At 45.1% G+C, this 57,671-nt stretch carries 55 protein-coding genes, 1 other RNA gene and 1 pseudogene (1 of these 57 running past the window's edge); 31 read left to right on the top strand and 26 right to left on the bottom strand.

Annotated features, from left to right (window positions below):
* On the top strand, window positions 1-260 hold the final stretch of the coding sequence (locus IT291_07470; protein ID MCC6221061.1) for an O-antigen ligase family protein. Its footprint begins 1,237 nt before the window's first position; the window shows 260 of its 1,497 coding nt (coding positions 1,238-1,497); its start codon lies beyond the left edge, outside the window; the stop codon is at window positions 258-260.
* A gap of 25 nt (window positions 261-285) precedes the next feature.
* On the opposite strand, the gene IT291_07465 is transcribed toward IT291_07470, so the two are convergent.
* The 4 genes from IT291_07465 to IT291_07450 all read right to left on the bottom strand — a co-directional run bounded on the left by IT291_07465 (window position 286) and on the right by IT291_07450 (window position 4,246).
* A complete protein-coding gene (locus IT291_07465) occupies window positions 286-1,104 on the bottom strand; it encodes a hypothetical protein (GenBank protein ID MCC6221060.1) in 819 nt (272 codons plus the stop codon).
* A gap of 259 nt (window positions 1,105-1,363) precedes the next feature.
* Window positions 1,364-2,194 carry a response regulator gene (locus IT291_07460; protein MCC6221059.1) on the bottom strand — a complete coding sequence of 277 codons (831 nt, stop codon included), beginning with the start codon at window positions 2,192-2,194 and terminating at the stop codon, window positions 1,364-1,366.
* A gap of 87 nt (window positions 2,195-2,281) precedes the next feature.
* On the bottom strand, window positions 2,282-3,295 hold the full coding sequence (locus IT291_07455; GenBank protein MCC6221058.1) for an RDD family protein: 1,014 nt from the start codon (window positions 3,293-3,295) through the stop codon (window positions 2,282-2,284).
* Between the two features lie 294 nt (window positions 3,296-3,589).
* The gene (locus IT291_07450) at window positions 3,590-4,246 is read right to left on the bottom strand and encodes a hypothetical protein (GenBank protein MCC6221057.1); all 657 of its coding nucleotides are present in this window, start codon (window positions 4,244-4,246) and stop codon (window positions 3,590-3,592) included.
* Between the two features lie 95 nt (window positions 4,247-4,341).
* Between IT291_07450 and IT291_07445 the strand changes: the two genes are divergently transcribed.
* From IT291_07445 to bshA, 9 genes are all read left to right on the top strand, one after another.
* Complete coding sequence (locus IT291_07445) at window positions 4,342-5,181, top strand: alpha/beta fold hydrolase (GenBank protein MCC6221056.1); 840 nt, start codon at window positions 4,342-4,344, stop codon at window positions 5,179-5,181.
* A 23-nt stretch (window positions 5,182-5,204) separates the two neighbouring features.
* Window positions 5,205-6,251, top strand: coding sequence for a zinc dependent phospholipase C family protein (locus tag IT291_07440; GenBank protein MCC6221055.1), 1,047 nt, complete (start codon window positions 5,205-5,207; stop codon window positions 6,249-6,251).
* A complete protein-coding gene (locus tag IT291_07435; protein ID MCC6221054.1) occupies window positions 6,244-6,783 on the top strand; it encodes a hypothetical protein in 540 nt (179 codons plus the stop codon). Before IT291_07440 ends, IT291_07435 begins: the two co-directional genes overlap by 8 nt.
* Complete coding sequence (locus tag IT291_07430; protein ID MCC6221053.1) at window positions 6,773-8,467, top strand: glycosyltransferase family 39 protein; 1,695 nt, start codon at window positions 6,773-6,775, stop codon at window positions 8,465-8,467. Before IT291_07435 ends, IT291_07430 begins: the two co-directional genes overlap by 11 nt.
* 5 nt (window positions 8,468-8,472) lie before the next feature.
* Window positions 8,473-9,459 carry a VanZ family protein gene (gene vanZ / locus IT291_07425; GenBank protein ID MCC6221052.1) on the top strand — a complete coding sequence of 329 codons (987 nt, stop codon included), beginning with the start codon at window positions 8,473-8,475 and terminating at the stop codon, window positions 9,457-9,459.
* Window positions 9,460-9,477: 18 nt separating this feature from the next.
* On the top strand, window positions 9,478-10,290 hold the full coding sequence (locus IT291_07420; GenBank protein MCC6221051.1) for a 3-deoxy-manno-octulosonate cytidylyltransferase: 813 nt from the start codon (window positions 9,478-9,480) through the stop codon (window positions 10,288-10,290).
* Window positions 10,290-10,928 (top strand): histidine phosphatase family protein, encoded by a 639-nt coding sequence (locus tag IT291_07415; protein ID MCC6221050.1) that lies wholly within the window; start codon window positions 10,290-10,292, stop codon window positions 10,926-10,928. The genes IT291_07420 and IT291_07415 overlap by 1 nt, the downstream gene beginning before the upstream one ends.
* 67 nt (window positions 10,929-10,995) lie before the next feature.
* The gene (gene bshB1 / locus IT291_07410; GenBank protein MCC6221049.1) at window positions 10,996-11,793 is read left to right on the top strand and encodes a bacillithiol biosynthesis deacetylase BshB1; all 798 of its coding nucleotides are present in this window, start codon (window positions 10,996-10,998) and stop codon (window positions 11,791-11,793) included.
* Complete coding sequence (bshA, locus tag IT291_07405; GenBank protein ID MCC6221048.1) at window positions 11,790-13,034, top strand: N-acetyl-alpha-D-glucosaminyl L-malate synthase BshA; 1,245 nt, start codon at window positions 11,790-11,792, stop codon at window positions 13,032-13,034. The genes bshB1 and bshA overlap by 4 nt, the downstream gene beginning before the upstream one ends.
* A 15-nt stretch (window positions 13,035-13,049) precedes the next feature.
* On the opposite strand, the gene IT291_07400 is transcribed toward bshA, so the two are convergent.
* The gene (locus IT291_07400) at window positions 13,050-15,098 is read right to left on the bottom strand and encodes a UvrD-helicase domain-containing protein (protein ID MCC6221047.1); all 2,049 of its coding nucleotides are present in this window, start codon (window positions 15,096-15,098) and stop codon (window positions 13,050-13,052) included.
* A 69-nt stretch (window positions 15,099-15,167) separates the two neighbouring features.
* Entirely contained in the window at window positions 15,168-15,479 is a 312-nt protein-coding gene (locus IT291_07395) for a hypothetical protein (GenBank protein MCC6221046.1), read from the bottom strand.
* Window positions 15,480-15,627: 148 nt separating this feature from the next.
* Between IT291_07395 and IT291_07390 the strand changes: the two genes are divergently transcribed.
* The 10 genes from IT291_07390 to IT291_07345 all read left to right on the top strand — a co-directional run bounded on the left by IT291_07390 (window position 15,628) and on the right by IT291_07345 (window position 23,414).
* Complete coding sequence (locus IT291_07390) at window positions 15,628-16,251, top strand: RlmE family RNA methyltransferase (protein MCC6221045.1); 624 nt, start codon at window positions 15,628-15,630, stop codon at window positions 16,249-16,251.
* Between the two features lie 85 nt (window positions 16,252-16,336).
* Window positions 16,337-17,128 carry an ABC transporter permease gene (locus IT291_07385; GenBank protein ID MCC6221044.1) on the top strand — a complete coding sequence of 264 codons (792 nt, stop codon included), beginning with the start codon at window positions 16,337-16,339 and terminating at the stop codon, window positions 17,126-17,128.
* A complete protein-coding gene (locus IT291_07380) occupies window positions 17,125-17,874 on the top strand; it encodes an ATP-binding cassette domain-containing protein (GenBank protein MCC6221043.1) in 750 nt (249 codons plus the stop codon). The genes IT291_07385 and IT291_07380 overlap by 4 nt, the downstream gene beginning before the upstream one ends.
* Window positions 17,875-17,933: 59 nt before the next feature.
* The gene (gene mlaD / locus IT291_07375; protein MCC6221042.1) at window positions 17,934-18,383 is read left to right on the top strand and encodes an outer membrane lipid asymmetry maintenance protein MlaD; all 450 of its coding nucleotides are present in this window, start codon (window positions 17,934-17,936) and stop codon (window positions 18,381-18,383) included.
* A gap of 2 nt (window positions 18,384-18,385) precedes the next feature.
* Window positions 18,386-18,979: an ABC transporter substrate-binding protein gene (locus IT291_07370; protein ID MCC6221041.1), complete on the top strand. Its 594-nt coding sequence runs from the start codon at window positions 18,386-18,388 to the stop codon at window positions 18,977-18,979.
* 64 nt (window positions 18,980-19,043) lie between these two features.
* On the top strand, window positions 19,044-20,279 hold the full coding sequence (locus IT291_07365) for a hypothetical protein (GenBank protein MCC6221040.1): 1,236 nt from the start codon (window positions 19,044-19,046) through the stop codon (window positions 20,277-20,279).
* Window positions 20,266-21,942, top strand: a complete 1,677-nt coding sequence (locus tag IT291_07360; protein MCC6221039.1) for an AAA family ATPase — start codon at window positions 20,266-20,268, stop codon at window positions 21,940-21,942. The genes IT291_07365 and IT291_07360 overlap by 14 nt, the downstream gene beginning before the upstream one ends.
* 12 nt (window positions 21,943-21,954) lie before the next feature.
* Window positions 21,955-22,596 (top strand): hypothetical protein, encoded by a 642-nt coding sequence (locus IT291_07355; GenBank protein ID MCC6221038.1) that lies wholly within the window; start codon window positions 21,955-21,957, stop codon window positions 22,594-22,596.
* Window positions 22,597-22,836: 240 nt separating this feature from the next.
* Window positions 22,837-23,130 (top strand): type II toxin-antitoxin system ParD family antitoxin, encoded by a 294-nt coding sequence (locus tag IT291_07350; GenBank protein ID MCC6221037.1) that lies wholly within the window; start codon window positions 22,837-22,839, stop codon window positions 23,128-23,130.
* On the top strand, window positions 23,127-23,414 hold the full coding sequence (locus tag IT291_07345) for a type II toxin-antitoxin system RelE/ParE family toxin (protein MCC6221036.1): 288 nt from the start codon (window positions 23,127-23,129) through the stop codon (window positions 23,412-23,414). The genes IT291_07350 and IT291_07345 overlap by 4 nt, the downstream gene beginning before the upstream one ends.
* A gap of 55 nt (window positions 23,415-23,469) precedes the next feature.
* Here the strand turns inward: IT291_07345 and IT291_07340 are convergent, their stop codons facing one another.
* Both IT291_07340 and IT291_07335 read right to left on the bottom strand, forming a co-directional pair.
* The gene (locus IT291_07340) at window positions 23,470-23,841 is read right to left on the bottom strand and encodes a response regulator (protein ID MCC6221035.1); all 372 of its coding nucleotides are present in this window, start codon (window positions 23,839-23,841) and stop codon (window positions 23,470-23,472) included.
* Window positions 23,841-25,403, bottom strand: coding sequence for a PAS domain-containing sensor histidine kinase (locus IT291_07335; GenBank protein MCC6221034.1), 1,563 nt, complete (start codon window positions 25,401-25,403; stop codon window positions 23,841-23,843). Before IT291_07335 ends, IT291_07340 begins: the two co-directional genes overlap by 1 nt.
* A 426-nt stretch (window positions 25,404-25,829) precedes the next feature.
* Between IT291_07335 and IT291_07330 the strand changes: the two genes are divergently transcribed.
* From IT291_07330 to IT291_07315, 4 genes and pseudogenes are all read left to right on the top strand, one after another.
* Window positions 25,830-28,115, top strand: coding sequence for a hypothetical protein (locus IT291_07330; GenBank protein MCC6221033.1), 2,286 nt, complete (start codon window positions 25,830-25,832; stop codon window positions 28,113-28,115).
* Between the two features lie 3 nt (window positions 28,116-28,118).
* Window positions 28,119-29,345, top strand: a pseudogene (locus tag IT291_07325) (glycosyltransferase).
* A 1,740-nt stretch (window positions 29,346-31,085) separates the two neighbouring features.
* Complete coding sequence (locus tag IT291_07320) at window positions 31,086-31,841, top strand: endonuclease/exonuclease/phosphatase family protein (protein MCC6221032.1); 756 nt, start codon at window positions 31,086-31,088, stop codon at window positions 31,839-31,841.
* A gap of 95 nt (window positions 31,842-31,936) precedes the next feature.
* Window positions 31,937-32,440: a DUF3617 family protein gene (locus IT291_07315; GenBank protein ID MCC6221031.1), complete on the top strand. Its 504-nt coding sequence runs from the start codon at window positions 31,937-31,939 to the stop codon at window positions 32,438-32,440.
* Window position 32,441: 1 nt separating this feature from the next.
* On the opposite strand, the gene IT291_07310 is transcribed toward IT291_07315, so the two are convergent.
* From IT291_07310 to IT291_07270, 9 genes are all read right to left on the bottom strand, one after another.
* Window positions 32,442-33,146 carry an ABC transporter ATP-binding protein gene (locus IT291_07310; GenBank protein ID MCC6221030.1) on the bottom strand — a complete coding sequence of 235 codons (705 nt, stop codon included), beginning with the start codon at window positions 33,144-33,146 and terminating at the stop codon, window positions 32,442-32,444.
* 4 nt (window positions 33,147-33,150) lie between these two features.
* On the bottom strand, window positions 33,151-33,909 hold the full coding sequence (locus IT291_07305; GenBank protein MCC6221029.1) for an ABC transporter ATP-binding protein: 759 nt from the start codon (window positions 33,907-33,909) through the stop codon (window positions 33,151-33,153).
* Window positions 33,910-33,916: 7 nt separating this feature from the next.
* A complete protein-coding gene (locus IT291_07300; protein MCC6221028.1) occupies window positions 33,917-34,897 on the bottom strand; it encodes a branched-chain amino acid ABC transporter permease in 981 nt (326 codons plus the stop codon).
* Window positions 34,894-35,781, bottom strand: coding sequence for a branched-chain amino acid ABC transporter permease (locus IT291_07295; protein ID MCC6221027.1), 888 nt, complete (start codon window positions 35,779-35,781; stop codon window positions 34,894-34,896). Before IT291_07295 ends, IT291_07300 begins: the two co-directional genes overlap by 4 nt.
* A 38-nt stretch (window positions 35,782-35,819) precedes the next feature.
* Window positions 35,820-36,932, bottom strand: a complete 1,113-nt coding sequence (locus IT291_07290; GenBank protein ID MCC6221026.1) for a branched-chain amino acid ABC transporter substrate-binding protein — start codon at window positions 36,930-36,932, stop codon at window positions 35,820-35,822.
* Window positions 36,933-37,075: 143 nt separating this feature from the next.
* Window positions 37,076-37,669 (bottom strand): SIS domain-containing protein, encoded by a 594-nt coding sequence (locus tag IT291_07285; GenBank protein ID MCC6221025.1) that lies wholly within the window; start codon window positions 37,667-37,669, stop codon window positions 37,076-37,078.
* Window positions 37,653-38,303 carry a DUF4124 domain-containing protein gene (locus IT291_07280; protein MCC6221024.1) on the bottom strand — a complete coding sequence of 217 codons (651 nt, stop codon included), beginning with the start codon at window positions 38,301-38,303 and terminating at the stop codon, window positions 37,653-37,655. The genes IT291_07285 and IT291_07280 overlap by 17 nt, the downstream gene beginning before the upstream one ends.
* A 58-nt stretch (window positions 38,304-38,361) precedes the next feature.
* On the bottom strand, window positions 38,362-39,783 hold the full coding sequence (locus tag IT291_07275; protein ID MCC6221023.1) for a sigma-54-dependent Fis family transcriptional regulator: 1,422 nt from the start codon (window positions 39,781-39,783) through the stop codon (window positions 38,362-38,364).
* On the bottom strand, window positions 39,783-40,556 hold the full coding sequence (locus IT291_07270) for a prepilin peptidase (GenBank protein MCC6221022.1): 774 nt from the start codon (window positions 40,554-40,556) through the stop codon (window positions 39,783-39,785). Before IT291_07270 ends, IT291_07275 begins: the two co-directional genes overlap by 1 nt.
* A gap of 120 nt (window positions 40,557-40,676) precedes the next feature.
* On the opposite strand from IT291_07270, the gene IT291_07265 reads away from it, so the two are divergent.
* Window positions 40,677-42,035 (top strand): glycosyltransferase, encoded by a 1,359-nt coding sequence (locus IT291_07265; protein MCC6221021.1) that lies wholly within the window; start codon window positions 40,677-40,679, stop codon window positions 42,033-42,035.
* 122 nt (window positions 42,036-42,157) lie between these two features.
* Entirely contained in the window at window positions 42,158-42,637 is a 480-nt protein-coding gene (locus IT291_07260) for a hypothetical protein (GenBank protein ID MCC6221020.1), read from the top strand.
* Here the strand turns inward: IT291_07260 and rsmG are convergent.
* Both rsmG and mnmG read right to left on the bottom strand, forming a co-directional pair.
* Window positions 42,615-43,355, bottom strand: a complete 741-nt coding sequence (gene rsmG, locus IT291_07255; protein ID MCC6221019.1) for a 16S rRNA (guanine(527)-N(7))-methyltransferase RsmG — start codon at window positions 43,353-43,355, stop codon at window positions 42,615-42,617. The two genes, IT291_07260 and rsmG, sit on opposite strands and share 23 nt — an antisense overlap.
* Before the next feature lie 6 nt (window positions 43,356-43,361).
* Complete coding sequence (mnmG, locus tag IT291_07250) at window positions 43,362-45,257, bottom strand: tRNA uridine-5-carboxymethylaminomethyl(34) synthesis enzyme MnmG (protein ID MCC6221018.1); 1,896 nt, start codon at window positions 45,255-45,257, stop codon at window positions 43,362-43,364.
* A 378-nt stretch (window positions 45,258-45,635) separates the two neighbouring features.
* Between mnmG and IT291_07245 the strand changes: the two genes are divergently transcribed.
* Genes IT291_07245 through IT291_07235 form a run of 3 tightly spaced genes read left to right on the top strand, consistent with a single transcriptional unit; the run spans window position 45,636 to window position 47,243 of the window.
* Window positions 45,636-46,478 carry a lytic transglycosylase domain-containing protein gene (locus IT291_07245; GenBank protein MCC6221017.1) on the top strand — a complete coding sequence of 281 codons (843 nt, stop codon included), beginning with the start codon at window positions 45,636-45,638 and terminating at the stop codon, window positions 46,476-46,478.
* A gap of 52 nt (window positions 46,479-46,530) precedes the next feature.
* On the top strand, window positions 46,531-46,926 hold the full coding sequence (locus tag IT291_07240; protein MCC6221016.1) for a hypothetical protein: 396 nt from the start codon (window positions 46,531-46,533) through the stop codon (window positions 46,924-46,926).
* The gene (locus IT291_07235) at window positions 46,923-47,243 is read left to right on the top strand and encodes a VOC family protein (GenBank protein ID MCC6221015.1); all 321 of its coding nucleotides are present in this window, start codon (window positions 46,923-46,925) and stop codon (window positions 47,241-47,243) included. Before IT291_07240 ends, IT291_07235 begins: the two co-directional genes overlap by 4 nt.
* 4 nt (window positions 47,244-47,247) lie before the next feature.
* Here IT291_07235 and recR read toward each other — a convergent pair whose 3' ends face one another.
* From recR to nadA, 6 genes are all read right to left on the bottom strand, one after another.
* Window positions 47,248-47,883 (bottom strand): recombination protein RecR, encoded by a 636-nt coding sequence (gene recR / locus IT291_07230; GenBank protein ID MCC6221014.1) that lies wholly within the window; start codon window positions 47,881-47,883, stop codon window positions 47,248-47,250.
* A 42-nt stretch (window positions 47,884-47,925) separates the two neighbouring features.
* On the bottom strand, window positions 47,926-48,249 hold the full coding sequence (locus IT291_07225) for a YbaB/EbfC family nucleoid-associated protein (protein MCC6221013.1): 324 nt from the start codon (window positions 48,247-48,249) through the stop codon (window positions 47,926-47,928).
* A 184-nt stretch (window positions 48,250-48,433) separates the two neighbouring features.
* Window positions 48,434-50,272 (bottom strand): DNA polymerase III subunit gamma/tau, encoded by a 1,839-nt coding sequence (gene dnaX / locus IT291_07220; protein MCC6221012.1) that lies wholly within the window; start codon window positions 50,270-50,272, stop codon window positions 48,434-48,436.
* Between the two features lie 92 nt (window positions 50,273-50,364).
* Window positions 50,365-50,460: signal recognition particle sRNA small type (ffs, locus tag IT291_07215), an RNA gene on the bottom strand.
* Between the two features lie 138 nt (window positions 50,461-50,598).
* Window positions 50,599-51,789 (bottom strand): cysteine desulfurase, encoded by a 1,191-nt coding sequence (locus IT291_07210; protein ID MCC6221011.1) that lies wholly within the window; start codon window positions 51,787-51,789, stop codon window positions 50,599-50,601.
* Window positions 51,790-51,803: 14 nt separating this feature from the next.
* A complete protein-coding gene (nadA, locus tag IT291_07205; protein ID MCC6221010.1) occupies window positions 51,804-52,736 on the bottom strand; it encodes a quinolinate synthase NadA in 933 nt (310 codons plus the stop codon).
* A 64-nt stretch (window positions 52,737-52,800) separates the two neighbouring features.
* Between nadA and IT291_07200 the strand changes: the two genes are divergently transcribed.
* On the top strand, window positions 52,801-55,164 hold the full coding sequence (locus IT291_07200; protein MCC6221009.1) for a hypothetical protein: 2,364 nt from the start codon (window positions 52,801-52,803) through the stop codon (window positions 55,162-55,164).
* Window positions 55,165-55,172: 8 nt separating this feature from the next.
* Window positions 55,173-56,870 carry a discoidin domain-containing protein gene (locus IT291_07195; protein MCC6221008.1) on the top strand — a complete coding sequence of 566 codons (1,698 nt, stop codon included), beginning with the start codon at window positions 55,173-55,175 and terminating at the stop codon, window positions 56,868-56,870.
* Between the two features lie 67 nt (window positions 56,871-56,937).
* On the opposite strand, the gene radC is transcribed toward IT291_07195, so the two are convergent.
* Window positions 56,938-57,597 carry a DNA repair protein RadC gene (radC, locus tag IT291_07190; GenBank protein MCC6221007.1) on the bottom strand — a complete coding sequence of 220 codons (660 nt, stop codon included), beginning with the start codon at window positions 57,595-57,597 and terminating at the stop codon, window positions 56,938-56,940.
* Window positions 57,598-57,671 lie beyond the last annotated feature (74 nt).

The following is a 57,671-nucleotide window of genomic DNA, read 5'->3' as shown; positions in this document are numbered from 1 at the left end:
TGGTATATATATGGTGGATGTTTGTGGCAATTAAAATGGGATTTGTTATCTGGCAAACAAACAAAGGTGCAGTGGATCTTAACGTGCGAGAAGGCGCGTTGCTGGGATTATTTTTGTCTTGCGGTCTTGTGGGTTGGCAAGTGGCAGGGCTTGCAGAATATAACTTTGGCGATGGAGAAGTCTGCATGATAGCTCTGTTTTTTATGGGATTGCTCTTAACGTTAGGGCAACTTTTACAGAAACCCGTGGGAGCCAGATGAGAATTGTTGTAGAGTAGTATCGCTGCTACTCGCCGTCCAACTCTGGATTGAGTATGTTTTCGCTTAACATTTCCACGCAATCGAGCTGTGGAAGTTGCTCTAGGAAGTTATTGTGCTCTTCGTCATCTGCAAAGAGATCGCCAGAAATATCGTTGTTTGGGGCTTCAGGCTGATTTTCATGAAACTGAGCCAGATCCTTTGCTTTTAGTTCAGTAGATTCTAGTTCCTCCAGTTCTTTTTCTGTTGCTAGTATAATATTCTCAATTTCGTCCAAGAAGAGCCGAACACATTTTTTTAACAACACAGGCATTCTTTTTAGATCGATTTCTTTATCTAAAAAAATTTTTTCGGGTTTCGCAGTATTGCCTGGGTTAACCTCTATGGTGGCCTTTGAATTTCTGTCGTAGGCGAGTACTTGAAAGAATGGATAATCGTCTTCTTGTAGCAAGGAATCATTCAGGCGAACAATGAGCCGGGGCCACCCTTGCCAGTCATCAAAATCCATAGAGAAATAAAAACGAGGCCCTAGATCTATTCGAGAAACCTTGACGAGGGATTTGCGTATATTCATCATTGTTTCTAGCATGAGCGCTTGTCTTTGTTTAGCAGCTATGCCAGCTAGATCGTTAGCTTGCTCGAGCTGCTTCTTTTTTCGCTGCATGCGCGTTTCAAAGGCACCAACCGTCGCGCTCAAATCGGTGTTTGGCAATATAGAGTTAGGATCTAATTCTCCGTGGTCGCTATGGCCAGGTTGGACGATACCGTTACTTTTTCGAGTCGCAGTCATCTGCTGCGGCTCTTTTGTCCTGCCTGCCTCAGTGGGGCGAAGTTTTAATAAGCCCATGATCCTTTTTATGCCACTGGTTAGTTATTGAAATATGCTATTATATCAATTAGTTACCGCTGCTTAACTCGCTATGTTTATTGCTCGACTCTTTTTATTGAGTTTTTATAACATATAATATTTCTATCGGTTAAAATGCCAACCCGCTTTATACTTGTATCTGTGACGATGCTTAATTAAGTGGAACATGTCTGGGCGACTTTTTTAGAAGGAGGCGCGGAGACAAAAAGCGCAATGATTGCAATGTGTTATGGACAACCTACAGAAGTCCCTTGCGATGAAGGGCTTCTTCTAGCATATGGGCTTCGTCTGGGCTGCACAGGCGTGGGCTTTGTCTATTGGTAAAAATTCGCTTTGCTTTTTCGAGCTCCTCTCGCATCGCTTTTTTCTTAAATGGCTTTACTAAGAAACCAGTAGCGCCGGCTTTTATGCAATTTATTAAATTCGCCGGAGTGCCGTAAGCTGTGAGGACTATAATCGGCAGATGGCGAAAGCGGTCATCTGAACGAACTGCTTTCATTAATTCAATCCCACTTATCCCCGGCATATTGATGTCCGTAATAATGCAATAATACGATCCCGGCGAGTTTTCGAGTACTCTTAAGGCATCTGTAGCTCCACTTACGCCAGTGAGGTGAGGAAAGCCCATACTTTCTATGTACGCTGAAATTATATCTCGAGGAGAATCAAGATCCTCCACTAGTAAAATGCCGAAGTCTCCCACTGTTGGCGTATGATTTGCTAATTCTCTAAGCGCCTGCTGGATCTCCGTAAAAGCTTCTTTCCCAGAAAATACCTTTACGCCAGCTAGCACAGCGTCCCACTTCTGTGGAATCTCCTCCGTTTGGCTAAAGATACAAGCTACCATGAGAGGATTAAACGCCCATCCAGCGGTAAATAGTTTTAATGACTCAGCTATATTTGCCGACGCGTAGTCAATAAGTGCGATATTAAAGGTCTCAGTGGATAGAGCCTCTAAAGCCTCATCAGCTGTAGAGGCGATTTGACAATTTATCCCTTCCTTGCGAGCCGTTTTTTCAAGCAATGCGCTGGCGACTTGGTTTGAGCTAAAAACTAAAGCAGATAACATAGGCCTATTTTACTACAAGACTATACCGTTTCCAAAAAGTAAGTTAAATATTTTACTTTTTGTAAATGGTATAAATGTTTGGGCAGGCTAATTAAAAGAGCTAGTGCTATATGTGTCCGTCGTTACTCTTACTTTTTCCTCGGATACTTCAGAGTTCGAGTTAAAGGTAGTTACGCTATAGTTAACAGCCTCAAAAGACTTAACATCTATAGCTTCTCGCTCTACTAAGAATTTAGTGGCTCTTACTAGTAGTTCTGAGGCGCTTTCGCTAGGTGAGCCAACGACAGAGTTTTGTGGCAATATTATAGCCGAAACGTGAAGGGTATTATTACCTGATGATAAGATGTTCATAGTCCGAATCGGAAAGTTGTTTTCAAATTCATATCTGCGGCTATAAAACGAGCGGAGATCGGCTGGCAAGATAGTTCCAGCAAGCCAAAGTAATATGGCGACGAAACAACCCCCGAGTATTGCCAATAGTCTATTGAGCGAAGTCTGTCGCAAACAGTCGTTATTTAAAAGCGATTTCGTAAATTCTCGGATATTTTCATCCGTCGTTTCGGATTTTGTTCTTAAAACCAAACTATCAACCAACTCGTCGTGAATTCCCTGATGAGTTTTGCTAAATAGCGCGCATGCAATATTGGAGAAGAGATACGACAACACCACTAATACGTGAAGCTCGAGTAATGCTGGAGGTGCAACTATCTCAAGTTTCCTAAACGCTATCGGCGGAACTTCTGCAACTAGTATTAATGCACCGTATGTCAAAAAAAATCTTATAAGGGCTTGTCCCGCGCTAAGGAAGATAGCTTCTCGAGAATCAGTATTCGCATTTACTACTCTAAGGCCAAAACACCTCTTGCCTAAAGTTTGGCCGCTTACCAATCTGGAATGTCCCAAGGTAAAATACAGGCCAGTAATGAGAAGTGTCAAAACAAAACCCCAGTCAAAAATATTGGCCACGCGGCTTATCAATGACAGAAATGCGCTTAATACCAAATAATCAACTATGGCAGCGAGAAGGCGGGGCGCAGCACCGGCCAATTCGATGGCAGGGTCCGAAGATTGTGAAACGGGTATGGAACTAGAGGATGGCATATTTGTGTTAAAATACTTTACTGTATCGCCTTAGTGACGCGTATTGTAATAACAAAAGTATGGATAAAGAGAAAGTGGGAGTCAAAAAAGTCGACCACGACAGATCATATATCGTTGTTGACTTTTTTTCATGGATTATGTGGTTTTTTGTGATTTGGCTCATATATACTTTTTCGTGCATGGGTTGGGAGTACTTGGGTCCTCGCTGGCAGAATGAGTATTTCCAGCGATTAAGCAAAATAGCAGAGACTCTAGAGGGTTATTGGAATAAGGCTCAAGAGGAATAAACATTTCTTAATCTGAGAGAAATTCCCTTACGTATTGGGATAATAATTCGGATACGTCGAGTAACTTGTATCCTAGTATGACAAACCCATCTCGGCCGCCTTGAATCCATATCAAGCACTGTAGGATCCATAGAATGTTGAATCCAAAGATAAAGAAGTATGAAAAAATTACTCCGCCGAATATGCGCTGTATGTCGCTTTGTCGCGGGCTTAGCGTGCGATAAGCAGAAACTATGTCGATAGCTACCGCTGCGCCAAGTAATGATGCAAACAAGGTATTAGCATAAGTGTCAAGAACAAGACCGGCAACTAGAGTAGGTAGGGAGAAAAACGGGAAAAAATAAGGGGCAAGTGAGATAAACGGACCGAAATGTTTCTTGTCCTTGTAGGTCTTATGCATCACATGGCCTCCTTGTTCGTGCACTTGAAGATCGGTTAGTATGTTTCCGCTAATAACTATCATCGCTGCGTGTTTGACTTCGTGTAAGAGTGTCCTAAGCCATTTCGAACTTTGACTAAGAAGAATTAAGCCAGCGAAAAACCCAAGGCAAAACAATGAGCCGTTTTTTTTGTCTATCCCGATATTTGATAGCATCGTATAAAGAGCTGATAATGAAAGGATGAGCAGAATAAAAATGCTAGGTATAGCTAAGAAAAAAGCCATACTGCCTATTTTTTTTGATAGGTCCACTTTAGGGAGCTTATATGAATCCGCGAAAGTTTTTCTGCGCTTAAATATGCCCATTTGGTCTACTATTCATGTTTGAACCAGTTCACTATGCTCCCTTGCCGAGTATCATCGATAGCTCGGAAGGTTTTTTGCTCCCTCAAAAACATGCCCAATTAACAAAAGGGGTGGTAATTCTTTTTCATGGCATTACCGCTACTCCTTCCGAAATGCGAGTTTTGGCTGAGTTCCTGCACGCTAGAAATTATAGCCTTATTGTTCCGCGCCTAAGTGGACACGGCAAGGATGTCTCTCAACTAAAACAAACGCATTACAGCCTTTGGCTCTCTGATGTAGAGAGAGCACTTCTCGAAGCTTATAAATTGTTAGAGACATCATCAAGCAAAAACCTTTATGTCATAGGTCTTTCTCTTGGGTCGCTTTTAGCACTTTATCTAGCTACTCATTTTTCTGTTCAGCAACTCAAGGGCGTATGTGCGATATCGACGCCTTATAAATTAGAATCTCCAGTAAAAGACTGCTTGCTTCATGCAGTGTCGTATATGCCGGATATGTTCTTGCAAGTTTTGGGAGTAATAAAAAAATCGAGACGTCCACAGAATTACCTGGCATATCATCATAACGCCTTCCCAGAACATTCTCTGACTGCGCTGGGATATTTGGGCAAGATTAGACGCATGGTGTCGAGCAAATTGGGGAGTTTGAGTTGTCCCATACTGTTATTGCAGGATCCCTTTGACCATCATCTGTCGTTGTTTTCGTCTCAAATTATCGCCCAAAGTGTCTCTAGTGAGGTGGCAAGAATTCATTTTTTCCCCCATGGTCAGCACGAGTTGCCGATTGGTCATAGCCATGCGGTTGCATTTGAGGTAATTTGTGAGTTTCTTGAAATTGCCTCTGGCAATCGGTAGTATTGTGAGATGGTGGAGAGAAAATGCCACGCGAAATCGTTCATTGGGATGTTCTTCATTCAGCTATGGCTCAGCTTGCTGGGCGCAACGCAGAGGTGGTTGATATTTGTCTGCATAAGTTTAACGCCGTTGCGCGTCTTGGAGCAGTTGTGCACGATGCTCCCTATTATGCGGATTGGGGGAAAGATCTGCACTTTACCGCTTATGCGGAATACTTGCATGGACTGCATTCAGAAGACACATTTTTGCCGCTAAAGAAACTTGCGATGAGCATTGTTGAGATGAAGGACGCCCGCCAGAGGTTTGTTTGTTGGGCGCTTCTTCTAGGGATGGTTAGTCATTATGTGGCCGATGTTAATTTCCATCCCGTTGTCTATTATTTTACGGGAAACTATAATGATGAGGATATAAAAAAGAGGGCGCGAGCGCAAACGCTGCATCGTTTGTTCGAAGTTTATATGGATGCTTGGTTTCGCCGAAGAGCTGGCGTAACAGGGGACTTGTTTGTAGGGAGTCTTATTAGACAAATTGGAGTTGATTTAGAACCCATTTGTGCATTGCTTGCAGAGATAAGTATAGAGGATTTAAGCGGCAACGACTTGAATCCCGATGAATACAAGACAAAGGCCAGCAGAGAGAGCGCGTGGCAGAAAAGTATTAAATGTTTAGCATTTTGCCAGCGTGCTTTTTATAATCATCCTTTGGGAGCACTTGTTAGATTGTTTAGTAGGCTGACGGGAAGAATAAAAGACGTCGATGTCTTATTCTCCTTTAATCGCCAATGTGATTTAAAGTTGTTTAGTTCGCCGATATCTTACAAGAATCCTGTTACTGGAATAGGGGATAGTGTTTCAGTAACGGAACTTAGAGATAAGTCTGCTGCGGAAACTGCTGAACTATTTATTAAGTTCGAACCTTTGCTAAGCCAAGCTGAAACAAGTGTGGATAAGGCATTAGGTGGAGTCGTCGGCAAGTCGCTTAACTATGGCAAGTCTGCTGTAAGTGGTGCGGATATGAAATATATGGCCGAGAAACTTGAGCCGTTTCTGGCAGGTGTTTTCGATGAGTAGGGGATTTATGAGGCGCATTCGCTTCCAATTTGTTTTATGCTTGGTTATGTCGATAGTTTTTGCCGCCTGCAAGCAGGAAGATTCTGTTTTTGAAGCAAGGCGCAAGTTAAGTGAGATAGGTTTGGAGTTTGTCGAGAGCGATTTTGTTACTCAAATTATTAAAGGGGATGAGTTAAGCGTTAATTTGTTTTTGACGGCAGGGATGAATCCTAATTTGGCGGTAGATATATCCAAACTATCAAAAAAATGGCAAGAAAGAATTTTTGAGAATTACGGTTTTCCCTATGAGGAGGAGGTAATTGATTTGCCAGTTCTTTCGATAGCGCGAGTTTGTGGGCATACAAGCATTGCGTCCATGTTAATAGGGGCGGGCGCACGCGAAGCGGAGGCGGATGAGGCTGATGAGTATTTCAGAGCTATTGCAAAAATGGCTTCTGGCCCCGATAGGCGTTTTAAGGAGCTATATAAGCTGCAATATCTTGCAAAAAAAAGACAGGAACTGGAAAAACTAAATTTGAGTAGTGAAGAATAAAAATATTAAAATTGCAATTGGCTCCTTTCTTGTTTTTCTTACGTTCATCATATTTTACTCGAGCACTTTGGATAGACGCCCTTTTTATACCAGGGGAGAGGGTAGAGAAGCGTTAGTTGTAAGTGCGATGCTTGAGCAGCGCAATTATGTGTTGCCATTGCGAAATGGCTTAGATATCCCGTCTAAACCCCCAATGTTTCACTGGATGGCCGTTCTCTCGTCTCGTATTCTGCAAGGCGGCACCCTAAATGAGTTCGCCATACGCTTTCCATCAGCATTGTGTGCGGCTGTAGGGTTAGGGTTGTTTTTTGGTTTTATATCTCGTGTTGACAATTTTAAGGCGGCGCTTTTGTCGTCGCTAATTCTCGCCACTTCCTTTGAGTGGAGCCGAAGTGCCAGTCATGCCAGGGTGGATATGTGCTTTGCTTTTTGGTTTTTGGCGGCGTCTATATCGCTGTTTGCAAATATAAAAAACTGGCAAAGAGGTGCGAAGCAATCGTTTTTTGCCGTGAGTGCGAGTATAATAACAATTGCCTTTGCAGTGCTATCTAAAGGCCCCGCAGGCCTAATATTGCCATGGACAGTGGCAGTATTGTATATGGCCGCTACTAATAAAAGGCCGATTGCCGATTTCTTTCGCCTTCGTTTCCTTTCTCAAGCAGCACTGATGATTGTGTCATCAACGCTGCTTGCGGGTGTGTGGTATTATTTAGCGTATTGCGAAGCTGGAATGGAGTTTATTAATCTTCAGCTCCTAAAAGAAAATGTAGCTAGAGTAGTTTCAGTTGAGGGGGCCGATAGAGGACATGAGAAGCCTTTTTATTTTAGCGGTATTTATTTTTTTATAAGTTTTTTCCCCTGGAGTGTCTTTTTCCCTCTCGTAGTATGCTGGTGTTGGAAAAATATTAGGAATTTGCGTGCTGTGTGTCCAGACGGAGTTTTGTACTCCTTGGTTATCGTTTTAGTTTTCTTGCTTGTAGTTACTCTTAGTATAAGCAAGCGAGAGGTTTATTTATTGCCGGCGTTCCCAGCAGCGGCGTATTTGTTAGCGCATGTTCTGCTTTCGGTGATGGGCGAGCAGGCGGATTATAAAATATCGCGTAGAATTGCTTCTACTCTGTTTTTTGTTTTGTTTGTTCTCCTGCTGGCAGTGGCTCCGTTATCTGTGTATCTTAATCTCCGTGCTGATATTAATGAAGATGTCCGAGAAGTCGTAGCGATGATTTTAGCTAAGCCTTTGTTAGCCGGTATATCGTCTATTGCAGCGGTGTCTTTTTTTTGTAGTGCGAGAACTTGTTGGAAGAGAAAATTAATTCAAAGTGCCTCGTATTTGGGGTTTGCAATGTTGGTCTTAATAACTGCGGTAAATGGCTACTTCTTTCCAGTCTTTTCCGAAGCTAGATCGCCAAAGGATTTCATGAGTAACGCTCGCCGATTTGTGCCAAAAGATGAAATTCTCTATAAATATGGCGCTGATTATTATTCAGCCATATATTACTATGGCAAAAGCGTGCCTGACATATCTCGCAGAGGTAGCACAGATCGAGTAACCTATCTCATAACAGCTGAGAATTATTTGGATAACCTTCGAGAGAAATATGCTGGCATTCGAGTGTTAGCGCGTAGCGATACTGCTGCTGCGGACGGTAGAGACAAGCTATTGTTAGTAGAGATTCCAGGATAGATTGAATGTGTGACGCCCCTGTGCAGATGAGTGGAATGGATCAAAGTTTAAATCGTAGGTCACTCGGAATGGGCGCAAGTATTCTCGCGTTTTTAGTAGTGTTTTTTCTTGCGTTTTATCCATTTAGCATTAGCTACAATGAGGTTTTTTGGAAGGAGTTGCTCGATGCTGGGCACTTATTGCTATTTGGCTTCGTAGCGTTGGTATTTTATAATATTTTTTTAGCCGTAGAGGGAATGGCTTCGCGGCGATATGTATCGGCGCTCGTTGTGAGTATGTTGTTGGCGCTTCTGGTAGAAGAGGTTCAACCATTCGTGGGTCGAACTGCTAGTTTGGAGGACTTCATAAACGGCGGTTTTGGGATCCTTATTGCGCTTAGTGGTTTATGGCTTTGGAATCAGCAAGATACGAGAACGCTAAAATTGTTTTATTTTCTCGTAAGTGTATTGATAGTCGTAAATGCACTTCGTCCAGCCTGGCATGAGTGGAAAGTGATTTCGTGGCGCGATGCGAATTTTCCAGTGTTGGCAGATTTTGAAGACGAAATTGAGCTCTCGCTGTGGAGAACTCAAGCCGGTGGAAAAGGCGAGCCAACGAGGATTTCCCTGACTAGAGATAATGCTACACATGCTAATCTTTCGTTAGCCGTGCATACTGGTGGCGGTTCTTGGGCTGGCATTGCGTATAGAGCTAGCAATTTAGATTGGCATCAATTTAGCAAGCTATCGCTGGATGTGAATAATCCAGCCGAGCCGTTTGTTCTTCATGTTAGGATTGATGACGATGGAGATGTAAGTAAGTACGGAATGAGATTTGAGAAGGCCTATCCGCTTTCGAGTGGGTTAAACAAGATTGAAATTGGGATGGATGAGATTGAGAACGGGCCGCGAAGGCGAAAGCTTAACACCAGAATGATAGATCGCTTGATATTATTTACTGGAAAAAATGAACCTAGGAGGAGTTTCTATATTGATAATCTCAGACTCAGTTAGGACGGGGTTAGAAGTTGTATGAAAATTGTAATTGGCATTCCAGCGCGCTATGGATCGACCCGTTTTGTTGGCAAACCGTTGGCAAAAATAGGCGGTCAGAGCATGATAGAGCGCGTTTTGTCAGTTGCAAGGAGAGTTGCTAGTGAAGTTAGAGATGTTGCTTATTTTGTAGCAACTGATGATAAGCGCATTGAAGAACATGTGAGGGGAATAGGAGCGCCTTGTTATATTACGCCGGAGAATTGCCGGAGTGGTTCGGATCGCGTTTTAGCTGCGGTCACTCAGTTAGATGAGAAGCCAGATTTCGTAATTAATCTGCAGGGGGATGCTCCATTTACTCCGCCAGAGGTGATTATTGCCTTAATAACAGCGTTTCGTGCAAACAGTAGTATAGATGTATTTACACCTGTTCATCAACTAACATGGGATGCCTTAGACCTTTTGAGAGAAGCTAAGAAGGTAACACCTTTTAGTGGCACTACCGTAATAGTTAGTAGCGACGATGCAGCAATTTGGTTTTCAAAAAATATTATTCCAGCGATTCGCAATGAAAGTCGTTTGCGCGAAGGCGGAAATGAGCTGTCGCCCGTGTATCAGCATTTGGGAGTGTATGGATTTCGCGTAGACTCTTTGGAGACGTTCTGCAATGCGCCACTGAGTCATTACGAGCTCTTGGAGGGGTTAGAGCAACTTAGAATATTAGAGGCGGGTATGCGAATTCAGGCAGTAAGGGTTAATCTCGCGGGCAGTGCATTTCAGTCTGGCATCGATACCCCAGAAGATTTAGAACGGGTGGAAAAGAGCTTGCGCGAGGGGGGGGAATCGTTTTAGTGACAACGCTTGCAATAGCACGTCATGGCAATACATTTAGACCAGGCGAAGTTCCTCGGCGCATAGGTGTAAGCACCGATTTGCCTTTGGTAGAAAAAGGTGTTGAGCAAGCACGAACTATCGGAACATATTTGAGAGAAAACGCTTTATTGCCGGATGTAGTTTACACTTCTCATTTAAAGCGCACAATTCAAACGGCTGAAATCGCCTTGGCCGAGGCAGAGTTGACAGCTCCCATAATCAGGCATGAAATGTTTAATGAAATTGATTATGGGCCGGATGAAAATAAAACAGAGGAAGAGCTAGTCGCTCGTATCGGTAAGAAGGCGATAATTGATTGGGATGAGCGGGCAATAGTGCCGCTGGGCTGGAAGGTCGATCCACAAAAGATAATTCATGACTGGGGTGACTTCGCTAGTCGAATTTTAAGAGACTACTCCAAGGGAAATGTCTTAGTCATAACGTCTAATGGGGTAGGGCGCTTTGCGCCTCATATTGCTGGGAATTTTACTGCTTTTGCGGCGAGAAACGCTATAAAACTAGCGACTGGTGCAATTGGAATACTCACTTACAGTTCTGTTAACGGTTGGGTGATTGACAAGTGGAATGAAAAACCTAAGGAACGTTTGCAACGGTGAATTATTGATTCACGGCAAGCCTTTGATTGTGCGATAGATATGCCAAAAAAATATGTAGGAGTGCCTTGTGATGCTTACATTGCCTGATTCGACGCTTGAGATGCTGGTCATTGCGCCACACCCAGATGATGCAGAGATATTTTGTGGTGGTCTCATATTGAAGATGACGAGTTGTGGCTATAGAGTTGGAATACTTGATTTAAGTCAGGCCGAGCTAAGTACCTTCGGAACAGTAGCGCAACGTCAGCAGGAGACGGCAAATGCAAGTAGTGTGCTCAATTTGTATTGGAGGTATAACCTAAGTTTGCCAAATTGTAGTTTTTATGAGTATTCCTGTTCTGAGCATAGCGGAACGGATCAAGGTTCGGCTGTTAGTTTGATGGTTGAGGTATTGCGCGCTACTCGACCTGAAGTTATTGTAACTCCATATCCGGTCGATAGGCATCCAGACCACGTTCAAGCAGGTCACATCACTAATCGAGCCTTGTTTATGGCAGGGCTCATTAAGTATCAGGCCGTGACACTTCCGCCATTTAGCCCAAAGCTAGTACTTCAGTACCAATTTCGCTCCGAGTTTGTTCCTTCCTTTGTGGTCGACATTTCAGACTTTATAGAGCAAAAATATGATGCTGTTAAGTGCTATGCCAGCCAAATATATCCCCAAGGTGGTGCAACTACGCTTTTATCGTCGCAAACTTCGCTTACTGCGTTTCGAGCACGAGACGCCCATTTAGGGGCTCTTATCGGTGTTGAATATGGAGAGGGATATCTGTCGAGAACTATGCTACGAATTGACGATATTATTGCGCATTCGCGTTCGAACTCCACTGACGTGGCGCTCTTCAATTGGGAGAGAAGGGTGTGAAGATAGCAATTCTTTGTCACTCTTCGCCTGGTGGCTCAGGAGTTCTTGCTACTGAACTTGCCTTCGGACTAAGTCAGCTAGGGCATGAAGTGCATATTATTGGAGATCGCAAGCCTTTTCGCATGGAGGAGGTGGACGAGAATGCTATATACTGCGATCTCGGTGAGGCGCCGCCCGAACAATCGTTTTGGGGACAATTGTTTGAAATCGTCCACAGTAGCTTTTCGAGGTTATTTGCTTCTTACTCACACGTAGATAGGAAGTTGCAACTCCATTTTCATGAGCTGTTGAGCTTCGATTATCCGCTCTTTGATAAATGTTCTTTTCCAACTCTTAGAGCGGCGAATACTCTAGCTAAGCTAATTGCTGAATATGGTATCGAATTGGTAAATGCTCATTATGTTATTCCACATGCGACATCTGCCCTTTTAGCGCGCGATAGCGGCATTAATTGTCGTGTTGTAACTACTTTGCATGGCACTGATATTACAAAGGTCGGTCCTGACGCTGCTTTTTTCTTTACAACAAAGCACGCAATTGAGGCTTCAGATGGAGTAACTGCTGTATGTCAATTTCTTGTTCGCGAGGCACAAAATAATTTTTCGATAACTAGGCCAATATCTGTAATACCAAACTGGGTTGATCCGACGCGTTTTGTGAGAATTGCAGATCCCGACGAACGACTGAAATATGCCCATCCCTATGAAACTATTTGCGTGCATGTTTCAAATTTTAGAGCTGTTAAGCGCTCGCCAGATGTGATCCGTGTATTCGCGAAGCTGCTCGAAAAAACTCAAGCGCGGTTAATATTAGTGGGGGAAGGTCCCGAAAAAGATGGTTGCTTAGAATTAGCTCACAACTTGGGAGTTTCGCCGTGGATTATAGATATTGAGCCAGTTGCAGCCGTAGAGCGCATATTGGGCATTGCCGATATGCTTTTTTTGCCGTCCGAGATGGAAGCGTTCCCTTTGGTCTTGTTAGAGGGAATGGCGTCCGGAGCTGTTTGTCTCGCAACAGAAGTCGGTGGAATACCTGAGCTGATTGTTGATGGGGAAAGTGGATTTCTGTTTCCTGTAGGCGCATGGGAGAAGATGGCAGAAAGGGCAGTAGAGCTATGCTGTGATGCGTCGCTGTCATCGACTATACGCGACAATGCTCGCAAGCTAGTCGAAACAAAATACTCCCCTCGCAATTTGATTCGAAGATATTTAGATGTGTATGAGGAGGTTTTTGCTAATTGAGCTAAGAAGTTTTCTTTAATAAATCGATCCCCTTACTACATCAGTTGGCAAATCTTCGACAAAGCGCGATACGTCAGTGTAGCCCCAGTTTCCGCGGCCAAAGGTTTGCCTAGATTTTGCGCGCGTCATGTAGAGCTGTTTGCGAGCGCGCGTCATTCCGACATAACATAGCCGCCGCTCTTCTTCTACCTCATGGTCGCTCGCTAAAGAGCGAATATGTGGCAGTAAACCCTCTTCCATGCCAAGCATAAACACAACGTCAAATTCAAGGCCCTTAGCCAGGTGCAATGTCATGAGCGAGACGTGTTCTTTGGGCTTTTCTTGGCCGCGGATTTGCTGTGCTTTGGTGTTTTCCTTGTCGAGATCAGAGGCGAGACTAGTTCTGTCGATAAAATGATTTAACCGCACATCGACGTTCTCCATTAACGCAGTTTTTACAAACTCAGCTCCTACGTTGCATAGCTCGGAGATATTTTCTAGGCGTGCTTCTGCCTCAGGAGTATCTTCGTTTTTTAAACTTTGAATGTAAGAAGTTTTTATGGCTATGTCGTGCAGGAACTTCGCCATGGCCTGTATTTTTGAATCGTGCGAGTGAGAGTTACTTGTCGTCGAGAGAATTTTGTCAGTGCGAATGCTATCCTCCTTTAATTCTGCTAAAAGTTCAAAAAAAGCACTGAACTTTATTCGGCTCGAATTGTTTAAAAATGGAGCCCCATCGGTTATTGCCTTTTCTAATGCATTATAGAGCGAAAGATTTAAATTATTGGCAAATAAAATTAGGGCGCTAACCGAAGTTGCGCCTAGTCCGCGCGTAGGAGTGTTTACTATTCGCAGAAAAGCCTCGTTGTCGTTTGGGTTAAGAGTGAGGCGAAAGTAAGCCATTATGTCTTTAATTTCCTTTCGGTCGTAAAACTTGTGGCCTCCATAAATTTCGTATGGGATATTGTTTGCTATGAGCATCTCTTCTACTGCGCGAGACTGAGCATTGGTTCTATAGAAAATGGCGATTTCTGAAATGGGCAAGCCCTGTCTGCGCAAAGTCAGGATTTCACGAGTTACAAAATTGGCTTCTTCGACCTCGTCGTATGAAGTGCTAAAGGAAACAGCTTTGCCAGCAGGGTTGGTGGTTCTCAGAGTTTTTTTTTGTCGAGTCCTGTTTCGCGCAATTACTGCGTTGGCAGCTTTTAGGATATTTTGCGTAGAGCGATAATTGTTTTCTAGTGTAACTACTTTGGCGTTAGGAAAATCTTTTCTAAAGTTTAAAATGTTTTCTATCGTGGCTCCGCGAAATGCGTAAATCGATTGATCGTCGTCGCCTACTACGCAGATATTTTGATGCTTTTCTGCGAGCATTCTTATTAGGAGGTATTGAACTTTATTTGTGTCTTGATACTCGTCTATCAGTATATGGCGAAATTTATTCTGATACTGCTGCAACAATGTCGGCTCTAACTTAAACAGCGTTACGACATTGCAGATTAAATCGCCAAAATCCATGGCATTAGCGCTAAGTAATTCCTTTTGATATTGCCGATATATAGTTGCGGTTAACTCCGCGATAGGCCTAGGCGTATACTTGTCTGAGATGAGATCGTCTGGAAACATGTATTGGTTTTTTGCTCTATCAATGCGGTGAGCTACCTGTCTCGGATCGACGATTTTTGGATCTATGTTTAACTTCTTATAGACGCGTTTTAAGAGTGAGAGTGCGTCGCTAGCATCGTAAATAGCAAAATTTGGCGTAAAGTCGAGCAACTCTGCGTGGGAACGCAGCAGTCTTGCACAACTAGAGTGAAAAGTTGAAACCCACAAATTATTGCCAGACGTGCTAAATAACGAGCAAACCCTGTGCTTCATCTCGTTAGCAGCCTTGTTGGTAAATGTTACGGCAAATATTTCACCTGGTGATACTCCATGCTCTATTACTAGATTGGCAATGCGTCTAGTCAGGACTCTAGTTTTGCCACTCCCAGCTCCCGCAAAGATTAGCAATGGGCCTTCTCCGTGGCTCACCGCTTCTAGTTGTTGAGGATTTAGATCCTGTAAGTGCTGTTTTTGCTCCATCGCGCCGCGCTAATTATGTTACACCTAGAGCTCACAGTCTTTTGGCCAGTAGCTCTTATGTCACTACTATTAGCTTGCTCGAGCGCGCAATGCAATTGTCCTGGCTGCTTGTTTTTTTAGAGATCTTTTAGGAAGAGAAATTAAGCTACCGACTTCAAACAGCACTGCTATTGGCTCATGGATTGATCTGTAGTGGTTAGTGGAAAATTCTAAAGAAGCTGTATGTCCATCTGTTTGTATATGGCTCGTTGCTGTCCTGCTAGCACGATTGCTTACATCCTTGCTAAAGGTTATCTTCCAAAGGTAGCAAAGCGAGAGAACTAGCATCAGCAACTCAAGCGTAATTATGGGGTCTCCTTGTACTGTTTGTAATAAGCTCATGTTTCCTCTATTTGTTTCCTCTGTTTATTGTTTACTATGTTTGCCTTTGTCGTTTGTCAGGGTTTTTTCGATAGACAAAAGCAGTGTTTCTATTGTTGTTGTATAGAAAAATTATAGAAACGCGTCAAGGAAATTATTTGGCAACAATATGTCAGGAAAATACCGCGTAAAAGATCATCTGTTTCACAAGGCTAAACAAGAGGGTTACCGTTCTCGCGCTGCTTATAAGTTAGAGGAGCTCGATGACAAGTATCATTTCTTAAAGCTCGGAGGTTTGGTTTTAGATCTAGGATGCTCGCCTGGTGGATGGTTGCAAGTGGCAGCCAGCAGAGTGGGGCCAAAGGGAAAGGTCGTAGGGGTGGATCTAAAGCCCGTGCCGGAGTTTAAAGCAAATGAGATCGCAGGATCTTACGAGTGTATCTCTGCCAAACCAGTTGTAATAGTGGGAGATATTTTAAGCTCGGCAATTTGCGGCGCTGCAGTACAAGAATTTGGCGGGAAAGTGGATGTAGTTCTAAGTGACATGAGTCCTAATCTTTCTGGTATTCGAGATAGGGATGTAATGATGTCTGTAAAACTGGTGGAAGCTACGTTTCAGCTAGCGAGCGAGTTTCTCAAGGCTGGAGGGACGGTCGTTGCGAAAATTTTCCCTGGACAGGAAAGTGACGAATTGTATAGGCAATTAAAACTATCCTTCCCCAATATTAGGCGAGTAGAGTTAAAAGCTAGTAAGAAAACGTCTAAGGAGTTTTATCTAATTGCTAGGAAATGATCGTGAGCTCCAATAAAAAACTTAGTAGGTCTGTTAGATATTGCGCATTGCTTGAAGAGGCAGCGGACTCGAGGTATGAGAAGGCATGAATAATTTCATTTCTTGGGTGCAGCGAGTTGGTAGGGGGGTCTTAGATGGGACAAGAGACTTTGGTGCTACCTGGGTTTTCTTAGCCCAAGTAGTTGCTCGTGCATTTACGCCTCCTTTTAACCTCAATCTAATATTTCAGCAGCTTAATGCAATCGGCGTTCAGTCCATTGCGGTAGTATCTCTTGTAGGTATTTTTACAGGGGCTGTTTTAGCTGTTCAGGGCGAGTATACCTTGTCTAAGTTTGGCGCTACGGCCTATACCGGCTCGGCAGTTGCTTTGAGTTTAATCAGGGAGCTAGGGCCAGTTCTTACAGCGCTAATGGTTAACGGCCGAGCAGGTAGTGCTATGACTGCTGAGCTTGGAATAATGAAGATTACAGAGCAAGTTGATGCTTTGCGATCGATGGCAGTCGATCCAATGCGCTATCTAATGGTGCCGCGTATAATAGCAGGAGTTATTTCGGTTCCATTGTTGACTTCCATTTTTAATATCGTCGGCATTGCCGGTGGATACTTTATCGGCGTTCACAATTTGGGTTTAGCGTCGGGAACTTTTATCTCTGAAATGGCACACGCAGTTAAGGATGTAGATGTTATATCTGGCTTAGTCAAATCTATTTTTTTTGGCCTCTGTTTTTCTTGGATATCGTGCTACAAAGGATGGACTTGTGGCTTTGGTGCCGTGGGGGTAAACCGTGCTACGACTAGTGCTGTAGTTACTTCTTCAGTAGTGATTTTAGTGCTGGATTACTTCTTGACTTCTATCATGACGCAGGTATTTCTTTGATACTAATTAGAGGACTGCATAAGCGTTTTGGCTCGAACCAGGTTTTGCGTGGCTTAGATCTCGAAGTCCCAACTGGTGAGACAATTGCTATTGTTGGCCCTAGTGGAACTGGGAAGAGCGTTCTTTTAAAGATTATCGCTGGATTCCTACAGGCGGATAAAGGCGAAGTAGTAGTTGATGGAAGGGATATTGCAAAAATTCGCACTAGTTCTGAGAGGCAAGAAATACTAAAAAGAATGGGAGTGCTTTTTCAGAATGCGGCGTTGTTTGATTCGCTGAATTTATATGAAAATGTGGCTTTTCCACTGCGCTACCATACAAAATATGGCGAGAGAGAGATTAGCCAGCGGGTTCTAGCTCATCTGGAGTCTGTAGGATTGTTAGGGCATGAGCTTGCTTTGCCTGGCGAGGTGTCTATTGGCATGAGAAAGCGCGTTGGAATTGCGCGGGCCTTAAGTATGCAGCCAGACATATTGCTTTTCGATGAGCCAAATACTGGTTTGGATCCAGAGACTGGTCAGGGTATTTATGACTTGATTAAAGAAACGCAAAAGAGGAACAGATTTACGGGAATCGTAATTAGCCATGAGATACCGGAGGTGTTTCAAGTGTGTTCTAGGGTAGCTATGATGTATGGCGGTGTTATATCGGATAAGGGTAGCGTAGAGGAGTTTTTATCATCTGCTAATCCTGTGACAATGCAGTTTAGAGCAGGTGAGGTAAATGGTCCGATCTCTATTTCTTGATTTATGCCGAGTGAGAAAAATAGTGAGGTAGCGTGAGCGAAAAGAGCGATAGCGAATTTATTGTACCAAAGCGCACATTTACTGTTGAGCTTTATGTTGGGCTTTTTGCAATAGTGGGGTTAGCCTGTTTTGGTTACTTGGCAATTAACATTGCTGGAATGGAGTTTCTTGATCGAGGACACTATCTGGTAAGTGCGGAATTCGACAACATTTCAGGTCTGGAACCAGGTGCTCAGGTAGAAATTGCTGGCGTTCCTATAGGCCAAGTGAGCAGTATCGAGCTAAAAAACACGTCTGCTCTTGTGGAAATGCGCATTAAAGAAGGCGTTAAGCTGCGCGATGACGATATAGCGGCTATACGCACCAAGGGAATCATTGGTGAGAAGTATGTTAAAATTACTGCTGGGGGTTCGGAGGAAGTTATTCGACCAGGAGATCAGATAGTCGACACAGAGTCTGTTGTCGAAATGGAAGACATAATTGGAAAGTTCATTCACAAATTGGAGTGAGAGTGTTTAATCGTTGGATAACTGCATTTTTGCTTGTTGGGGTATTGGCACTTCTGCCTCTGTCTGTAGTTTTGGCTGCAGAGGTGCCCACGAAGATAGTGCGCGAAACTATTGAAAAAGTACGTGCGGAAGTACTGTCTACTAAAGGCAAGGTTTCTGATAGCGAACTCGATAAACAACTGCGCGAGATAATACTTCCAGTATTTGATTTTGAGGAAATGTCTCGACGTTCTATAGGGAGCCACTGGGCAAAGGGCACTGTTGAAGAGAGGAGAGAGTTTGTATCTTTGTTTAGCGAGCTGCTTTCAAATACTTATCTCAATAGGATTAAGGATGTCGACCGCAGTGAAGTTAAGTATCTAGATGAAAAGACCAATGGGAAACAGGCATTAGTAAAGACAATGGTGAGAATAGATGATAACGAGGTGCCAATTTACTATAGAATGCGTCGAAACCAGGATGTCTGGCGTGTATATGACGTGGTGATTGAGAATATTAGTCTAGTTAGCAATTATCGCAACGAGTTTTCAGGAGTTATTCGAAAGGATCAATTTTCTGGCCTGCTTGCAAAACTCCGAGAAAAAAGTGCCGAATAGGTTTAATGGTTTAACAAGAAAGGCCATTTATAAATGGCTAGTTTGCACAACAAAGGGGTAAGCTATGCTCGGAAATAAAAGCTGTATTATGCAACGATTCGCCTTTGTTTTCTATTTAGCTATCCTGCTGTTGTTGCTCTTTAGCGTTGCCTGCGCCAAGAGAGTTGGCCAAGCCAATTTGCGCTCGGAGATGCAAGATGTTTATCAGGCTGTGTTGAGGCTTTATAGTTACGTATGGTCGCCGGAGGAGTTTAGCAAGGAAGAAAATCGGGACTCAATTCTAGGATTGCTAGAGCGGCTAGATGAAGATTTCCATCGCGCAGAAAGAGTTACTCCTGTCGAAATGTTCGAACCGGGTTTCCGCATAAGCTTGGAAATTCAGCAAGAAATGCTGCTGGATATTCGCAAGAGATTTGCCGCTGGTGCAAAGGATTATGCAGCCTGGCAGCTCAGAGCCTTGACTACAAATTGCACCGCCTGTCATTCGCGCTATGAAGTTTCCTTAGATTTTTTTGGAAAGGTTCCGCTGTCGAAGGGGGATACTTTTAGCGAAAAACTCGCATACGGCGAATTTTTGCTGGCGTCTAGGCAGTTCGACAGCGCTAGCGAGAACTTGCTCGCTCTGGCAAAAGAAGTAAGCCTGACCACTGCGATTGAGGAAGATATGCTTACGGCGTTAAAACTTTGGATTTTAGTCCAAGTAAGGGTTAAAAACAGGCCGGATGAGGCAGCTAAAGAGTTAAAATCCTTTTTAGTGTCCACGCGTGTTGAGGAGAGGAGCAAGGAAGTCATTAATTCTTGGGTAAAAACATTGATGGACTTGTCCAAGCATGAACATTTTGGGCGCGAACATCCTAAGACTGATGAACTTGCTAGAGCGGCCGAGCTTTTGAGATCGGTGCAGATTGACGATCCGTCGTTAATTAGAGATGAGCTAAATCTCGTCTCTACTCTTAAAGCTAGCTCTATTTTGCACAAGTACTTGCAGGGCGATATCCCACCGAAGGCACGTCGCCGCTCTACCTATTTATTGGCCTTGGCATATTCGCACATACCGATATTTTCTTTTGATGCAATGGGGCGTTTATATTTGGAACAAACCATACGCGAATTTCCAGAGAGTCCGGAAGCAAGACTTGCCTATGGGCTTTATGAGGATTGCGTCATAAATATGAATACCGGAAGTGGCGGCTTGCACTTGGACGAGGAGGAGAAAAAGAAACTAGAATTGCTACGGCGCAAGGCTTTTGGGGCAGCCGAACTCGTCATGCCGGATACGTTGCCAGATGCGACAGACTGACTTGTCAGGGCTAGCGGATAGCTTTTTGCGAGGTATAGGTTATCCGAACTTTCTTGGGGCTAGTTTTTGCGACCATCGCATAGTTGAAACTCACATCTCGGTGGTTATTATCGGTCGCGAGCTTGTCCTCAAGTTTAAAAAGCCCATACTGCTAGATTTTCTCGATTATTCGACACTAAAAAAACGCTGGCAAGCAGCATGTAACGAAGTAGCTTTAAATCGCAGATTAAGCGATGGAGTATATCTTGGGCTTTGGCCCATTTTAGCGATCAATAAAGAGTTCAGCGAAACGGACGTAGTTACGACTGACGTTTCTGATTCGACACCCGCTGGTTTGTTGGAAGTTGCCGTAGTCATGCGTACGCTCGCTATGGATTCTATGTTAAGTGAGATTATCAGAGGCGATAGATTATCCATCGATTTGCATATAGACCCACTTGCAAAGAAGCTAGCATCGTTTCACCGTTTAGAGATGAGCAAGAAAAGAGAAGTCGTTCGCGTCTTTGGAAGAGCTACTATAGATATAATATCGAAAGAGTCTTGCGATAATATTAAATCATTGGAGGCAGAAAACTCTAAACAGTTATTATCTACTGGCGCCAAAGGGGCGCTTGAGCGAGTAAAGACTTATGCTGATTCTTTTTTAGGAGCTTCGAGTGCAGAGGAGAAGTTTGCAAAGCGCGATCGCCTTGGTTACGTTGTAGATGGCCATGGAGATTTGAGGACTGAACACATATCGTTTAGGGCTGGTAGTGTTAATATAATAGATTGCATAGAGTTTAGCGAATCGCTGAGGATGGTGGATGTTTTAAGCGATATAGCTTTCTTGTGCATGGATCTGGATTTTTTGCAGCGTTCGGATGTGGCTGTTGAATTTCTCAATCGTTACAAGAGATATTTTGGAAGAGATTGTGAATTATCGCTTTTTACTTTTTATTCAGTCTATAGAGCGATGGTGCGCGCCAAAGTCGAGATTTTAAAATACATTCAAGTTGTGAATGGTGCAGCGAGTAATCTATCAGATTGCCTTGCCTTTGAAGCTAAGAACTGCCTGGCTAGAGCGGAGAGATATTTAGCTTTGGCATCTAGGTATGTATTGGAGATTCGCAGGCCATTTCTGATAGCGACTGCAGGGGTAATGGGTGTAGGTAAATCCACTTTAGCTAATTACATTGGCGCAATGTCTGGAGCGCAAGTGCTTGCAAGCGACAAAGTAAGAAAGGAGTTGTTTCCACCGGCGCTAGACGATAAATCACTGCCTTTTAGGTCTGGCAAATATAGTGAGAGTGCCACTGAGGCTACATATAAAGCAATATTTAAGTGCGCTGAGAGATGTTTGTTTTATGGCAACCCTGTGGTTTTAGATGCGGCCTTTTCGCAAAAGCGATATCGAAAAGATCTTAGGGAACTAGCGCGAAAATACCAAGTCCCCGGATTAATTGCCAATTGTTCCCTTGACTATGATAAATTACGGGATAGGCTTAAAATGCGAGAAACAGACAGTCGCTCGTTGTCAGATGGTAGAGTGGAGTTATTGGACAAACACATAGAGTCGTTTGAGCCACTCGATTCGAATGAGGGGCTTGTTGTCGTTGAGGTTGATACTGAGGCGAGTTTAGAAAGTCAGTTCGGAAGAGTCTTGAGTGCATTGAAAGACACATAAGGATAAAAAATTATGTCAGCTTCAGATCGCGATAATAATGCTAAAGATGATTATTCTCGTGAACATGCCAGTATTGATGAGCTGGGTAGGCCAATTGAGCCTAAAGAGCCGGAGGGCGATAAACGCATTGATAAATGCCCGGATTCGCATAAGCACGTATTTTTGAATCGCCACTGGAGGTCTCAGACAGTTTGGATTGTCGCGTACCTTATATGTTGTTTCTTCGCGATAGTTTTATCGCAGAGCATGCCTGGGTTAGATCTCGCTTTTGATATCGACATTCTTGGCAACGCTTACTTAGTTGAGATGCCGTTACTTGGCATTGTGCCGCCCATATTGCTTGCACGACCGTTTTTCCTAATTTACGACGAGTTTGCCGAACTTGCCTGTCATCATCTGCGCGTTGCTTCTGGTCTATGTTCGTTGAGAAAAATAGAATATCGCATCGCGTACGAGGATATGGTGCGAGTTTCTGTCGAGCAGACTTTGCTCGCGCGCATTCTTAAGATTGGAACTTTGTGCATAGGTACAGCTGTGCGCGATCACTCGGAAATCAAGATAGAAGGCCTAGCAAACCCGCAGTACTATGCGTCACTCATAACTGGGCACATCGACGAGGCGAGAATAAGCCTAAAGAGCGTACATCGGGAATAATTATTTTTGTCGTTATCCGATTCGTGTTCACTCTTGCCAACAACAATCAACTACTAGCAGAGGTCACAAAAAACAAAAAAACTACTTTTGCGGCATTCGGATAAAAAAAACTGGATCCTAGTTATAACTTGGTGGAACTTTGAGTAAGGAAGCCCTGGGAGGCCTAATAGCAAATATTGCTATTTTCTAGCAATTTATGCTATATTATCTATTGTAACGTGCAAATACGAGGGCGCTACTATGAATATATCTCTAACTCCTGAACTACGGGACTTTATCAGCAAGAAGCTGGAGAGCGGCATGTACCACTCCGTTAGCGAGGTAATCAGAGAGGGGTTGCGCCTTCTAAAGGAGCAGGACGAGTTGAAACAAATTCGTTTGCGCGATCTTCGTCATGAAGTGGCAGTTGGTCTCGAGTCTTTGGACAATGGAGAGGGCGAAGAGTACGACGAGGAGTCGCTGAAGGAGCTTTTTGCAAAAATTAAGGCCGATGGCCGTAAACAATTGGTGCTGAGAAAAAATCAAGCAAAATGACGAAGCTCGTAATCGCTAAGCACGCACGTAGCGACCTTGACGAAATCTGGTTCTATATTGCACAAGACAGTATCGATGCGGCTGATAGCGTAATCAGTCGACTGCTTGATAAGTTCACACTATTGGCATCTCAACCGCTAATTGGGCGGGAGCGCCCGGAAATTGCTGCGGGCATAAGAAGTTTTGCCGTTAACGCTTATGTCGTCTTTTATCGATATGCTGATGGCGCGGTTGAAATTGCTAGGGTCATCCATGGTGCCCGGGACATAGAAAGAGTTATTTAATCCATGGGACATTTGGCAAGATGCATTTTGAGTTGGAGGTTGGGGATGTTCGATGCTAGAGAGCCGAGAGATATTTGTGGATTTTTTCTAGCATTTCGTCGAGGGAGAAGTAAGATTTTACAAGGTATTCTTGGGCGTTTAATTCTTCGGCTCTTTTTACGTAGTTAGTTTCATTTATCGCAGTTAGCAGGATTACTGGAATTTGCTGGTATGTGGGGTTAGCGCGAATTGTTTCCAGGAAAGTAAATCCATCCATTTCTGGCATGGAAATGTCTAGGAGTATTAAATCAGGCACATCTTGCAGCATTTGTTCCAGCGCAACCCTTCCATTTGTTGCACAGGATACGCTAAAGCCCTCGCGTTTGAGCGTGGCCGCAATTGGTTTTAAAAATATGTCCATGTCGTCTACGACCATTATTTTATGCATTATAGTGACATCTCCAGCTTGTCCGTCTTTTCTTTGTTACTCAGCGGTTCAGCTAAGTCCTGTCGCAGGTAAATAGTTATCTCGGTACCTGCGCCGACTGCGGATTTTGCAAATATCTTGCCACCATGCGTAGAGGCTATTCCCTTGCAGATTGAGAGTCCAAGTCCACTTCCCCTAATGTAGTTGTCTCCAACTACGCCGGAGTTTAGCGCAAACTCTTCTCCTAGTTTGTCTGCGATGACAGGCGATATTCCACATCCAGTATCGGCGATCCTTAGAATTATCCAGCTGGCGCGCTCCTCGCAGGCGCTGTTGAGGCTTATAGTAATAGATCCAGAGGAAGTGTGCTTGTGGGCATTGTTTAATAGATTAATCAAAAGTCTGTATAAGGCGTTTTCATCGCCAGACATTGTTAGGGCAGGATCCTTAATATCGAGTATCAACTTCACTTTGTCTTCGTCGACTAACGCGCCAATAGCGCATATGGCTTTCTCGCAAATTTCTGCTAAACGAACTTCGCCCCAAGTCCACTTTGCTGTTCCGCTGTTTAGTCGAGCAACTTCGAGCAGATCGTTTACTACCTGCCCCATGTTTAGAATCTCTTTGTGTATCGATCTTACGAAGGGAAGGGCTTCCGAGCTAAATTGATCCTGAATCATTATCAAATATTCGCTCGCTGCACGTATGCCTGCCAAGGGCGTGCGCAGTTCGTGGCCAACTACTCCGAATATTTTCTCTAGCGATGAAAGCGTTTTTTGTAGCGTCTTTCTCTGATCTTCAAGCTCAGAGGCTCGTTTTTGTTCAGTAATGTCGTCGATTACTACCAGTGTCTGAATGTTCATTTCCAGCCGTGCCATAGATGACAATGGGTCATGTCGTTTTTCCTTGTCGATGCGAAAGGGCACGATAGATACGCTTAAGATTAGGTTGGTGGCTTCTCCGCAAATCGTCGGGTGTGTAAGCTCAATGCTGCGAATTTCCTTGGATTCGGCAATACTATTTGTAAGTGCGTAGAGGAGTTGAAGCGATGAAAATATGCTTTGAAAACTCCTGCCTTTAAGATTTACGCCTTTTACGAGATTAAAGAAACTCGGGTTGTGAAAGAGAACCTGCATCTTGTCATCGAGTGCAACTAGCGATGTTGGAACTGAGTTTACAACGCTGTCATTAAGAGAGCGAGATACATCTAATGCCGTCAGAATGTCTTGTATTTCGCGAATATTTCTAGCGTATAGAATAAGAGCTACAAGGCTGCCTGTCTCATCAATAATGGGCGCGCCGGTTAGGGAAACCGGTATTTTTTTGCCAGCATTTGAAAGATAGTTAGTAAATAGGCCGTTCACCGAGCCCTTTTCTATTAGGTGCGCAAGGCTTGTTCCTTGGAAGAGCTCTAATGGAGCGACATCTGTAAAATGTCTTCCTTGTAGCTCGTTTGCATCGTATTCTAGTAGTTTGTATGCAGCTGGATTTGCATATAATATGACGCCGTCTAGCGAGACGAGTATGATGCAGTCAGGCGACAGACCTATTATTTTCCCTATATATTCCTCAAACGGAAACATGTGACTTAATATTATCTTCTTCTATAAATACAGTGCTACTCAGTGGTATCTGCTTTTGGCGTTCGACTCTATTGCCTCGCGTTTTAGAGTTTGGATTTTTGTGCAAAACTCGTATCCCTTATCTCTGTTTCGACATAGAGCACTATTTACTTGATATATATGCAGTTTGCGTGAGGAGCGCAGAGGGCAATGGTCAATATTGGCAGTGGTCGAAGTCTTTGATATTGTTTAGTATTTATACCATTTACAAAAAGGATTTTTGTAAATGGTATAAACAGCAAGTGCGTAAGCACTTGCCAATAAACAACATATACCGTTTCCAAAAAGTAAGTTAAATATTTTACTTTTTGGAAACGGTATATGCCTAGGCGCTAAGTGGTTTTTCTTGCTCGGCAAACGTTAGTCTAAAAAAATTATTATAAAGATATGTGGCTAAAATGGTTACCATGGCGATATGTGGTTAAGAGGATAGCTCGTGCTCGTGGTTTTATCGATCCGATTGCAGTATTAGGCCAATTGCACAGGTTTCAGCAGCCGTCTGAGGTTGCTGAACCTCTCGAATTATTGCGAGCTGGAGTTGTGTTTCATGCTCGCGGCTTAATAAACACCAAAGTAATTCAGCACAATCTCGATTGGGTATGGCCCTACTGGGTGGAGCGACAGTTCGATCCGCATGACGAGTCGTTTATACCCAGAGCCTTTTCGATTACACATGTAAATCTGAGCCATCGCAATTGGACGGCCGTTGGCTTGCCAAATGGTTTGGAACTTCCGGTCATAGACCCGCGGGGTTTAGTCATGCCATTTTGGGATAGTTGGACGATTGACGCATGGGTAATTGCTGATAATGGTTCGGAGCTAATCCCTTCGAGACTTGAGCAGGTCAATCAAAAGCTACTTATTTCAGGAGGTGTTGCTGTAACTACCTCTAGTTCATTAGATGGGCTTAGGTTGGATGTGCTTGTAAATGTAATGGTCATCCAGGAAGTTACGCATTGTGTCATGGAGATTCGCGCACTTAGCGACACTTCTGCTAATCTAGTTATCTCGGTGCGTCCATATAATCCCGAGGGAATAAGTTTTGTCCACGATATTTTATTGCGTGAAGATTTGCAGGAGTGGCTCATTAACGGTGATGGAAAAGTGGTTTTTGACACTAGGCCGGATAGCTATCTATTGTCCGATTATTTAGCCGGAGATGTGTACTATCGTCTGCATGATAAGCGTTCAGGTAGCGATACTAAAGATTCCATTAAGTGCGAGGTTGGTATGGCTACTGGAGCGGCGCTATTTTCGTTAGAGGAATCGAAGTTACGCACCGTGAATGTAATGGTTCCGCTTGAACCCGCGAGAATGAGTTTGTCAAAGGCCAATGGAGGTCTTGCTAAAGTTGAGGATGCCTTATGGGAGGAAAGATTAAACCGCTGTGCGGGAATGAGTGTTCCCGATGAGTTGTTTAACTATCTCTACGATTGCGCGGTGAGGACTCTTATTCTCCATGCCCCCGGGGATGTATATCCTGGCCCCTATACATATAGGAGGTTTTGGTTTCGAGATGCTGTTTTCATTCTTAACGCCATGATGGCAATAGGATTGCTGGACGAAGCGCGGCGCGTAATAGATTCGTTTCCGGCCAGACAGAGCAGGGATGGGTATTTTGTATCGCAGGCGGGTGAGTGGGATTCAAATGGCCAGGTGCTATGGATAATGCATAGATATTTGGAGCTGTCCAAACATCCATTGAATGGCAATTGGGTCGATTCGATTGCACAGGGGGCACGCTGGATCGAGCGAAAACGCTTAAGGAGGTTAAAAAATGTGCCACATGCAGGGCTGTTGCCGGCTGGATTCAGTGCGGAACATTTGGGCCCCAATGATTATTACTATTGGGATAATTTTTGGTCAGTTGCAGGTTTGCGCCGTTCGTCTGTGATGCTTGAAAGTGTTGGTATGGACAAGCTGTCAATGGCTACGAGAGCTGAGGCAGATTTGCTGATGGAGGCCATAGAAGAGAGCTTCCGCTGGCTTAAAGTCGATCCTCAGCAGAGTGGCATTCCAGCATCGCCACACAGGCGAATGGATGCTGGCGCTATAGGTTCAATAGTAGTTGGATACCCCCTGGAACTTTGGCCAGCAAAAGATAGTCGGTTACTCGCAACGGCAAATAGCTTAATGGAAAGGAGCTTTGTTCGAGGGGCTTTTTTTCAAGACATGATTCACTCTGGCCTAAATGCGTATCTAACACTTCACGTGGCGCAAGTGTTGCTGAGGGCCGGAGATAGTCGCTTTTTTGAGCTAGTCGAGAATGTTGCGCGTTTGGCGTCACCGACGGGACAATGGCCAGAGGCAATACATCCGAGAACTTTGGGCGGATGTATGGGTGATGGGCAGCATGCATGGGCGGCGGCGGAATGGATACTGATGCTGAAAAACTGTTTTGTGCGCGAGGAAGGCGACCGCCTTATACTATGTAGCGGTTTGCCAAGGAAGTGGCTTCTATCCGAAGGAGAGTTGTTTTTTGGTCCGACGCAGACTAAGTTTGGAACAATTGAGGTTCGTGTGATAAATGCAGGCATGTCTCTTAGAGTGTCCTGGAAAGCGAAGTGGCAGACTGAGCCGAACGAGATAATTGTTTGCATTGCTGGCGAGGAACCAATAACACTTTTAGGTAGTTCAAACGGTGTAGAGTTAAGCGTAAGTAACATCAACTGATAGATGAATATATTGATGCTTACAAATACTTATTTGCCACACGTCGGTGGGGTGGCAAGATCGGTGAGCCAATTTGCGGACTCCTACCGGCGCCTGGGCCATAGGGTGCTGATATTAGCTCCCGAATTTCCAAATCTTCCAGCTGAGGAGAAGGATGTAATTCGCATTCCTGCCATTCAGAATTTTAATGGAAGTGATTTCTCAGTAAAGTTACCCATTTCCGCATCGCTGTATGCCGCAGTGAGTGAATTCGAGCCAGACATTATTCACTCGCATCATCCCTTTCTTTTGGGAGACACAGCTCTTCGGATAGCTGCCGTTCACAGGGTGCCGGTGGTGTTTACTCATCACACCATGTACGAGCACTACACCCATTATATTCCAGGGGACTCCCCGGAGATGAAGGAGTTTGTAATTCAGTTAGCTACTGGATATGCAAATCTCTGCAACCAGGTCATCGTGCCTAGCGAGAGCATCAAAGCGATTTTGTTGAGTCGCGGTGTGATAGTTCCGATCGCAGTCGTTCCGACTGGGGTTGATGTGGAGAGATTTGCGGCTGGCGATGGCAAAAGATTTCGTGCGGGGCGTTTAATACCGCTTGATGCGTTTGTTGTCGGCCATGTTGGAAGATTAGCGCCGGAAAAAAATTTAGTATTCTTGGTTGAAGCGCTAAAGAAGTTTTGTCTTACAAATTCACATGCTCGGTTTCTGCTAGTTGGAGATGGGCCAAGCAAAAAGGAAGCTGAGGCTATATTTAATCGGGCAAGACTTGGGGATAGGTTGTATAGTGTGGGCTCCTTGGAGGGTCAGGATCTAGTTGACAGTTATCACGCGATGGATGTGTTTGTGTTTTCGTCCCTATCTGAAACGCAGGGGATGGTCATTACAGAGGCGATGGCGGCGGGTGTGCCAGTCGTGGCTCTTGATGCGCCAGGAGTACGCGAGATAGTTAGAACTGGGGAAAATGGGTTCTTGTTAGGTGGGCAGGACAGGCAGGCGTTTTGTTCGGCGATTGAGCGCATTGGCGCTAGTAACGTGGATAATCGTTTGTCGTTAAGTGTGGGCGCCAGAGCTACAGCGCAGTCTCTATCTATTGAGCGGTGTGCCGCTAGGGTTTTAGATGTGTATGAGAAGTTATTAACCGAGGGGCCTAAGATAGAGGACATTGATAACAGCGCGTGGTCGGAGGCTCAGAGAAGAATAGAAGTTGAATATGAGCTACTAGAGACAACGCTAAAAGCTTTTAGGCACGCATTCTTTTTTGCAACTCTTTCTCGCTTGAGATGGGTGCGCAAGATCGTTCGCCAAATTCGCAAACTGCGAATACTGTTTAGTCGCGGGGAGTTGATGGTCAAACTGCTAGGGTTGTGGTGCGCTACTAATGCGGACTCGAAGCCAGGGCTAATAATGATTCAAATAGATGGTTTATCGCGCCCGAACTTTGAGAAGGCTTGTGATGCTGGAAAGCTAAGATTTTTGCGACGCCTTGTAAGGAAGCAAGGTTATGAGTTGCGTAGCATATATTCTGGCTTGCCTTCTAGCACGCCGTCCGTTCAGGGCGAGTTGTTTTATAATCAGAAGATGGGAGTTGTTGGTTTTGAGTTTTTCGATAGAGAGTTGGGTCGAATTTTTAAGATGTCAGATCCAGTTAGTGCCGAGATTGTAGAAAAGCGTCTGCGGGAAGCTGGGGATGGGCTTTTGAAGGGAGGGAGTTCGAGCTCTAACATATATTCTGGTGGGGCGGCTGAAGCGCGTTTTTGTCCGGCAGCCTTTGGGTGGGGAAGTGTTTTTGAGCTGGTAAATCCCTGGAAATTGTTGGGCGTAGCTATTTGGCATGGCGTTACTGTGATTAGATGCCTGGCGCTTATGTTTATAGAGGCGGTATTGGCAGTAGTGGATTGCGTTAATGGACTTATAGCAGGCAGGGATTTATTTAAGGAGATTGTTTTTGTTCCGACGAGGGTTGCAATTTGCATCCTGCTTCGCGAGATGGTGACGGCAGGTGCGGTTATGGATGCTTTTCGAGGGTTGCCTGTTATCCATGTTAACTTTTTGGGGTATGACGAACAGGCGCATCGGCGTGGACCGAGTTCTCAATTTGCATATTGGACGCTTAAGGGGATTGATGCATCGATAAAACGTATCTGGCGCGCCGCGCGCCTATCGCCGCGCAGAGACTACGAGGTGTGGATATATTCAGACCATGGGCAGGAAGATACCGTGTCTTATCTTGAGGAGGAAGGTAGAAGTATTGAGGAGGCGGTTAAGAAGTTGTGTGAAGATGTTGTATCGTCAAAGGAGACTTCGAGTAATGCGGTCGGCAGATATCGCGACAGCGTTTTGTTTGGTCGCGCAAGTTGGATAGGTGGCCGCTGGTTGCAGAAGCTGTTGAGAAAGCCCAAGTGGGATTTTAGCGCGGTGGAAGGCGAGAAAGTTGTCGTTACCGCTCTTGGCCCACTAGGCAATATATATTGCAAGCAGAGGTTGTCTCTCGTCGAGAAGAAGGCGATGTCGCAAAGGCTTGTGCGAGAGGCACATGTTCCTTTGGTAATGTTTGTGGTTGGCGACAAAGTGTTAGCAATCAATCAGGCTGGCGAGTACGAACTACCGCGCGATGGCAGTGTAGTGTTCGGAGAGCAGCATCCGTTTCTTTCAGATGTATTGGAGGACATCGTCGAATATTGTAATCATCGCGAAGCGGGCGATTTAGTTATTTCTGGCTGGAGATTAGGTGCTAAGACGGTGTCATTTCCCATAGAGAGTGGTTCGCATGCTGGGCCAGGCCCGGAGGAGACGCACGCATTTGGGATATTCCCGCGAGGAATTGACATTGGAGAGGAGGGTCGAGCGCATTTAAAATTTAGCGATCTATATAAGGAGGCCTATAGGTATTTACATGGAGTGCCAGTCGATGAGGCGACTAGCGATGTGTGGCGAGTGCGCAAGAGAAATAATCGCGTTATTCGAGTAATGACTTATAACGTTCATTCGTGCGTAGGCATGGATGGGAAGCTTTCGCCTGCTAGGATTGCTAAGGTTATCGAGAGATTTTCACCGGATATTATAGCGTTACAGGAAATCGATGTCGGGAGAGCTCGTTCTGAACACCTAGATCAGGCTCGGGCAATAGCTAATGAGCTCGAGATGGTATTTCACTTTTCTCCTGCTATGCATGTTAAGGAGGAGCGCTATGGCGATGCGATTTTAAGCAGGTACGCAATGAGTCTTCAGAAGGCAGGCGTATTGCCGCGACAGGTGAAGAGAGCGGATGTAGAACCCAGGGGTGCTTTGTGGGTTGAAGTTGATGTTGGAAATGGAGTTAAGTTGCAGGTAATCAATACCCATATGGGGTTGGAGCGCAAAGAACGGGAGTTGCAGGCGGAAAGTTTACTGGGGAAAGGATGGGTAAAAAACCCAAAATGTATAGGGCCAATCGTAGTATGTGGAGATTTTAATGCCACGCCGCGGTCGAAGGTGTGTAGAATGTTTAAGGAAGTGCTTGTGGATGCGCACAGTGGAGAAGAGGACTCGAGTTCGTTAGAGCGCTATCCGCTGTCGGTTGGCAATGGTTCCAATACCTGGCATGTTCAGTGGCCGGTTTGCCGCATCGATCATATCTTTGTGAGTGAGGGCATTAAGGTAATTGATAGTTTCGTGCCGCACAATGAGCTAACGAGAATTGCCTCAGATCATTTGCCGGTAATAGTAGACATTGAGTTGGTATGAATTGGGCTGTCTCGATCAAACTTATATGTTATATAGTGACTGTGTTTATTTTATTAACCGTTTTTATTAACGCAGTTTTAGAGTTAAGAGTTTTTATGAGGAAAATTGCATTTGCATTGTTTTTGGTTTTGCCCCTTGGTGCTGTTGCTGAAGACTATCCCAGCAGGAAGCCAGGATTGTGGGAGATTGAGACTTCCATGCCGGGTATGCCTGGAGGTGGTAATAAGATGAAGCATTGCATAGATGCTGCAACGGATGCCGCTATGATGAATGCGGGAAAGAGTATGAGCGAGGGGATGGGGTGTACGAAGAACGAATTTGGCAAGCGAGGGGCTAATTTTGTCGCTGAATCGGATTGCAATGCAAATGGCACTCGGATGATTTCAAAGACAGTTTTCTCAGGGGACTTTTCGTCAAATTACAGTGGCGAGATCGTTACCAAATTCGAGCCGCCCATGGCTGGAATGTCTGAGCAAAAGATGACGTTGTCGGCACGTTGGTTAGGAGAGTGTGAGGCGGATCAAAAACCAGGGGATGTTATTATGCCAAACGGCATGAAGTTAAACATGAACTCCATGGGGGCAATGGGTCAGCGATAGGCTAGACTCCCAGGTAGGCCTTTTTTACCTCATCGTTTTCGAGTAGATTGGCGCTGGTGTCGGATAGCACGATTTTCCCCGTTTCCAAAACATAAGCCCGATTTGCGATCCGGAGCGATTTGTTGGCGTTTTGCTCTACCAGTAGCACGGTTATGCCTTGTCGATTTATATCATTGATGATCTTAAAAACCTTTTCTACCATGACCGGAGAGAGACCCATTGACGGCTCGTCAAACAGCAGCAACTGCGGATTAGCCATTAGCCCGCGGCCTATAGCCAGCATCTGCTGCTCTCCGCCGGAGAGAGTGCCGGCAAGCTGCTGACGTCGTTCTGCCAATAAGGGAAAGCGGTCAAACATTTCCTCAAGTCGAGTTCGCACTACCGTTCGGTTCTTGGTCGGAAAGGCTCCGAGCTCCAGATTTTCCAGCACGGTCATTTTCGGAAACACCTTTCGGCCTTCCGGAATCTGAATCACTCCTTGGCGTGCGATTTGCCATGCTGGCAGTTGTTGCAGTTCTCGGTTCTGAAAAAGCACCCGGCCGCCGCGGATTGGCACAACGCCGGAAACTGCGTTGATGAGCGTTGACTTTCCCGCGCCATTTGCTCCTAAAATAGCTACGATCTCGCCGGCGTCTATATGCAGAGACACTCCATGTAGAGCGACGATCTGTCCATAGGATACCGACAGATTTTCCAATTGCAGCAAAGATTCAGGTGCCAAGGTACGCCTCCATAACCCGTGGGTCTTTTTGCACCGTTGCCGGCGTGCCCTCGCAGATTTTTTTGCCGTAATCCAGAACTATTACCCGATCCGAGAGGTTCATCACAACCTCCATCTGGTGTTCGATAATGATTATCGCCACTTCCTGTTGGCGGATGGTCTGAATAAGCGAGACCAAGCCTGCGCTTTCCCTGGGGTTCATGCCGGCCGTCGGCTCGTCTAGCAGTAGCAAAGCCGGATCTGTTGCTAGAGCTCGGGCTATCTCCAATCGTCGTTGGTCGCCGTAGGAGAGGTTTTTAGCTAGCTCATTGCCATGCTCTAACAGTCCGACACGGTCTAGCAGCGCGCGCGCCTGCTCGCGAATTTCGCGTTCCTCTTGCCGAAAGCCAGGAGTGCGTAACAGTGCCCCCGCCAGCTCGGCGCGGGTGCGACAGTGTCGTCCCACCATTACATTTTCAAGTGCTGTCATGTTGGCAAACAGCCGAATGTTTTGGAATGTGCGGGCGATCCCGATTCCCACTACCTTATGCGGCGGAAGATGATTGAGCATCCGGTTGCGGAAAACAATTCTGCCTTCGTCCGGCGCATAGACACCTGTAATCAGGTTAAACAGCGTTGACTTTCCCGCGCCATTAGGTCCTATGAGCCCAAGCACTTCGCATAGCGCAAGTTGCAGACTGACGCCTGAGACGGCTTCCAGTCCGCCGAAGCGCTTGGTGACTTGCTCGATGTTTAGCAGCTCTGCCATGGCCTCATTAATTTTTAGGCGTATGCAACTCCAATAAGCGGCGCCTGGACGGAATTAATCCCTGTGGTCGGAAGATAATTACCACCACCATCACTAAGCCAAATACCAGCATGCGGAAATCCACGAACTGCGTTCCCAAGGTAGAACGCAGGACTTCCGGCATTCCGACCAGGAGCACCACTCCCAGTCCCACACCCGTCAGGTTGCCCATACCGCCCACCACTATCATTGCGACCAAAAAGACCGATTCCCAGAAGGTGAACATCTCGGGCGAGACGAATCCGATCCAGTGCACATATATAGCTCCAGCCAGTGCGCCGAACATGCCGCTTATCACAAAGGCTACGGATTTTACACGTGCCACGTTGATCCCGGATAGTTCTGCCGCTAGCTCGTCTTCGCGGATAGCGACAAAGGCGCGTCCCATACGCGAGTGCTCCAGACGATAACTGATAACCGCTGTAAACGCCACCATGGCGAGAATTAAATAATAGTAATGGATGGTGTCATTAAAAACCACGCCGAGCAGGCTAACCTCGCTCATCTTCTCGCCGACCCGTGGCAGCCCCTTGGGGCCATTGGTGATAGCTACGGCATTATTGGCAACGAGGCGAGTGATCTCGCCGAAAGCGAGTGTTACGATCGCTAGGTAATCGCCGCGCAGTTTTAGAATGGGTCGTCCAAGTAGGTAGCGCAGCAGGCCGCCGGCCAGCGCGCAGATTGGTAGGATTAGCCAGAAAGAGACTCCGCGTATGCTAAGAAGTGCTGCCAAGTAGGCGCCGATGGCATAAAACGCCATGAAACCCAGATCCAACAGGCCGATATAGCCGATGGTGATGTTGAGCCCCAGGCAGAGCAGTGCGTAAATGCCGATAAGGCTTGCTATATAGAGCACGTAAGAGTTGTCTGGACCGAGCAGCAGCGGGAGTATGAGCAGCAGAAAAAAACCAAGGCTAATGGCCGCGACGGGCCAGCGGATCGGCTTCATATTTTTTCCGTTATCTGTTCTCCGAGGAGGCCACCCGGCCGGAAGATTAGCACCACGATTAGCACCAGAAAGGCAATGGCGTCCTTGTATTCTGAGGATATGTATCCAGCTGCAAAGACCTCCAGAATGCCGAGTATGAATCCGCCCAGCATAGCGCCATGGATATTGCCGATCCCGCCCAGCACTGCTGCCGTGAAAGCTTTAATTCCCGGAAAAAAACCCATGTTGTATTTGATGCTGCCGTAATAAAATCCGTTGAGTGCGCCGGCCACTCCGCCCAAACCGCCGCCGATGAAAAAAGTCAGAGCAATAATGGCATTGACATTGATTCCCATCAACTGTGAGACGGTATGGTTCTGGGCAATCGCCTGCATGGCCTTACCCAGTTTGGTTCTGCGCAGAAACAGGTTAAGCAGCAGCATCAGGCCGATGGCCAGGGAGAAGATAAGAATTTGTAGTGAATTGACCGTTGCTCCCCCGAGTTGGAGTTGGGTGACGGTGATTTTTTCCGGATACGGCAGTGATTGGGCGCTGATGCCGAGCATGACGGCATTTTGCAGGAAAATTGAAATGCCGATGGCGCTGATTAGCGGGGCCAGCCGCGGCGCGTGCCTCAGTGGTCGGTAAGCCACGCGTTCGACCAACACCGCGAGCAGGCCGGCGGCCAGGAGTGCAGCCGAAATAACAACAAACAGCAGGGACGCTGAGTTTCCCAGAGCGAGGTGGCTTAAAATGCCGAGGCCGCAATAGGCGCCCACCATGAAAATTTCACTATGGGCAAAGTTTATCATCAGCAATACGCCGTAGACCATTGTATACCCTAGTGCGAACAGCGCATAGATACTGCCAAGAGTCAGGCCATTGGCAAGTTGCTGTAGGAGCATGGGTTTTTCTCCGGAGTTGCCGTGCGCTAATCGCGCCCTTACTTTACAAACGCGTATTTGCCGTCCTTGACTTGGTAAATGCTAATGGTCTTATTCAAGGTATCGCCGTTCTGGTCAAACTTGGTGGTGCCCAAAATTCCAGCATAATTTATGCCCGCGACGGTGGCTGGAATTTTAGTGGGATCTAGTTTAGCCTCAGCCAGGGCCGCGATTAGCAGATTCGCTGCTTCATAGGAATAGAGATCGTACGGCTGCATGTCCACTCCCGGATAGCGAACCTTGAATCTCTCCAGAAAACCCTTGGCCAGGGGGAGGTCTTCCGGATTAACGCCCATGGTGGTAACGTAATCGCCTTCCGAGGACTTGCCGCCGATTTTTATATATTCCGGCGTGTAGCTGCCGTCTCCAGCAAGCAGTGGCATGTTTAGGCCGAGCTCCTTAGCCTGCTTAGTAAGCAGGCCGCCCTCGGTGTACATGCCGCCAAAATAGATAAGCTCAGGTTGCTTGGTCTTAATAGCGGTTAGCAGAGCTTTAAAATCCTTGTCTCCAATGTCGATGCCGTCAAACCCTGTGACCTCGGCTTGCAATTCTTGAGCCCGTTTTTGGAAATTCTCAGCGAGCCCCTGGCCATAGGCGGTTTTATCGTGGATTACTGCCATCCGCTTGGCGTTCAACGTCTGGACTGCAAAATCCGCGGCCTGCGAGCCTTGCACATCGTCTGTGGTGCAGACGCGAAACACGTTTTTTAAACCCTGCAAAGTAAGCTTGGGGTTGGTAGAAGCCGGGGAGATCATCACCAAATTGCGTTTGGCGTATATCTGACTGGCTGGAATTGAGCACCCGCTGTTGAGATGGCCGATAACGCCGAGGATTCGCCTATCCGAGATAATTCGGTTGGCTGCATTGACCGCTTCCTTTGGATCGGCCCGGTCATCGAACGCCTCCATTACGATGGTCTTATCCCCAAGCACCTTAGCAGCATTTGCCTCGTCCACCGCCATGTCCACGCCCCGCTTCATGCCCTGACCCATTGCCGCCACGTCTCCAGTTAGCGGTGAGACAACGGCCAATTTGACGACATTATTTTTCTCTCCACCGCAGCCGCCTAGCAGCATGGCGCTCAATAGAATCAACCAAACTTTTTTCGACATATTCCCCTACTTTTTAGAAACGGTATATCACGATTGCCACAGTTTGCCAGAAAAAACCACGTTCGCTTAATACTTAAGGTAGCGACTGTGTCAAAAGAGAGTTTTTTCACGGTTTTGACAAAAATACTGTGAATAATCGTGGGTTAGGTATCTTCATTTTCTTCTCTTAGCTTCTTACCTAAATAGCCACCGTGGTGCCGGGCGGCAAAGTCGGATTTTGTGAATCCGCGGTGCTTCATGGCGGTTAGTGCTAGGGCATCGGCAATTGCTATCATAGCGGTTGTGCTCGCAGTTGGCGTGAGACCCAAGGGGCAAGGCTCCTCGATGTGACCAAGTTCAATTACTATGTCACTTTCCTGGCCGAGCGGAGAGTCTTTAGAAGAGGTCACTGTTATTACGGCTTCTACTCCGAGGTATCTACTGAAATGAACAGTTTCTAAAATCTCACGAGTTTTCCCGCTGTTTGAAAATGCTAGCAAAATGTCATTCTTGGTAATAACTCCAACGTCGCCATGCGAAGCATCTCCCGGGTGTAAATATACCGATGGCGTACCGGTAGTCGAAAACGTCGATGCGGTTTTTCGTGCAACATAGCCAGCTTTTCCTATGCCAGTTACAAAAACCTTGCCCTTGCAACTAAGCATCGCCTCCACTGCCTTCACCGCAGATTTGTCAATCGGAAGCGAGGAAATTACCTTTGCTTCGGCTAGAAGTATATCTCTAATCTGATTTAACATCTTTAATCCTTTTTCTTATCGTCGAAGAACAATTAGCACAGCGAGCTTTAAATTCGATGTCGCCAATAGTTAAAGGCGATAGCTGCTTAGCTCCATCAGTCAAGGGGAGAATATAATCTGCAATGCCGAAAGGTTCAACTCTGCTAGGGCCATTGGCTCGAATTTTACTGCGCTTTGAAATGATAAATTCAACTTGTACATCTTCAGCGGCCACATCAGCCAAGTTTCTTAAAACTAACTGTAGGTTATTCATGGATTCCGATTGACTCGCAGCATTCGGCACTTCGATTTCGATGCGGCTAACTGCTAAACTGGCAGTCCTGCACTTAAAGCGAAATGGCAAGATGGCGTTTTTGTAGCCATCTAAACATATAACGCTACCATCGCCATCAGCACCCTTAGAACAGTCCACACCACCGTGCTTTATGCAATTGGGAGGCAGGTTTTTCTTCAATTTCTCGATTTTAAGCTCTAAATCTTCGCGATTTATTTCCGGAAGATTTGCTTCCGTCGCTGCATCTGAAGGCGGCTTGGTTCCAAATACCACTCTGCCGTTTTCGTCTTTCCAAGTATAAATAGGATCTCCGTAAGCACAACGCGGCAGAAGACCGAAAACCAAAAGTAATGCAAGCATAGTCGCAGTAAAAGTTTTCTTAAAAACTTTTAAATCGTGGCAGTTCATCTTATCGTTACTAGGATTTTTGCTCCTCTAAATCATCCAAGTTAAATTCCTTGAGTTTATAGAGTAAGGTGCGATGGCTAATCTCAAGCAGCTTGGCCGCTCGAGTGCGATTTCCTCTGGTCTTTTTTAAAGCCTTTCTAATTAGCGATTCTTCAATAATTCGCGAATGAACCTTGATAGAAAGTTCCTCAGGGTCTGTGGCTTGCAATGGGAAAATAGCGCTATCGGCTTCCTTGACAGAATTTGGAAGACTATCGACTGTAATGTCTTCGCAGTTAGTTAAAATCATCGCGCGTTCAATGCAATTTTCTAGTTCCCTAATATTGCCCGGCCAGCTGTGCTTCATAAGCACCGACATCGCATCAGCGGTAATTCCATTTACCGAGAGATGCAGCTTGTTCTTGTGCTTCTTGATGAAATGATTTACTAGCACTGCTATGTCCTCCCGCCGTTCGCGAAGCGGTGGAACATGTATGGAAATTACGTTCAAGCGATAATACAAATCATCTCTAAAACGCCCTTCCAAAACATCTTGCTCTAAATCTCTTAACGTCGCTGCAATAACTCTGACATCTATTGAAATGAGCTCCTCATCGCCAACTCTCCGTATCTGGCTTTCTTGAAGCACTCTCAATAACTTGACCTGTAAGTGGAGAGGTAACTCTCCGATTTCGTCAAGTAGAATTGTTCCGCCATCAGCTTCCTCAAACAATCCCTTCTTATTCCTAGTTGCGTCCGTAAAGGCGCCGCGCTTGTGACCAAACAGTTCCGACTCCAAAAGATTTTCTGGAATCGCCCCGCAATTTATGGCGATAAATCGCTTGTTCCTTCGCGAGGAGTTGTAGTGGATTGCTTTTGCGATTAACTCCTTGCCAGTTCCAGACTCGCCGTAAATCATAATAGTTGTGCGATAGTCGGCGATCTTTCTTATAGTCTCAAAGATATCGAGCATTATTTTGCTTTTTGCCACGATATTCCGAAAATTGAAATCTTGCCCATCCTGCGCCAGGCTTGACGGCGCAGTTTTGTGTGCGTGCCTTGCTAGCGACTTCGCAATGGTCGTTAGAAGTTTACTGTTGTCTAATGGCTTTGCGATACAATCATCGGCGCCATTTCTAATGGCTTGTAAGTGACAGTGCTCATCGTCACTGCTCGAAACTAAAATTATAGGAGAAGTTTCTAAGTCGTTTTTTAACCGCACAAACGAAGCTAATGTTTCAGTATCTTGAGGGTTTAGATCCCATACGATTGCGTCAAAAGAGTTTTCTGACAGCGCCTTTATGGCAGATTCGGGGTTCTTAGCTCTGCTAACCGCGTAGCCTTGTGTAGCAACAAGCGGTTTAATGGCCGAAAAAATGTCGGAACTTTCTTCAATAATGAGAATGTTTTTTTTAACACTTAAATCGGAATGAGCAGGTACAGCAGACTTCATTAGACTCTAAAAAACGGCAAATCGCCAAATATATATACTAAAACTCCGGCAGACAGCCACGGGCCAAAGGGAATTTCTAGTTGTCGACCTCCGCCCCTAAATATCATTAGACCAATGCCTAGAATGGCTCCAAGCAATGACCCGACAAAAATAGTTGGAGCAACTGATTTCCATCCTAGTATTGCACCAGTCATCCCCAGCAACTTAATATCTCCGCCTCCTAAACCATTGCGCTTAGTTATTAAATAATACACCTCGCCCACTATGTAGAAAAATCCACCACCAGCTAACATCCCGATTAACGAGTCCAAAGCACCGGTTGATACAGGAGCGTCAAATATGCCACTGAATTGCGAAATGACACCTATCGCAAGGCCAATAACAATTCCAGGCAGGCTAATGACATTAGGGATAATTTTAAAGTCAAAATCTATAAAACTAATTACTACCAAAGAGGCTCCGAGTGCGTAGATTACAATCGCAGTTGGTGTTGCGCCAAAGACAATATAGCTAGCCACTGCCAGAAAAGCAGATATCACTTCCACCAATGGGTAGCGGCTCGATATTGGCTTTTCGCAATGGCGACACTTGCCGCGCAGCAATAACCACCCAAGTAAGGGGATATTATCCTTCCAGGATATAGCGCGGTTGCATTTGGGACAAAAAGAGCGCGCTGGACTGACGACCGACAATTTGCGCGGAACCCGCCAAATGCAAACATTAAGGAAACTACCAATGGCAAGTCCAAAAATGGTTATGAATATTATGTCCACTTTTTTAAGATACTACTTTGGGTAAAAATGGTCTAAATCTTTTTGTTTATAAGTGGGAATGCACATTCTCAAAAGGAAATATCGGAACAAATTTAGCTCACGCCGTTATCTTAATAAAATATGAAAGTAATAACTATTATTACGCACCAGGTCCGTGGAGGAATATTTAAACGCCTATCTATACTCGTAGAGGCTTTGCTCGAGAATGGCTACGAGGTTCATTACTTATCTGCTCAACCATTAGCATTGAAAAAGCATGAAAAGCTTGTTCCTCATGTCGTTCATTTACCTGTGAAGCTGTTTGAGGGGGTTTGGTTTTGGCTTTGTGTAAGCATTGTTTTTCCTATAGCTCTATTGCGCATACTGATAGCGGAGAAGTTTACTGCCGTTCTGGTTTTTAGTGCCTTTTATAGTTTGCTAGCAAAACTGGGTTGTTTTTTCTCTAGAACACCAATAGTGCTTTTTTTGCGCTCAGTACCTTGGGAACTGCGATCGATTACATATCGCTCGGTATTTTTGCGCGGCCTCGGCAATTTGGTGGATTTTTTTGGGGTTCTTAGTGCGAGAAAAGTTGTAGTTGTTTCTGAGTTGATTAGAAAAAGGCTAATAGATGAGCCTTTTATAAAAGCAGAGCGCGTCGTGACTTTGCCGAATGCGATCGTTTATCCCAAGGCTCTGATAGAAAATTCTAGGAAGAATGCCAGTTCGTCAAAACCAATATCTAAAACAAACAATGTCGATACTTTTGGCAAAAATGGTGACTTGGCAGATATCGGAGTATCTGCCCGAGAAGCATTTGAACAACAAATATCCCCAGGCCCTGTGAAACGAGATGCGCGAGCAGCTAGCGGTTATAGTGTTTGGCAGGAGAGAGTAGACGACAAGAGCTGGAAACTCTGGCTAGGCGGTTTTAGCAATCGCAAGCGAGAATTGGCGAGAAGGTGTCACTTGCCAGAGAAATCCATATTTTTAGCAGTTAGCGGGGAGCTTAACGTTCAAAAAAATATCGATTACATCATTAGAGTTCTTGGTGCTACGGCCAGCGAAAAACCGGTGCTTATTATTTGCGGCGATGGGGATCAAAAGCCAAAAATATTAGCGATCGCTGCGGGCTATGGACAACTGGATAGAATTATTCTAACTGGCTGGTTGGAGGATCCAATAGACATAATCGCTGGTTGCGATGTTTTTATTGTCACATCGAGATATGAGGGGACTTCTAACGCGATGCTAGAGGCACTAGGTGCGGGGGTGCCTATACTTGCACCCGATACGCCCGAAATGCGCGAGATCCTCATCTACGATGAGTTACTTTACGACGCGAAACATGTGGGGAATTTTGCCGAGCTGCTCGATTCTATAGCTGGCCGAAAATACAAACTGGAACGAATAAAAGAGCTATCGCACGAACGAGCCAAGGCATTGAGTTTTCAATGGGGGGATAAGGTGATCGATTTGATCGAAAAAGAATTATCTTGATTAATACGATAGGTAATTATCAATATTAATCTGGAGCATCTTGTGATAGTGCTTGATACTTTAGAGTTAGTTTAGCTAGAGTTAGTTTCTGAGAGAAGCAGAGGTAAGGCAACATGAGGACGATGACAAAGGTCAAGAGGATAACTCCTGCGAGAATACGAAAAATAACAGGAGGTAAAGATCCAGCCCGTTTGGTTGAAGAGTTTATGATTCGCAGGGGCTTCGATCCAGCCGAATGCTTGCAGCAGCGCACTACAGAAATAGCAAGTTGGTCAATTGCTCTAGGGGACGATGAAGAACTTGAAATTAGTTTAGAGGGAATAAATCGGCCTCCAGAGACTACTCTATATATGGGAATCAATATCATGACTGTTCCCATTCGAGACTGCTGTAATGTATTAGCGGCGGCTCTTATTGCTGCGGATACTTTAATCGGTGCAAAGATAAGTTTAGTAAACTACGACTTAGTACTAAGCGTTACTATATATACCGCTAATATGCGCGTCGATGAGATAGATTACATGTACGAACTAATCACAGTGCAGAAATCGGGTTTGCAAGAAGCTATATTGGAGGAGCTTAAGAGCCAGCCAGTATTGTAGGTTGGGAGCGTGTACAAATTGCTAGCGCGTGCGCTGCCCCGGTAATGGGCAGTCTGTAATGCTCCGTAGCTTTAAAACTTAGTCCTAATGATAGTAGTTCATTCGCTGTGTGAGCGCACTTCCAATTTGGCCCTACCATCTGAATTACATGTCCGTTTGCGGTTAGAAGCGCGGCAGCAGTTGTTAGGAATAGTTTCTCCTGTCCTAGTGCGCGGCTTGTAACTAGATTAGCTTTTCCACGAAAAAAATCGACAAGCGCCCGCATCTCATAATTTGCAATTTCTACATTTTCGAGGTTTAGCTTCCGCCTTACTTCTAGCAGGAAGTGAGAGCGTTTTTTGCGCGGTTCGCATAGAACCACTCGTTGACTTCGATATAATATAGCAAAGACAATTCCCGGAAGTCCGGCTCCGCTACCAATATCAATGCACAAACCCGACTCAAGTTGTAGCCCACTAGCTATAATCCTCCACATCTTGCACATGGCGAGCGAATCAATTACATGGCGCTCAATCAGCTGAGTAGTAGTGCAAGGCGAAATTAAGTCCATTTTCGCACTCCACCCTTCGAGTAGCTCAATATAAGTCACTAAGTCTGAAATAACGAGATCCGGCAGTTTGCTATCAGAGTCTTTGGCTAGAAATGAGTCATCCTCTCTAAGTTCGCAACACAAACGGCCGTACAAATCGCCTACGATACTAGCAATATCAGAGCTCATCGCCCACTATCCGTTTAAAGTTGCTGCCGCAGAGCTCTGTCTCTCGCTGCGCTTGAGATGAACGGCAATGATGGAAAGTGCCGCCGGAGTAACGCCGTAGACATGTGAGGCTTGTCCTAGCGTAGCTGGTTTGACTGTAGACAAACGCTCGCGAATTTCCGTGCTCAAGGTAGTTAGGCTTTTATAATCAAAGTGAGCTGGAATTTTTACCGCCTCCATTTTTTTTAGTTTTGCCCGCTCAGCTTCTTCCCTAGCTAAGTAGCCCGCAAATTTTATTTCCGTTTCGAGTTTTCGCCACTCATCTTCCCTCAGTTCAAAGCTTGGGCTGAATTGGCTAACTACATCCAAGTATCCTATTTCTGGTCGACGCAGAAGAGAAGCCAGTGAAATCCGATCTAACAAGGTAGCAGTCTCCAGTTCTGTTAACCACATATTAGTCCTTTCGTCCGGCGCAACAAATGTAGTTTCCAGTCTTCCTCTTTCCCTTTCAATTCTTTCTTGTTTTTCAGTAAAACGCTTCCAATCGCTATCGCCTACTAGGCCAAGTCGTCGAGCTATCGGGGTTAAACGAGAGTCTGCATTGTCTTCTCTAAGGGACAAGCGATATTCAGAGCGCGATGTAAACATGCGATAAGGTTCGGGTGCGCCACGAGACACTAAATCGTCAATCATTACGCCTATATATGCCTGATCGCGTCCAAGAACTAAGGGTTCTCTTCCCATCACATACATCGCGGCATTAATGCCCGCGACCAAACCCTGTGCAGCAGCCTCTTCGTATCCAGTGGTTCCATTTATCTGTCCCGCCAAGTACAGGCCCTTTAAATCTTTGGGGGCTAAAGTTCGCTCGAGCTGTTGAGGATCGACGTGATCGTACTCTACGGCATAGCCATAGCGCAAAAATTTCGCATTCTCGAATCCCTTAATCGAGCGAACAATTTGCTCCTGAACGATTCGCGGCAAACTCGTTGAAATTCCATTCGGGTAGATGGAATCCGATTTATAACCTTCTGGCTCAACAAAAATGTGATGGGACGACTTGTCCCTAAAGCGATAAACTTTGTCCTCAATAGAAGGACAGTAACGCGGCCCTATTGAATTTATTTGGCCATTAAACAACGGAGAGTGCGCAATGTTGTCATATATGATTTCATGCGTGCGCTCATTTGTTTGTGTAAGCCAACAACATATTTGTGGCTGCTCAATTGAACGAGTGCGATAAGAAAAAGGTTTCGGCGGACTGTCCCCTGGTTGCGCAGCAAGAATTGATACGTCAATACTCGAAGCCGACAGGCGTGGAGGAGTGCCAGTTTTTAAGCGATTCATCTTTAGACCAAGGCTTTTAATAGCTTGGCTAAGTCGATCACTTGCTGGTTCATTAATCCGCCCGCCCCTAAACTGTTCAGCTCCGACGTGCATCAAGCCTCCCAGAAAAGTTCCGGTAGTTAATATTAGCGCTCTAGCGGGAATAAAAGTTCCAGCATCGGTAACTATGCCACAGACAGAATCGCCCCGAAGTTTAATGTCGCAAGCCTCAGCTTCTATGATTGTAATATTCGGAACACTTTCTATTCTCGCAAGCGCGCGTTGATGATAGAGCAGCTTGTCTGCTTGGGCGCGGGAAGAGCGCACAGCTGGGCCTTTTGAGTTATTTAGAATTCTAAACTGAATGCCAGCGGCATCAATCAATCTTCCCATCTCGCCAAATAGCGCATCGACCTCTTTAACGAGATGCCCCTTCCCAATGCCTCCAATTGCCGGGTTGCAGGACATTTGACCGACATTTCGTTTGCTAAAAGTTATCAGTCCGACGTTCGCGCCTAAGCGTGCAGACATTAACGACGCCTCTATCCCAGCGTGCCCCGCTCCAATAACCAAAATATCAAATCCCTTCGATTGAATGCTCACTTTATGAGTTGTAATTACTGCAAAAAATATTATACCGTTTCCAAAAAGTAAGTTAAATATTTTACTTTTTGGAAACGGTATTTGTTGTTTATTGGCAAGTGCTTACGCACTTGCTGTTTATACCATTTACAAAAATCCTTTTTCTAAATGGTATAACTAAAATGCTTGCTTACGTTCATGAAATTACTCGGCTAAGTGTAAACTGAGATAAAAAAAATGGCAAATGTGACAAATCGCAAGCGATTCGTGCTATACTATACAAATGTAGATTGTAGAGTGACAGAAGGAAGCTAGTTTCAGCAGGCTATTTATCGTGGATGTGTTTCGTAAAACGGAAGATGTGCTGGTTATACTCCTAATGCGGAATTTTCTATGAGAAAAAGCAATTTTGGTGATTATTTACCAACAGAACTTATAAGACAACTGAGGCCGCCGGTTTTCCTTACGGTGTGGCAGATAGTTTTTTCGCTAAGAAAGCCCATTTTAGGGTTTGTGTTCGTTGGCGTGTTTGGTTTTAGTCTTGTGTCCGAGTTTTTTCGCAATGGTAGTAGTTATTACTCGGAGCTAAACCTGGCTAAGGCTTATGGAGTTAACAGGCCAGATTTTTTCATGCGAAATGAGCGCTATTATGCATCGTACGATGTGCGCGATTTTAAACGTTTTGGGGGCTACGATCGGGAGCATTTAAAAAAGATAGCTTATATTTCGGATCTCATTAGTTCCTATGGTCGAAGAGTAACTCAAAGCCCACATATTGCTAAACATATAGTTGAGCAGAGCACTTTACGGCGAGTAGATCCCTTTTATGTTGCAGCGATAATTTCAGTAGAGAGTAGTTTTTTACCCAGGGTGCGTTCAAAAGCCGGTGCGATGGGCTTGATGCAGCTTTTACCAAACACTGCGCATGAGGTGTCTAGGCAAATTACCGGTAAAAGAAGTTATCCAGTCTTAACCGATCCTGAAACCAATATCTCGCTCGGCATAGAGTATGTTAAGAAGCTTGAAGAACAATATCGTGGCAATCGCTATATGGCGCTGGCTGCTTATAACTGGGGTCCAGGCAATGTCGACAAAGTGGGAAAAAATGTCCATAGTATTCCGTCTTCGGTGCGGCAATATGCTAGCAAAGTGCTGCATAGATCCTTAAAATGGAGAAATCATTACGAGCGAGTAAAACACGGGATCTTTGCTGAAGTCGATGAGGCCACTACTTGATGCGTGCCTCATACATCTTGGGGGCATGTCGTATAATAACAATTAGTATGTTGTGATTAGGCGAATATTAATCAAGTCTCTGTCATTTATCGCATTCTTCTCGTTCCCGTTTATGGTGCTGGGGCAGGAGAATCTCGATGTTAAGGGCGGCTTTTTTGAAGGGCAGTTGGACAGTGAAATGTCACCGCCTCCCTGGAAATCTCGGTATGAGGAAGTTAGGCAACGAAGGAGAAGCAGGAATCCTCGCGACAACGAAGTTCGCAGGGTTATTGATAGGACTTTAGATGTAGTAGTGGATGGCCGCACTTCTAGTGATGTTAAGCATGGACTAGATGCGGTGCAAAATATCGATGCGGGGTTTGAGATAAGGAATAAGCGAATAGAGCAGAACGCAGCTATTGGTACAGAAGACGAGGTGTTGGGAGATGTAGAAAAGGTGGGGCGATGATTAAAGAAAACTGCTCGGAAAAATTAGATCAAGTAGATCACGTAACGATACAAGTTGCCGATATAGAAAAATCTGTTCAATGGTATTGCACGAGTTTTGCCTGCAAACCGTGCTTGCAGACAAAAACATTTGCGTTGCTAGAATTTTCTAACATTAAAGTAGCATTAACGCTACCTAGTCAAGAGCCCAATCACTTAGCATTCATCCGCAGCAATGCTGCGGAATTTGGCGAACTGCGCAAACGCAGCGATGGAAGCATGGGCACTTATTTGTCCGATCCCACAGGCAATATAGTCGAGCTCATTACTTCTCGTTGAGGTATTATTTTAGCTTCGATCGCCCATCGATGGCGTGGCTTAGAGTAAGCTCATCTGCGTATTCTAATTCGCCGCCCTTTGGTAGCCCTTGAGCTATGCGGGTAATGTTTAAATTAAAGCTAGAGAGCGATTTTGCAATGTAAAGGGCTGTAGCATCTCCTTCAACGGTGGTGCTAGTTGCTAAAATGACTTCTTGAACAGTCACCTTTGCTGTTGAATCGTCAAACGAGTTGCGCACGCGCTGTAGTAAATTCCCAATTTTTGTTTTTTCTGGAGAAACTCCTTTTAGTGGAGACCAAAGACCGTGAAGAACATGGTACAGACCTCCATATCTACCACTGCGCTCAAGGGCTATTATATCGGCTGGCTTTTCGACCACGCAGATTATTTGCTGATGGCGCTGCGAATCGCTACAGATAGAACACGTAGAGGATTCTGATAAAGCAAAGCAAATTTCACAAAGAGTAATTTGTTCCTTTGCCTTAGTGATAGCAAGCGCAAGGCTTTTGGCAGAAGTATCGCTGCTCGTTAACAGATGATAGGCTAAACGCGTTGCGCTTTTTTCGCCAATCGATGGCAGTTTGGAAAACTCATTGATGAGAGCTCTCATTGTCGGTGGATAAAAATGATGCCTATGCATGGCTTCAGAGTTTATATCAAAGCAATAACGGAGAGTCTTAAGCTACATATTAAATCCAGGTATGGGTATTCCGCCCGTCAATTTAGAAAGCTGATTTTTTAAAATGTCCTTTGCTTGTCTGGAAGCTGAATTAACTGCAGCAGTTATTAAATCCTGAAGCATTTCAATGTCATTTGGATTAACTACCGAGGGGTCGATTTTTAGCGAGACAATTTCGTGTTTCCCGTTAACTTTAACCGTTACCATGCCACCACCTGCGCTTGCTTCAACCTCTTGTTTAGCAGCTTCTTCTTGCATCTTTGCAATATCGCCCTGGAGCTGTTGTGCTTTTTGGAGCATCTCTTGCAAATTGCCTGGAAAATTCATTTTTTTCTAGCCTCCTGATTTTAGATGTCGAACGCCTTAGCCTGATAACGCTTATACCGTTTCCAAAAAGTAAGTTAAATATTTTACTTTTTGGAAACGGTATTTGTTGTTTATTGGCAAGTGCTTACGCACTTGCTGTTTATACCATTTACAAAAATCCTTTTTGCAAATGGTATAAACCTAATTACTTTAATATAGATACCTTGTCGATTTTGCTGCCAGTAAATGTAGAAAGGGCCACTTTTACCATTGGGTGCTCGCGTGCCTCAGCGTCAATTTTCGTGATTTCCTCTTGCTGCTTTTCTAGATCCCTATGAACAATAGATCCCTCTACTATATTACTGCTGCGCTTAGCTTTAGTTTCAGCACTTGCTTTTGTTGGCAACGCCTGCTGTTCAAAAGAAATTTTCCATTTTTCGCAGCCCGAATAGCTTAGAAGGCATCTCGTTATCGCAGCCCGAGATTCTGCTGTGTTTAGAGACTCGAAGTCAAATTTCCCAGCTCTAATCAATAGCTCGCCTTGGCGAAAAACATCCGCTGATACCCGCCTAAGGTGCGCCGCTAATACCACTTCTGAACGAGCTTGAACATGGGCAACAAAAGCTTCCCATGAGGGGCTAAATTCGCGACTCGGTTTCAAATCCATCGGTGTTTCGTTATGGTCGCCCTCAAGCGGCGCACTTTGCTCGTGGGCTTCAGCAATATCAGAAGGATGCAACGCAGAGGTCATGCCTCGAGGTTCGCTGTCTTTGCCGATTGCTCTTGCTTGTGCCACGCTTCTATTTTGCACGCGGTCTGACGCTAGCGACAATTTTTCCAGTTCTTCTAGGCGAGCTAGTAGCTCTGGTAAAGGTTTAAGCGATGGAAGACTCGCCATCTTTGCTAAAGCAGACTCGAGCGCGAAACGTGGACAGTCGCTACTTAGAGCCCTATTTGCGGCAGCTTCTGCTACATCAAAGACGCGCTGCAAATCAAAATTAGACACGTTCTCGACTTGCAACTGTAGCCTTTGTAGCTCTGCCTCGCTTGTGCCGAGAAGTTTGCATAGAGTTCGGCTAGACATTTTTTTCTTTCCGAGGGAAGCGTTTTTAAGCACCAAAAGATTTCGCCAATGGGAAAGAAATTCAGCTACAAAAGCTCGGATGTCGATACTTTCAGAAAAAGCTTGATCCAAATGTTCAAAGCAACCTGAGGCGTCTTGTGCAAATACAGACGCCGAGATTTGAAAGAACAGTTCGACATCAATAGCGCCAAATAGCTGTCTTGCGGTTGGCAAGTCTATATCATCTGAAGAAAAGGCAAGTAACCTCTCTAGCAGTGATTGAGCATCGCGCATGCTGCCATGGGCTTTCCTTGCAATAAGGTCGGTTATCTCATCAGCTAAGTGAGTGCCCTCTTTAAGTAAAATTTGCTTTAACTCGTTAAATATCAAATCCTCTGGTATCGCCCGAAAGTCGTGCCGCTGGCAGCGGGAAATAACCGTTTCTGGTATTTTATGAGGCTCAGTGGTTGCAAAAATAAAAATTGTATCTGGTGGAGGCTCCTCTAAGCTTTTTAGCAAGGCGTTGAATGCCTGCGTAGAAAGCATGTGAACCTCGTCAATAATATAGATTTTGTAATTAGAACCACTTGGAGGCATGGTTCTCAGCGATTCTATAATCTCGCGCACGTTATCCACGCTGTTATTTGAAGCCCCATCGATTTCGCGCACTGCAAGACTAGTAGACTTAGCAATCTCGTAACAGTTAACGCATTCGCCACATGGCTCTACTAATTTGCGAGCTTGCGTCGGCTCAAGATCCGGAGTGATCTTATCGACTTGCGAATTTTGGCAATTTAACGCCTTGGCAAAAACCCGCGCACAACTTGTTTTTCCAACACCGCGCGGGCCAGTAAAGAGAAGGGCATGTGGAATTCGCTTTCGAGCTATGGCATTGGCAAGTGCCTTAGTCACGTGCTCTTGGCCGGTAATCGAGGAAAAGGATTGAGGCCTAAATTTTCTAGCTATTACTAGATAAGACATATTCTACTGAGCAATGCCGTAAAAAAACGGTATTTCTTGTTTATTGGCAAGTGCGTAAGCAAAGCTGAGAACTAGAAACGGTAACTATTAAAGGCGACTGGGTAAACGCAACGCAGTCAGAAATTCGCTACGGCTGCTTGCTCTCGCACCTGACCGGGTTTGCGCTCCCACTCGCACGTATCCCAATCGCCAGAAAACGCAGTCTAGCTCAGTTCACTTAAAAAAACAAATGTATACCGTTTCCAAAAATCCTTTTTGTAAATGGCATAAACAAATATTTTTAAGGGTGCATAGGGAAACCAGAGTTTCCCTACATCTCTATATAATTAATTGCTGCCTAGATTTCCTGATTTTAGGCTGCGGAGCTCTTTTACGGCCTGTGCGATGATATCGGCTGCAATACTTGCGTCCCCTTCGCTGTTAAATTTACTAAAGCCAAGCCTAACGCTTGAACGCACGTTTTCGTAATTTAAGCCAAGGGCGAGCAATACATGTGAATATTTCCCGGATTCTGAAACGCAAGCCGAGCTAGGCGAAATGGCAATTTGTGAACTAATTTTTCCTAACAATAGTGAGTTTTCAACTCCCTTAAAGGTCAACGATATATTGCCTGGAAGTCTTTTTTCTAAAGGCCCGTTTATAGAAAAATCACTCAAGTTTGCGCTTAAGTATGTCAAAAATGTTTCAGTTAGCCGCTGTAGATGAGATGAGTTCTCCGAAAGGCTAGCTTTTGCAATTTCGCAAGCCTTTCCTAGTCCAACTATGCCGCTTACGTTAAGCGTAGAGCCTCTGCGTCCGCATTCGTGTAATCCGCCATGAATTAATGGCTCCAAGGCAATCCTTGGACTTCGATTGCGAATATACAATGCCCCGATTCCCTTTGGGGCATGAAATTTATGTCCGGACAACGACAACATATCTACTCCCAGTGCTTGCACATCTACAGGTATCTTGCCTATGGCCTGAGTTGCGTCGCAGTGAAAAAGGCTATTGTTGTGGCGCGCGATGCGAGCGAGCTTTGCTATATCGTGTATTGTGCCGATTTCGTTGTTGGCAAGCATTGCTGACGCAAACACTGTGTTAGGTCTTAGGTTTTTTTTAAAACTGTCAATGTCTAAAGACCCATCGGAGTTTACTCTTAGGATAGTTACATTCATGCCAAATTTAGCCAAGGCATCTAAAGCGTCGAGAGTTGATGGATGTTCCGTAGCTACAGACAGGATGTGGGGTTTTTCTTTAGGAGACGATTTTAGATACTCAAACGCGACTCCCTTTATAGCCATGTTGTTCGATTCTGACGCCGAGCTAGTAAAAATAACTTCTTCACTAGCAGAGTTGAGTAGCGCAGCTACTTGCTCCCTAGCAATAGAAACTAGTTCGGCGGCATACCAGCCAAACGCGTGGCTTGTGCTCGATGGGTTGCCGAAATGAGTTGTAAGTACTGGCTGCATTGCTTGCAGTACTTTCGGATCCAACTGGGTAGTGGCGTTGTTATCTAAATAAATTGGGAGTTTCAATCAAAATGAGCTATTTAACTAAGTTCTAGCATGCGTTCCAGAGGTACTAGCGCTCTTAGTCGAATTTCTTCTGGAACAGTAACTTCTGGTTTTTCGTCTCGCAAACAGGCATATAAATTCTCCAATGTATTGAGCCGCATAAATGGGCACTCGCTGCAGGAACACTCCTTGTCAATCGGAGCCGAGTAAAAAGTCTTGTCCGGACAGCTCTTTTGCATTTGATGAATTATGCCACTTTCAGTAGCCACTATGAACTCTTTAGCATCACAAGACTTTACAAAGTTCAGTAGTGAAGACGTAGACCCTATGTGATCGGCATGGTCGAGAATGGGCTTTTGACATTCTGGGTGAGCTATGATTTTTGCGCTGGGATGCCGAGCTTGCAAGCGAACGAGCTCCTTTTCGTCAAACATGACGTGGACTATGCAAGAGCCTGGCCATAGGAGCATATCGCGCTTTGTTTTGTTTATGAGGTAGCGACCCAAATGCTGGTCAGGCGCAAAAATAATAGGCTTATCTGATGGGATGGAGTTAATGATCTTTTCTGCATTCGAGCTAGTGCACAATACATCGCTTAAAGCTTTGACCTCAGCGCTAGTGTTAACGTAAGTAACCACATAGTGGTTGGGATGCTGACCAATAAACTCTCGAAATTTATCTGCTGGACAGTTATCCGCAAGTGAGCAACCTGCCTTATCGTCTGGGACAACGACTAGTTTTTTTGGGTTTAGTATCTTAGCCGTCTCCGCCATGAACATAACACCGGCAAAAACTATTACGTCCGCAGCGGTTTTTGCAGCCTGCTGTGCTAGCCCTAAGCTATCGCCAACATAGTCGGCAATGTCTTGAATCTCTGGGATTTGATAATAATGGCTAAGGATAATTGCGTTTTTTTGGGCTTTGAGGGCTTTTATCTTATTGTAGATATTGTTGGTAGAAGGTTCCATTTCCTGCTAAGGATAGATGCGTTTATTGCGATTGTCAATCTTGGCCAACCCAAGAATCTAACCTATGAATTTAAGAATATCCGCTGCTGGCATCATTTCGCTTCTCCAAAAGTTTGTCGATTTGCTATTCACACTTTTTCTTGTCGGTGGATGTGTGGGTTTTGTTGGAGAAACAATTTGGCTGTTTGAGAAAGGCGATTCAGTATTAATTTCTGCATCGGCCTGGAAAGTAAGTTTGGTCATTTCGCTTTTCATCTACTGCTTTTGTCGCTACGTATTGCCAAGATTTGCGTCTAGTGTTCAGTCACATGGCAAATCTTGGCACTTACAGTTTAGTCCACTTGGCTCGGCGATAGGTTTAGTTATCGTGCTGATTAGCGATTTGCTGCGGCGAAATTATGCATTTTATTTAGGCCCAGGAGTTAGAGCTGAATTAGTTTTCTGTGGCCTCATCATATATATATGTGCTCTTGGCGGATTTGGAAAAAGGCTATGGGTAGAGCGATTATTTTCCTGGCCAACTTTGTTATTTAGCCAGATACTTATTTGCATTTTGTTTTTGCAACACGCAGATAATCGTTTACTTTTTAGCGATGATCATCCTAGCTTTTTATACCGATTACAGCTTTTAAAAACTCATTTTCCGAAGATTCCTTTTTATAATACTGATTGGGATCTTGGATATATTGCTCGCGAATTCTTCCCAACGGGAATGCTTAATGTATTCTTTCTCTCCTTTTTGCCGATTTATTTTAGTGAGTTAATAAGTATGAATGGGGCTGTTACGTATACTTATTTGATTCCATATTTGTTTGTGTTTCTCGTTCCATGGAGTGTTTTTGTTGCGTCGCGACAAGTGGGAATGGATAAGCAGGCGTCTGTTCTTGCGTCTTTACTCGCCCTTGGTCCGTCGCTTTCGTACTTTGAATGGCTGCTTAAGTACGGTACTCTTGGCTTTACTTTATCGATTGGCCTAAGTCCGCTAGCCGTTGCGTTATCCATCCGATTGGCACTTGCAGAAAATATTACTAAATGGCTGCACGTAGTTTTGTTGTTAATAGTATCAACTTTATGTGTGCTTTGGAGCGCGTCTTCTTTTATTTTTGTTCCAGTCTTTGTTTACGCGTTTTTTCGATTTAGAGAGACTTTTTCGCCTGCGCGAAAAAAATATATTCTCGTTTTCGCGGTTTTTTTTGCGCTGTTAAATTTGCCTTGGATTGCAATATTCATCAGAGAGAGTCAGGTCTTTAGTTTCGTTTCTGCGGACACTGTGCATGGCATACCTGACGTTTATCGGGCCACAAAAACTCAAGACGCCTCAAATTCTTTTATGCAGACCTTGGATGTGTTTTTTAGCAGTGCTGCTACTAATCTGCGAAAGCTTTTGCTAAAAATTAATCCTATTATATTGCTTTTTTTTGTTCTTGGATTTAGGGCGCTTCCGGAGAAAGTAACTCAAAGGGCCATGGCGTTTACTGTGCTTTGGCTCGTAGTGCTTGCCACTGTTGGAGACTTTTTGAAGCCACAGCTAGAGCTAAGGCGCATGATAGTGCCAGCAAGCTTTTTTATGGCAATTCTTGCCGGGGCTGGGCTGGTGGATTTTTTGAGAAAGCTGCTTGTCTTTGATGGGCTTAGTAAGAGCGGAGCATTTGTTAAGCGAATATTTGCACCAATGGGTGCAGTCTTGCTTGTTGGGGCTATAGCTATGTCTCCCCTAACTGTTGGTGCTGTTTATCTCAATAGGTCGATGGAGCGCTTTGTCTTTGCTCCTAAGGAAGTAGCGGAACTTAGCGATGCGATTGCTCGCTATGGTGGAGAGGGGAGAACTTTTATTAGCGGTTTTATATTGCACGAATTAGGAGCGACGGATTTAGTAAGCCAAAACGGTGGGCACGTTGCCCCACTGCCCATGTTGTCGGGAAAGCCAATGTATGCGACTGATTTCTACCACGCAAGCTGGACTACGGTGGATCCAATTCCATCGACATACCGAAAGCGCGGGGCGGAGGGGATAGAAGAATTTTTGGATCTAATTAACGCTACGGCGGTAGTAACTTTTAGGCGCGAATGGGTGGATTATTGCAAGTCGCAAAGTCGTTATGAGCAGGTTGCGCAGACTGGCAGGTTTAGGTTGTTTACTCGAGAGCCAAGTGAAGGAACTAAGGGGTATTTTCTGCGCGGTGATGGCGCGGTCAGTTCGCACGAGCGCGGCTTCTTAGTCGTTCCACATTCCGAGGAAATGGTGCTAAAATTTCGCTACTACCCCAGGTTAATCGTAGACAATCCGGAGATTGCCGAAATATTCTCGGTCCCTGTGTTTGATGAGGATTTGGCCGGCGGAAGAACTGCTCCGGTTTCTTTTGTTGGCCTTCGCGTTTCGAGCGAAGCTGTGAGTAAAAAGTCACCCATCATCATTAGCTATCGTTAGTGTGCAATATGGTTCTCGATGTCAATTATCCAGATTTGAACTTTGTTAGTCGCGAATACCTAGATCTCTTAATCGTTAAGTTTTTAGAGGTGTTTTCGCCAAGACTGCGCCAATCGAGCTACGTATTGTGCGAACTGGCAATTCTAACGTTTGGCTTGCTTGGGCTAAATTGTTTTTGGGGCGCAAGAAAATTGCCGGGGTTATTTGGCGCGTGCTTTGTCGCTAGTAGTCTTGTCTTTGTGATGGGCCTAGATCCGTTTTATCTCAAGTTTCACTGGCTTCCGTTTTTGCTAGTGTTTTATTTAAAATTCCATAAAGAGCGCTCGTTGTTGTCGTTGTTGTTTGCATCGTTAGTTTCGTTATTGTGGATTTTTTCGGCAGGCGCATTATCGCCGTTTGGTATTCTACTTGCAGTTATTGTTTGTCATTTATCTGTCCACTGTGGAAGTGATGGCAAAACGGCGGAGCGAATGGAAAGCGGATCTATTTTCCCGGGGAAAGCTTTCGGCTTGCTTTCCTCTGCGGCATTAATGCTTTCGATTATTGCCGTCCCAGTGTATGAGATGCCGGACTATCCGCCCGGTGCAAGATTATCTCCGATATCGCCTCTAATTATTTATCAACCAAGCCCGCTCATAGGTCCTTTTTTGAATCCGAATCCCTTGGTGTACTCATCCGTGATGAGCGCGCTTTATGTATATTCCTATCGCGCCGCGATTGTTATGCTTTTGTTTCTCATGCTTTTTTTGCGGATACTGGCAAAGAGGAAACGAGAGGAAAGCGATGCCCCATTTTTTTTGCCGGCTGCGAGTATCTCAGTCTTATTATTTTTTTTTGTAGCACTTGAGTTAGTGGTTCCGCCAGAGTTTGGAATGTATACTCCTTTTAGGGTTATATGTCGCCTAATTCCTGGTATGGGATTAGTTGGCTTGCCGTGGATGCTACTGCCGTTTGCGATATTGCTTGGGCTTACAAGTGTCGTTCGCGCCGGAGGGGCGCTGTTACTTGCATCTTTGTTTTTTGTGATGGGCCTTAGCGTAGCGATTGATTATCGGTTTGGAGCTCTTAGTAAGTTGTTGGGCCCGTCGTCTGTTAGTGTCGATCATTTTGTTCAGCTAGAAGTTGCTGACAAATTGAGCTGGCGACAAGTTGTAAAACAGTCGCCATCTGGCTTCGTGTTTAATTCTCAAGGTCGTTGGGTAGCTGATGTTGGCAACAGTAAGTCTAGGGAGCCAGAGAACCTTTTTAGGTTAAAAAAGGAAGCGGATTTTAATGTTAGCGTTAAGTCTAGTCCCAACGATCATTTGGCGCCACTTGCGATAGATGGTCGAGATGAGACCAGGTGGAGCACAGAACGCCCTCAGCGCAAGGGGGATTATTTCGAGTTGCATTTTGATAGAGAGGTTAAAATAGTAAGAGTCGTGCTCTCTGTGAAGCTGAACGCCACAGACTTTCCCCGTGGAATATTTGCAGAAGGGTCAACTGACGGCAGCAACTATGATGTAATAATTAATCAACCTAACTGGTTTGGTCCACTTAAGTGGACTGAAAAAGGTTATCCTTATTTTGGTTCTCAGGGTGAAGTAATTCTCGATTTCCCAAAACCTCAAATTGTGAGTCATTTGAGATTTGCGTTGCTTAACTCAGATAATTACTACGATTGGTCGATCGGCGAGGTTAAGCTATATGCGCCTGTTGAAGACTAACAACAACGACAACAACGAACGACGATGACGACGCTGGAACGCCGTCTCCCCTTCGAGCTGGCGGCACTTACATCAACCCACGCTCTTTAAAACTCAAGAAACCTCTTGGCGAAAAGATGATATGATCCAGTAGTCGCACTCCTAAGACGTTAGCCGCCTCGGCAAGCCGCTTAGTCAGCGCCTTATCCTCTTCGCTGGGCTCTAATTCCCCAGAGGGATGATTGTGCGCGACAATCACCGAACATGCCCGATCCTTAAGCGGATCGGCAAAGATCTCGCGGGGATGCACTTGGCAAAGATTTACCAGACCGACGGTAACTGTTCTACAGGCAATAACCTCATGCGCACCGTTAAGGGAAATGCACATAAAGTGCTCTTGCTTCCGATCGGAGAGATAGCTCACTAGAGGCAAAACATCTGCCGCCGCGCGAATCTTCCGCTCCCTAGACGGGATGCGCCGCCGAGAAAACTCCATGGCAGCACAGATGAGCAGCGATTTGGCCGCGCCAATTCCCTTAATGCCAACCAGGTCTTGGGGACCCAAATCTCCATTTCGGGCGTCAATGACCGGTAGTAGCTCCTCAGCTAGCCTAAAGACGCTCTTGCCCTTGAGGCCACTACCGAGCAGTACCGCCAATAATTCTGCGTCAGAGAGAAACTTAGCGCCGTTAAGCTTCAATTTTTCCCTGGGTCTATCCTTTAGGGGTGGTTTTAATAAGCATTTCATAATGCTTATTATCGAACCAAACTCCTAGGATGTTGCCAGCCAAAACGCCATTTTCTCTTGCTTACTCTGAGCGC

The sequence above is a fragment of the Deltaproteobacteria bacterium genome (assembly GCA_020845775.1).
GTDB lineage: Bacteria > Bdellovibrionota_C > UBA2361 > SZUA-149 > JADLFC01 > JADLFC01.
This window is presented reverse-complemented; position numbering and strand designations above follow the sequence as displayed.

Bases quoted from the DNA above. Each gene is read 5' to 3' on its own strand.
- IT291_07260 (MCC6221020.1), top strand. From the start codon at position 42,158: ATGACAAAGGTCAAGAGGATAACTCCTGCGAGAATACGAAAAATAACA.
- IT291_07385 (MCC6221044.1), top strand. From the start codon at position 16,337: ATGAATAATTTCATTTCTTGGGTGCAGCGAGTTGGTAGGGGGGTCTTA.
- IT291_07400 (MCC6221047.1), bottom strand. From the start codon at position 15,098: ATGGAGCAAAAACAGCACTTACAGGATCTAAATCCTCAACAACTAGAA.
- IT291_07265 (MCC6221021.1), top strand. From the start codon at position 40,677: ATGAAAGTAATAACTATTATTACGCACCAGGTCCGTGGAGGAATATTT.
- IT291_07360 (MCC6221039.1), top strand. From the start codon at position 20,266: ATGCGACAGACTGACTTGTCAGGGCTAGCGGATAGCTTTTTGCGAGGT.
- IT291_07455 (MCC6221058.1), bottom strand. From the start codon at position 3,295: ATGCCATCCTCTAGTTCCATACCCGTTTCACAATCTTCGGACCCTGCC.
- IT291_07315 (MCC6221031.1), top strand. From the start codon at position 31,937: ATGAGGAAAATTGCATTTGCATTGTTTTTGGTTTTGCCCCTTGGTGCT.
- radC (MCC6221007.1), bottom strand. From the start codon at position 57,597: ATGAAATGCTTATTAAAACCACCCCTAAAGGATAGACCCAGGGAAAAA.
- IT291_07335 (MCC6221034.1), bottom strand. From the start codon at position 25,403: ATGTTTCCGTTTGAGGAATATATAGGGAAAATAATAGGTCTGTCGCCT.
- IT291_07365 (MCC6221040.1), top strand. From the start codon at position 19,044: ATGCTCGGAAATAAAAGCTGTATTATGCAACGATTCGCCTTTGTTTTC.
- IT291_07300 (MCC6221028.1), bottom strand. From the start codon at position 34,897: ATGAAGCCGATCCGCTGGCCCGTCGCGGCCATTAGCCTTGGTTTTTTT.
- IT291_07280 (MCC6221024.1), bottom strand. From the start codon at position 38,303: ATGCTTGCATTACTTTTGGTTTTCGGTCTTCTGCCGCGTTGTGCTTAC.
- IT291_07350 (MCC6221037.1), top strand. From the start codon at position 22,837: ATGAATATATCTCTAACTCCTGAACTACGGGACTTTATCAGCAAGAAG.
- recR (MCC6221014.1), bottom strand. From the start codon at position 47,883: ATGCATAGGCATCATTTTTATCCACCGACAATGAGAGCTCTCATCAAT.
- IT291_07290 (MCC6221026.1), bottom strand. From the start codon at position 36,932: ATGTCGAAAAAAGTTTGGTTGATTCTATTGAGCGCCATGCTGCTAGGC.
- IT291_07200 (MCC6221009.1), top strand. From the start codon at position 52,801: ATGAATTTAAGAATATCCGCTGCTGGCATCATTTCGCTTCTCCAAAAG.
- IT291_07445 (MCC6221056.1), top strand. From the start codon at position 4,342: ATGTTTGAACCAGTTCACTATGCTCCCTTGCCGAGTATCATCGATAGC.
- IT291_07305 (MCC6221029.1), bottom strand. From the start codon at position 33,909: ATGGCAGAGCTGCTAAACATCGAGCAAGTCACCAAGCGCTTCGGCGGA.
- IT291_07195 (MCC6221008.1), top strand. From the start codon at position 55,173: ATGGTTCTCGATGTCAATTATCCAGATTTGAACTTTGTTAGTCGCGAA.
- IT291_07275 (MCC6221023.1), bottom strand. From the start codon at position 39,783: ATGAAGTCTGCTGTACCTGCTCATTCCGATTTAAGTGTTAAAAAAAAC.
- IT291_07295 (MCC6221027.1), bottom strand. From the start codon at position 35,781: ATGCTCCTACAGCAACTTGCCAATGGCCTGACTCTTGGCAGTATCTAT.
- IT291_07465 (MCC6221060.1), bottom strand. From the start codon at position 1,104: ATGGGCTTATTAAAACTTCGCCCCACTGAGGCAGGCAGGACAAAAGAG.
- IT291_07450 (MCC6221057.1), bottom strand. From the start codon at position 4,246: ATGGCTTTTTTCTTAGCTATACCTAGCATTTTTATTCTGCTCATCCTT.
- rsmG (MCC6221019.1), bottom strand. From the start codon at position 43,355: ATGAGCTCTGATATTGCTAGTATCGTAGGCGATTTGTACGGCCGTTTG.
- IT291_07245 (MCC6221017.1), top strand. From the start codon at position 45,636: ATGAGAAAAAGCAATTTTGGTGATTATTTACCAACAGAACTTATAAGA.
- dnaX (MCC6221012.1), bottom strand. From the start codon at position 50,272: ATGTCTTATCTAGTAATAGCTAGAAAATTTAGGCCTCAATCCTTTTCC.
- IT291_07235 (MCC6221015.1), top strand. From the start codon at position 46,923: ATGATTAAAGAAAACTGCTCGGAAAAATTAGATCAAGTAGATCACGTA.
- IT291_07435 (MCC6221054.1), top strand. From the start codon at position 6,244: ATGAGTAGGGGATTTATGAGGCGCATTCGCTTCCAATTTGTTTTATGC.
- IT291_07395 (MCC6221046.1), bottom strand. From the start codon at position 15,479: ATGAGCTTATTACAAACAGTACAAGGAGACCCCATAATTACGCTTGAG.
- IT291_07285 (MCC6221025.1), bottom strand. From the start codon at position 37,669: ATGTTAAATCAGATTAGAGATATACTTCTAGCCGAAGCAAAGGTAATT.
- IT291_07330 (MCC6221033.1), top strand. From the start codon at position 25,830: ATGTGGCTAAAATGGTTACCATGGCGATATGTGGTTAAGAGGATAGCT.
- IT291_07420 (MCC6221051.1), top strand. From the start codon at position 9,478: ATGAAAATTGTAATTGGCATTCCAGCGCGCTATGGATCGACCCGTTTT.
- IT291_07390 (MCC6221045.1), top strand. From the start codon at position 15,628: ATGTCAGGAAAATACCGCGTAAAAGATCATCTGTTTCACAAGGCTAAA.
- nadA (MCC6221010.1), bottom strand. From the start codon at position 52,736: ATGGAACCTTCTACCAACAATATCTACAATAAGATAAAAGCCCTCAAA.
- IT291_07440 (MCC6221055.1), top strand. From the start codon at position 5,205: ATGCCACGCGAAATCGTTCATTGGGATGTTCTTCATTCAGCTATGGCT.
- IT291_07345 (MCC6221036.1), top strand. From the start codon at position 23,127: ATGACGAAGCTCGTAATCGCTAAGCACGCACGTAGCGACCTTGACGAA.
- IT291_07320 (MCC6221032.1), top strand. From the start codon at position 31,086: ATGACTTATAACGTTCATTCGTGCGTAGGCATGGATGGGAAGCTTTCG.
- IT291_07355 (MCC6221038.1), top strand. From the start codon at position 21,955: ATGTCAGCTTCAGATCGCGATAATAATGCTAAAGATGATTATTCTCGT.
- IT291_07225 (MCC6221013.1), bottom strand. From the start codon at position 48,249: ATGAATTTTCCAGGCAATTTGCAAGAGATGCTCCAAAAAGCACAACAG.
- IT291_07340 (MCC6221035.1), bottom strand. From the start codon at position 23,841: ATGCATAAAATAATGGTCGTAGACGACATGGACATATTTTTAAAACCA.
- IT291_07460 (MCC6221059.1), bottom strand. From the start codon at position 2,194: ATGTTATCTGCTTTAGTTTTTAGCTCAAACCAAGTCGCCAGCGCATTG.
- vanZ (MCC6221052.1), top strand. From the start codon at position 8,473: ATGTGTGACGCCCCTGTGCAGATGAGTGGAATGGATCAAAGTTTAAAT.